Source organism: Streptomyces platensis (assembly GCF_008704855.1).
Classification (GTDB): Bacteria; Actinomycetota; Actinomycetes; order Streptomycetales; family Streptomycetaceae; genus Streptomyces; species Streptomyces platensis.
This window is the reverse complement of record NZ_CP023691.1, coordinates 3,496,307-3,553,977: the sequence shown is the minus strand read 5'-3', so window position 1 is coordinate 3,553,977 and position 57,671 is coordinate 3,496,307. Positions and strand designations below refer to the sequence as shown.

Genomic DNA, 57,671 nt, shown 5'->3' with positions numbered 1-57,671 from the left:
ACCAGTCTCACGACGGGGGCGGGGTGGGGCCGTACGGGTGCCGCTTAGGCTGGTTCCATGACCGAACTCGTCACCGACAACCCCGAGGACGAGGTGGTGGGCAAGCCCACTTCCGTGTCCCGCATCACACTCAGCCACATCATGACGGCGGGTGACACGAACCTCCTGGGAACGGTGCACGGCGGCGTGATCATGAAGCTCGTCGACGACGCGGCGGGCGCGGTGGCCGGCCGCCACTCCGGCGGACCGGCCGTGACCGCCTCCATGGACGAGATGGCCTTCCTCGAACCGGTCCGGATCGGCGACCTCGTGCATGTCCGCGCCCAGGTCAACTGGACCGGGCGCTCCTCGATGGAGGTCGGCGTACGGGTCCTGGCCGAGCGCTGGAACGAGTCCAGCCCGGCCCAGCAGGTCGGCTCCGCCTACCTCGTCTTCGCCGCCGTCGACGAGCAGGGCAAGCCGCGCCGGGTGCCGCCGGTGCTCCCCGAGACCGAGCGTGACAAGCGCCGCTACCAGGAGGCGCAGATCCGCCGGACGCACCGCCTCGCCCGCCGTCGCGCGATCATGGAGCTGCGCGAACGGCGCGCCGCGGAAGGCCTCGACGACGCATAGCGGCGACCCCGAGCTGCGCTGCCAGCGCCAGCCCCGTACCGATGACGGTGCCGGCCGCCGCGCAGATCACATCGTCGATATCGGCGATCCGCCCGGCCCGCATCAGCAGCTGCGCCGTCTCGATGACCAGGCACAGCCCCACGCCCAGCAGGAACGCCCCGGCGGCCGACGCGCGCGGCGCGGCGAACCGCAGCAGCAGCGGTGCGGGCACGAACAGCGCGGCATTGGCGATCTGCCGCCGCACCAGCATCGCCAGCTCCCCGGGCTCCAGCTGGGCGCCCAGGTCGAACAGTCCCTCACCGGGCCGCCACCACACCGTCGCGTCCCCGGAGCCGACCGGCTGGCTCGGTGCGAGCGTCGCCAGCAGGAACAGCAGCAGCCAGCCGGCCAGCAGCGCACGGGCCGTGGTGCGCGGTGTGCCGCTGTCCGGGACGAGCGCCGTCCACAGGGCGAGCGCCACCGCCGCCGCCAGCGCCAGGACCAGGCAGAGCGCCGCCGTGGTGGGCGTGACGCCCAGCACAACCTGCCACACAGTGCGCCCCTTTCAGGAAATCCGATACATCTCGTACATCCCGTGCATCTCACCCATCGCGGGCCTCAATCGCAGGTCCACTTTGTGACGTAGAGCGTCTCTCCCCGCTCCATGACGCCCCGGATGCACTCCTCCGCGAGCATCTCCACCCGGCCGCTCAGCCCGACCGCACCGCCCTGGGTCCGCCGGGTGCCGAACCAGCCGGGGAAGGCGGTGATCCTCTCGTTCTTGCGCTGGTAGCCGAGCCGCACGGCGATCTCGTCGAGACCGGCCGCCGACCCGCTCCGCCGGTAGGTCGCGGTGTACATCCCGTCGGCCCCCACCGGCCCCTGGAGACACAGCTGGCCGCGCACCAGCTCCCCGCAGCCGGTCGGGGCGGGAGGCGCCGGCGGCGCCGCGGCGGCGGTGGCCGCGACCAGGCACAGCGCGGCGGTGGCCACCGTGACCCGGCGGGCGCGGCAGCGGGCGTCCGGGCGGCGCACGGGCGGCCGGGGCGCGGTACGGCGGGGCGCGGGGACACTCATGCCGAACCCTCGCTTCGCTCGGCCCCGCAGGCGCGAGGCACGCACCCTTTGGCGATGATCCCCCGGCCGCCGGAAGGGGGAACCCTCCTGCTCCGCTCGCTCATGGGCACACCGCCTCGTCCCCGGTGATCGCCGAGATCCGGCCCGGCTTCTGCGGCGGCTCCTCGGCCCGTACCCGCTGCACCGCCCCCTGGCTCCGGCCCACCGTCACCTGCATCACCGGACCCCGCCCGGCCGCCGGCCGTAGCTCCGTGCCGGGCAGCGCGGCGGCCAGCGAGCGGGCCGAGCGGTCCCAGCGCGGGTCGTAGACGATGACGGTCCGGGGCACCTTGCCGTGGGCGGCGTTGCCCGGCACGCCGGTCGTGGCGAAGCCGCTGGCGCGCAGCTCCTCCGCCACCGTGGCGGCGAGGCCGGTCCGGTCGCTGCCGTTGTCGACCCGCACCTGGACCTGGCCCGGCGGGATGTCCACGACCCTGGCCCGCGGCTCGTCCCGGTCCCGGGGCACCGTGATCGGCTGGTCCTCGCGGATCGCCCGGAACAGCTTCGGCGCCTGCACCGGGTCCCAGCGCACGGTCGAGCCGACGCCCGGCACCGGCTGGGCCACATCACCCAGCGGCACGGACGTGAACTCCGAGGACGACGGGGTGAAACCGCGCATCGCCTGCCCGAGGTCGACCAGGTCGTTGGCCCCGAAGCCCGAATCGGCCCGTACGGACCGGAGCATCGTGTCGGCGACGTCCCTGAAGCGGATGGGGTTCATCAGCACTCCGGAGGAGGTGATCTTGTGGATGAGAGCGGCCAGGAAGCGCTGCTGGCGCTGTATCCGGCCGAGGTCGGCGGAGCCGTCGACATGCCGCGAGCGCACGTACTGAAGCGCCTGGCCGCCGTTGAGCCGCGACTTGCCGACCGGCAGATCCAGCCCCGTGAAGCTGTCGCGCAGCGGCCGTACCGTGCAGATCTCCACCCCGCCGACCGCGTCCACGCTGCGCATGAAGCTGGTGAAGTCGACCTCCAGGTAGTGGTCGATATGCACCCCCGTCATGTGCTCGACGGTCCGCACGGTGAGGCTGGGGCCGCCCTCGGCATAGGCCGCGTTCAGCTTGATGGGGTGCTCGGCGCGCCGGCGGCCGGTGACGGCGTCCGTGTGCGCGGGGACCTCGGCGTAGGAGTCGCGGGGCAGGCTGATCACGCTGGCGCGGTCCCGGTCGGCGGAGAGGTGCACCAGCATCAGGGTGTCGGTGCAGTGACAGGGCGCTCCGCCCAGGTGGTACTTCTGCTTCTCCGCCGCGGTGAGCCGGTCGCGCCCGTCCGTGCCGACGACCAGGAAGTTCAGCCCGTCGCCGCCTCCGGGCCGGTTGCTCATGCCCTTGAAGGCGTCCACCCGGCCGATGCCGCTCTCCACCCCGGTGACCACGGCGTGCCCGACGCCGCTCGCCGCCAGCAGCAGCACGGACACGACGGCGCCGATCCGCAGCCCCCAGCGCGTGCCCGGCGGGCGCCGGCGCGTAACAGGCCGGGCGGCCCGGCGCCGGGCCGGACGGGGGGAGCGGAACGGCGCGGTCACGGGGGACACCTCCGCGGCTGGACGGCGTGAGCGGGGCCCGGCGGGGAGCGGGCCGCACGGGAACGGGGCAGCAGGGGAGCGGGGCAAGCCGGTATCAATCGGACGAGGACACCGTAGGTCCATATGATCGGCCGCAAAGCACCACACGCCGGGTATCCGGCATCCGGCCACCCGGCTGCGTCCGGGGGCACCCCCCATTCGCGGTAACGTGGGCGCGATTCTGCAGTCTCCCGGCGGGCGCTGCCGTCGCTGGCGGCTCCGCCGCGGGCCGTACCCCCGAGGAACCATGCCGCAGCAGCAGCCCCCGGCCGTCTCCGTGATCATGCCGGTGCTCAATGAGGAACGTCACCTGCGCAATTCGGTCCGGCACATCCTGGAGCAGGAGTACGCCGGTGAGATGGAGGTGGTGATCGCCCTCGGCCCGTCCACGGACCGTACGGACGAGATCGCCGCCGAGCTCGTCGCCGAGGACGCCCGGGTGCACACGGTGCCCAACCCCACCGGCCGCACGCCCGCCGCGCTGAACGCCGCGATCAAGGCCTCCCGGCACCCGATCGTGGTGCGCGTCGACGGCCACGGCATGCTCTCGCCGAATTACATCGCCACCGCCGTGCGCCTCCTGGAGGAGACCGGCGCCGCGAACGTCGGCGGCATCATGCACGCCGAGGGTGAGAACGCCTGGGAGGACGCGGTCGCCGCGGCGATGACCTCCAAGATCGGCGTGGGCAATGCCGCCTTCCACACCGGAGGTCAGGCGGGCCCCGCCGAGACCGTCTACCTCGGCGTCTTCCGCCGCGAGGCGCTGGAGCAGCAGGGCGGCTACAACGAGGAGTTCATCCGCGCCCAGGACTGGGAGCTGAACTTCCGCATCCGGGAGGCCGGAGGCGCGATCTGGTTCTCGCCCGAGCTGAAGGTCCAGTACCGCCCGCGGCCCAGCGTCAAGGCGCTGGCCAAGCAGTACAAGGACTACGGCAAGTGGCGCCATGTCGTCGCCCGCTACCACGCCGGTTCGATCAACCTGCGCTACCTCGCACCGCCGACCGCGGTGTGCGCCATCGCGGCGGGCCTGGTGATCGGCGCCGCCGTCACCCCCTGGGGCCTGGTCGTCCCGGCCGGCTATCTCGCCGCCATCACCGCGGGCTCGGTACCGGCCGGCAAGGGGCTGTCGCTCAAGGCCCGCGTCCAGATCCCGGTCGCCCTGGCCACCATGCACCTGGCCTGGGGTGCGGGCTTCCTGACCAGCCCCCGCTCACTCGCCAAGCGGGTCATCGCCAGCCGCCGCCCGGCGGTCATGACGCCGGCGGCGGAGGCCGAGTAACCGGGGCCGAGTAGCCGGGCCCTGCCCTCTACACCCGCCCACCCCCCGAAGGGGGGTGGGCGGCGGGGAAAAAACCAACTGGGCCGCCGCGCAACGCCAACCGCGGCCGCCCCGGCCCCCGGGGGCACCCAGAAGCAGCCGACCCGGTCCCCCGCCTGGAAGCGGCAGCCCGGGCCACCGCCTGGAAGCGGAAGCCCCAGCCCCCCGCCTGGAAGCGGCAGCCCCGCCCCCCGCCTAGAAGGCGTACGACGGATTCACCTTCATACAGGCCTTGGTGTCCTGGCCGTTGAGCGCGTCCGCGCTGTCCGGGGCCTTGTCCGCGCCCTTCTCGTCGCCCGGCTGTTCCGGGTACGCCGAGCCGGTGCGCCAGTCGTTGCCGACGACCAGCCGCATGCCGGTGGCCGAACTCGACTCCCGGACCGCGTCCTTGGGGAGTCCGAGCGCCTTCGCCAGGGCCAGGGCGTCGCCCCGCTGCGCCTTGTCCCGGTACGTGACCGTGGTGTCGGCCTGGGTGGTGAGCGCGGAGTCGGTGCCGGCCGCGGTGTAGCCCAGCCCGGACAGCTGCTGCTGAAGGGCCGATGCGCGGCCGGAGACCGGGCCGTTCACCGTGCTGTTGGTGCCGTTCTGCACGACAACCTTCAGCTGGTCCTTGGGAGTTGACGGCTTGGGGGCCGGGGCGGCCTTCTTCTTCTTGTCCTTGCCGTCCAGCGCGGTGTCGTTGCGCAGCAGCCCGAAGGTCGCCTCCGCGTCGCCGGGCTTGGGCATGACATACGACTCGCCGGGGCCGTACTGCCAGGGCATGGTGACCATCGTGATGCGCTTGGTCGGCACCCGGCTGAGATCGCCGCCGAGGTCGTAGAGCTTCTTGACGGTGTCGAGCCCGTCGTCGACGGTCAGCGCGTTGGTCGCCGCCTCCGCCAGATCGCGCAGCTCCCCGGGGTTGGTGAGCTTGGCGTCCTTCTTCAGCTGACGGACCATCGAGTTCATGTACATGTGCTGGGCCTTGGCCCGGCCGATGTCGGTGTTGTCCTCGAAGCCGTAACGGGTGCGCAGCCACTGGAGAGCCTGGACGCCCTTGACGGAGTGGGTGCCCTTGGTGAGCTTCAGCCCGCTGCCGTGGCCCTTGCTGTCGTGCGAGTAGACGTTCCCGTCGACGCAGACCGGGACGCCGCCGATGGCGTCCGCCATCTCCACCACGCCGCCGAAGTCGACCATCATGAAGTGGTCGATGTAGATGCCGGTCAGCTCCTGCCAGGTGGCGAGGGTGCAGCCCGGACCGCCGTGCTGGAGCGACTGGTTGATGGCCGCGGAGGTCTGCGGAAAGACCTCATGGGTCTTCGGGTCGGTGCACCGGGGGATCGTCACCCGGGTGTCCCGCGGGATGGAGATCACCGACATGTTGCTGCGGTCCGCCGAGACATGCAGCAGCATCTGCACATCGGCGAGCGGCTTGCGGTCGGCGTCCTGACGGGCGCCGCCGAGCTCGATGTTCTTGGCGTTGTTCCGGCCGTCGGAGCCCAGCAGCAGGATGTTCAGCGGGCTCTGCCCGAAGGCGTTGGGGTCCGGCTTCTTCAGGCCGCCGCCGCCCAGGGACCGCGGCGCCTTGCGGAGGTTGGCGTTGAGGTGCTCGTAGTACCAGTAGCCGGCACCCGCGCCGCCCACTATCAGGACGGCGAGGGTGAGGGCGGTCCACCGCAGCACCTTGCGGCCCCTGCGGCGCGGCTGCCCCCCTCGGCGGTGCCCGCCGCCGTCGGCGGGCACCTCTCCGTCCCCGTCCGCGGCGGCCACGGCACTGCCTTCGGGCGGCGTCCAGCCGGGTGCGTCCGGGGGCAGCCCCTGGTCCTCGTGGACGCCGTCGTCCCGGCCGGTCTCCGCTGCTTCCGGCCTGCGTCTCCGACGCGACCGGTCCCCGCGCACACTGCTCTGCCCCATTCGGCCCTCTCCCCGTTGTCAGTCGTGCGCTCGGCGCCTCGGCGGGGCGGCCGGATCCTGCTCAGATCACTTTGCGCAGACGTTCTTGTCATCTGCATTGACGTTCTGTACCCCGTCCGGGGTTTCGGTCGGCGCCTCGATCGGTGAACCCGGTGCCTTGAAGTCCTTGCCGAGGACCAGCTTCATCGGCTGGCGGTCACCGGCGTTCTGCCCGGACTTCTTCAGCGCGCTCTTGGGCAGCCCCATCCAGTCGGCCAGAGTGGCGGCCTGGTCGGCCTGGTTGGGAGCGTATTCGAGGCGGGTGGCGGCCAGCTTCGCCGGCGCGTTGCCGGCGTTGGTGGAGAGCTTGGCGGCCTTGGTGTTCTGGAGCCAGTCCACGGTCTCCTGGGCCGAGCCGATCGGTCCGCCGCCGTTGGTGACATCGACGCGTACCGCCTCGGGCGGGGCCTTCTTGACCGGGGCGGACTTCTTGCCCTTGCCCTTCTTGCCCTTGGCCAGGGTGTGGTCCGCCCGCACCATCGCGAACAGCGGGTCCGCCGCGGTCTTGTTGAGAATGACGGTGGCCGGGTCCTTGGGGTTGTCCAGCACCGGCACCGTGGCGAAGGTGATCTTGTCGATGTCGACCTTCTTGAGGTCGTTGCCGAAGTCCAGCAGCTTGCCCGCCGTGCCGATACCGGTGTCGACGGTGAGCGCCTTGGTCGCCGCCTGGCTGACGTCGTAGAGCTTGCCCGGGCTGCTGAACGCGCTGGACTTCAGCTTGCGGATCAGCGAGCTGAGGAATTGCTGCTGCATCTTGATCCGGTCCAGGTCGCTGCCGAATCCGATGGCGTGCCGGGTACGGACGAACGCCAGCGCCTGCTCACCCTTGACGGTGTGCCGGCCGGCCTTCAACTTCAGGTGCGACTTGGGGTCGTTGAGGTCCTTGGCCGCGCACACCTCGACGCCGTCCACCGCGGTGGACAGCTCCTTGACGGCGTTGAAGTCGGCCATCATGAAGTGGTTGATCTTCAGCCCGGTCATCTTCTCGACGGTGCGCCAGGTGCAGCCGGGGTCCCGGCCCTCCTGGCCCAGGCTGGTGTTGAAGCGCACCTGGCTCTCGGCCGGGATGGTCTTCTTCGAGCCGTCCTTCTGCTTCGTGGGGCAGTTGGGGATGTCGGTGATCATGTCGCGCGGGATGCTCAGCGCGGTGGCGTTCGTCCGGTCCTTGGAGATGTGCATCAGGATCGTGGTGTCCGCGTGCCCGACACTGCCGGCGTCGCCGTAGCCCCCGTTGCCCTTTCCGGAGCGGGAGTCGGTGCCGATGATCAGGAGGTTCACCGGGCCTTCGGACACCGCGTCGTTCTCCACGCCGACATCGACCTTGGAGATGTTGCCGTCCAGCTCTTGGTAGATGTAGTACGCGGCGCCGCAGCCGGCGACAAGCACGAAGCCCACCACACCGGCGGTCCAGTGCAGCGCCCGCTTCTTCCCCGACTTCTTCGGCTTGCGCTTGCGGCGGCCAGCCGGGCCCGCCTCCGCCGCCGTCGCCGTGCGGGCGGCGGCAGCACGGCGCGCCGCCCGGCCGCCGGCCGGACGCTCACCGTCCCCGTCCGCGTCGCTCTCGTCCCGCCGGCCGCGCTGGGTCGGCAGCGGTCGGGTGTCGGTGTCGCCGACCTCGGCGTCCCGCTTACGGGCGCGTCTGCCGGCCGCAGTGCGGTCGGAGGACCGAGCGGCGGCTTGACCAGGGTCAAGCCGCAGTTCGTAGTTGCCGGTGTCCGGATCGAACACCCACTGATCGGCGGGATCGACGTTGTTGTCGCCCGCTCGCCCACGGCCTTGCGCGTCCACGGTGCCTTGAGTCCTCCGTCGGTGCCACGCGGCGCCATCCCCTCAAGGCGCTCGGTAGGTCGATCGAGATTGCTGGTTCATCGGTCGGCTTGGTCGAGCGACCGGATCGCTCACACTATCCGCCCAGTTCAGCGCCCCGCGACGCTCGTGACAAATTCCACTTACCTACAACTGGGCAATCCGCCCAATCCATTCGAGTCGTCGGCTTGTTTTGCGGCCTCTTTATTCACAGACCCCGTGTTCCGCCGTCGTCCCGGGAAACGCCGGACCCGAACTCGGCGCGGGTGCGGACGGGGTGTCCGGCCGGCCGTCCGAAGATCCGTTTCCGGTGCGGACCGGTTCCTCCGCGGCGTTCTGCGGGGGCGTCACGGTCACCGGAAGATCCCTGTGCAGCCGCGCGAAGAGCCGCCCGGCGTCCGGCTGCCGCAGCTCATCGCGATTGGGGTCCAGGTGGTACTCCTGCCGCGGCACGGTCATGAACTGAACCCGGTCGGTAGGAATACGGCGGGTGCTGCGCACCAATTCGTACAGCTCCCTCAGGGAAGCGAGCCCGCTGTCCGTGGTGAGTGAACTCGTCGCGGCATCCAGCACCGGATACAGCCGCGTCGGATTGAGCAGGACACCATTGCTCTGCACTTTCTTCACGAGTGCGCCAAGAAATCGCTGTTGCCTCTCCATGCGCTGGGTATCGCTGCCGTTGCCCAGACTCTTTCGTGCCCGTACGTAACCGAGCGCATTCTCACCGTGCAGGGTCTGCCGACCCGCGGGCAGGGTGAGCTGCGCCTCGGGATCGTGCACCGGATGCGGCAGGCAGACCTCGACGCCGTCCACCGCGTCCACCATCTTCGTGAAGCCGACGAAGTCGATGATCAAGTAGTGGTCGATCCGGATCCCGGTCAGCTTCTCGACCGTACGGATCGTGCAGGCCGGGCCGCCCACCGCGAACGCCTCGTTGAACGGGGCCGGCAGCGGTGCGGTCTCCGTGCCGCCCGGGCGCTTGCAGTGCGGCAGCTCGACCATCAGATCGCGCGGGAGGCTCACCGCGGTGGCGCTCTGCCGGTCCGCCGCGAGGTGCAGCAGCATCGTGGTGTCCGCGCGCTGGCCGCGGCTGTGGCCGTAGCGGACATTGCCGCCGCTACGGCTGTCGGAGCCGATCAGCAGCACGTTCCCGGCGTTCGGCGGTCCCGCCGGCGGCCGCTCGGACTCCCACTTCCGCAGCTCCCGCTCGGTGGCGCTGTCGGTGTGGATATTGCCGTTGAGCTTGGCGTACACGGCCCAGCCGGTACCGGCCCCGGCCAGCACGAAACCGGCGATCCCGAGCGCGGCCCAGCGGCGCCGGTGCCACCGGTGCGGCGGGATGCGCGGCGGCCCCGGCCCGTCCGCTCCCCGGCCCCCGGCCGGGCGCGCGGCCCAGCCGGCGAACCTGGGGGGCTCGGGGGTCTCGGTCACCTGTGCGTCCATCCCTCACGGAGTCGGCGTCGCGCCCGCACGCAGGCTCGGACGGAACAAGAGACGGACGAAACCCGCGCATGGTTGTACGTACTCAAGATCCTGGCCTGAAACGGACGTACCGGCCCGCCCTGAGGGCGTCCGGTCCGCCGGACGGGGGAGCTCCGCTTCCTCAGTGCGGCAGCGGCACCCGGAACGTGATCTTCTCGCTGTTCTCCCGGTCGGCCATGGCCTCGGCGCCCAGCCGGTCCAGGTGGCGGCACAGCACCACGGAGCCGCCGGTCGCCAGCGGCGCGTACAGCCCGTACGACAGGCCCTGCCAGGTGTCGTAGCCCAGCCCCGACAGCACCCGGGGCGCCGCCGGCAGCCCGGCCGCTTCCGCGTCCGCCAGCGCGCGGGCCACGGTCCCGGCCCCGGTCAGCTCCTCGCCGCCGACGGCCAGCGCAGCGGCACCCGCGTCCACCGGCGCGAACGGCGCGAACCGGTCACCCTGGCCCGGCACCTCGACGGCGTAGTCCGCGAAGCCCGCCGGGGGCTGCGGGAAGCGGCCGCCCAGCGGGCGCAGCGCCAGCGCCACCCGCTCCCCGGAACAGGCCAGCGCCGCCTCCAGCCGGTCCGGCCCGGCGACCACGAGATCGGCGGCGGCCGGATCGCCGTCCACCTCCGCCACCACGCCCACGGACGAACAGGCCAGCAGCCAGACGGCGGTCTGCCAGTGCGCGGGCAGCAGCAGCGCGAGCCGGTCACCTGGCTCGGCGGCCAGATCGCCCTGGAGGTAGTTGGCGGTCTTGGCCACCCAATTGGCGAAGGTCGCGACGGACAGTTCCACGCGCTCGCCGGTGGCGTCGTCGTAGAAGGTCACCAGCGGGCGGGCCGGGTCCGCGGCGAGCGCGGAACTCAGCAGGTCGGCGGGGGTGCGATCGGTGGCGTTCATCGCGGCCAGGGTACGCGCGACGGCGGTTCGCGGCGGGCCGGGCCCGGCGGGCCCGCGCCACCGGATCGGCCGATGCCCCGTCAGGTCACCGTTGGCGCGTTCGCTCCGGACATGTCCAGGATTTTGACCATGCGCCCCTTCCTTGCGACCTGTCTCGGAGCCGTGTGCACCGCCGCCCTCGCCCTGCCCCTCGTGCCGGTGGCCGGTGCGAGCGCCGCCCCCGCCGCGCCGCGCCCCACCCGCTCCGGTGAGCTGCCGGGCAGCACCCAGTCCCTGCCGGTGGCGGCGCTCGGCGCACCCGCCCCGAGCCCCGGCGCCCGGGACGCCACCCCGGCGCCCACGCCCCAGTCGCTCGGCCTGCCGGCCCGCACCGTACGGCCGTTCTCGCTCCTCGGGGTCGTCTGGGACGACGCCGCCGCCGAGCTGCGGGGCCGGGTCCAGGTCCGCACCCGCGCCACCGGCAGCGGCGACTGGTCCGGCTGGCAGGACGTCCAGGTCCACAACGACGACGCCCCCGACCTCGGCTCCGCCGAGCGGCGCGACAGCGCGGTACGCGGCAGCACCGCACCGCTGTGGGTCGGCGACTCCGACGCCGTCCAACTGCGCATCACCCCCGAGGCCCGCCACCGCGCCCGGGCCACCCTCCCCGGAGGGCTGCGGCTGGAACTCGTCGACCCCGGCAGGCCCCCGCGCGCCGTCCGCGGCGCACACGCCGACCCCCCAGCCCCGCTCACTCCCGAGGCCACCGCCGCCTCCGCCGCCAACACCAAGCTCGCCCCGCTCGGCGCCACCGAGATCCCGGCCCTCGACCAGGCCACCTCCCAGGGCGACATCGACGCGGTGGACGGGTCGCCACCGGCCCACACCTACGTCGGGCCGCGCCCCCGTATCGTCACCCGGGCCGGCTGGGGCGCCGACGAGCAGCTGCGCGAAAAGGCCTTCACCTACACCCGTACCGTCCGCGCCGCCTTCGTCCATCACAGCGGCTCGGGCAACAACTACGAATGCGCCGAGGCCCCTTCACTGATCCGCGCCATGTACCGCTTCCACGTCAAGAGCAACCACTGGCGCGACATCGGCTACAACTTCCTCATCGACAAGTGCGGAACGGTCTACGAGGGCCGCGCGGGCGGCGTCGCCAAACCCGTCATGGGCGCCCACACCCTCGGCTTCAACACCGACAGCACCGGAATCGCCGTCCTCGGCACCTTCACCGACGACGAGCCGCCGCAGCCCGCCGTCGAGGCCATCGCCCGTCTGACGGCCTGGAAGCTCGGCCTCTACAGCGTCGATCCGCGCGCCACCACCCAGCTGCTGTCCGGTGGCGGCAACCGCTTCCCCAAGGGCACCAAGGTCCCGCTGCACGTCATTTCCGGCCACCGGGACGGCTTCACCACCGACTGCCCCGGCGTCCACCTCTACAACAAGCTGGCCGCCACCCGCCTCGCCGCGGCCGGACTTCAGGGCCGCTGAGCCGCTCCCCGCCCGGACACGACGGCCTCTTCGGCGCCTTCGGCATCTTCGGCATCTTCCGGGTTTGCGCGGGTCTGTCACGGTGCAGGCTGCGGGGACCACTCAACCGTTCCCGCGGCCGGCGCGTCCTAGCTGCCACCACGTCCGCCCTCCCGGCCCGCGCGCTCCCGTGGCCTGAACGGCACGGGAGCGTCCCACCACCGGGGCCGCCCGGGAGCCCGTCTGCCTACACTGGTCCGCCGATCGGCCGACCCCAGCAGGAAGCAGAGAAGACAAGGTGACTGAAGCGATCCTCCTGGTCGGCGGCAAGGGCACCCGGCTGCGCCCGCTGACGGTGCATACGCCCAAGCCCATGGTCCCGGCGGCGGGCGTGCCGTTCCTCACCCACCAACTGGCCCGCGCCAGGGCGGCCGGTGTCGAGCACATCGTCCTCGCCACCTCCTACCTGGCCGAGGTCTTCGAGCCGTATTTCGGCGACGGCTCGGCGCTCGGCCTGCACCTGGAGTACGTCACCGAACAGGAGCCGCTGGGCACCGGCGGCGCCATCCGCAATGTCGCCCCGCGGCTGCACTCCGCCCCCGACGACCCGGTGCTGATCTTCAACGGCGACATCCTCACCGGCCTCGACATCGCCGCCCTCGTCGGCACCCACCGCACCTCCGGCGCCGATGTCTCGCTGCATCTCACCCGGGTCGAGGACCCGCGCGCCTTCGGCCTGGTGCCCACCGACGACACCGGCCGGGTCACCGCCTTCCTGGAGAAGCCGCAGACCCCCGAGGAGATCGTCACCGACCAGATCAACGCCGGTGCCTACGTCTTCAACCGGTCGGTCATCGACACCATCCCGGCCGGCCGCCCGGTCTCCGTGGAACGCGAGACCTTCCCCGGGCTGCTCGCCGACGGCGCCCACCTCCAGGGCATGGTCGACTCCACGTACTGGCTCGACCTCGGCACCCCGCAGGCCTTCGTCCGCGGCTCCGCCGACCTGGTCCTCGGCCGCGCCCCGTCCCCGGCGGTGCCCGGCCGCTGCGGGGACCGCCTGATCCTGGAGACCGCCGAGGTCGCCACCGACGCCAAGCTCACCGGCGGCACCGTCGTCGGCCCGCGCACCGTCATCGGCGCCGGCGCCGAGATCGACGGCAGCGCCGTCCTCGACGGCGCGGTCATCGCACCGGGCGCCCGCATCCGTGACTCGCTGATCGGCGCCGGCGCACACATCGGGGCCCGTACGGTCCTGGACGGCGCGGTCATCGGCGACGGCGCCCGGATCGGCCCCGACAACGAACTGCGCGACGGCATCCGCATCTGGTGCGACGCCGACATCCCCGCCGGCGCGGTGCGCTTCTCGTCGGACCAGTAGGCGCGGTGCCGGGCCGGACGGCCAAGCAGGCGGCCTCCGGGATGTGTTCGCCCGCCCCCTACGGCCCGCCCCCACGGCCCGCCCCCGCTGTCACCCCCATCGCCTAACCTGGCCGCATGCCCGCCCGCTCCTGGGACCCGCCCGGCCCGCTCGACCTGCACCGCACGCTCGGTGTGCTCCAGCGCGGCCCCGGCGACCCCGCGTTCGGGGTGCGCGACGGTGAGCTGTGGCGCGCCTGCCGTACGCCCGGCGGGCCCGGCACGCTCCGTATCGCGGCCCGTCCGGCCGCCGGCCAGGTCGAGGCCGAGGCCTGGGGACCGGGCGCCGACTGGCTGCTGGACCGCCTCCCCGAGCTGCTGGGGGAGTCCGACGATCCGGCGCGGCTGACCGCCCGGCACCGCATCGTCCATGAGGCCCGCCGCCGCCACCCCGGCGTCCGGCTGGCGCGCACCGGCCTGGTCCTGGAGTCGCTGATCCCCTCGATCCTGGAGCAGAAGGTCACCAGCGACGAGGCCTACCGCGCCTGGCGCCTGCTGCTCCAGCGGCACGGCGAGCCCGCCCCCGGCCCCTGGGAGCGGATGCGGGTGATGCCGGAGCCGCGCGGCTGGGCGCTGATCCCGTCCTGGGAGTGGCACCGCGCGGGCGTCGACGCCAAGCGCTCGTCCGCGATCCTGCGCGCCGTACGGGCCGCCCGCCGGATGGAGGAGGCCGCGCGGATGGACCTCGCGGACGCCACCCGACGGCTCATGGCGCTGCCCGGCATCGGCCCCTGGACCGCCGCGGAGACGCTTCAGCGCACCCTCGGCGCCCCGGACGCGATCACGGTCGGCGATCTGCATCTGCCGAAGATCATCGGCTATGCCCTCACCGGCCGCCGCGGCACCACCGACGAGGAGATGCTCGAACTCCTCGCCCCCTACGAGGGCCAGCGGCACCGCGCCGCCCGGCTGATCCTGCTGTCCGGCCGCACGCCTCCGCGCCGCGCCCCGCGCTTCCCCGTAGGGGACATAGCCCGGCTGTGACCGGCGCGCGGGGGCGCGGGGGCGTGCGTCAGTGCACCACGACGAAGTCGTCGGCGGCCCGCGCCGGACGCGGCGGCGGCGCGGTCGCCGGACGCCCGATGGCCACCGCCCCCATCGGCTCCCACTCCGCCGGCAGCCCGAGCACCTCCCGGACCACCTCCCGGCAGAACATCGTCGACGACACCCAGGCGGAGCCGAGCCGTTCACCGGCCAGCGCGACCAGGAAGTTCTGAATCCCCGCGCCGTGGGCCACCAGGAACATCTCGCGCTCCGCCGTGCTCCGCCGCGCGTCCGGGTAGGGGTGCGAGCCGTCCGTCACCATGCACGGCACCGCCAGATACGGCGCGGCCCGCAGCACATCGCCGCGCCGGATCCGCTGGGCGATGGACTCCTCCGACTTGCCGTCCCGGCGCAGATCCGCGATCCAGGCGTCCCGCATCGCGTCCAGCAGCCGCTCCCGCGCCCGTGGTGTCTCCAGCAGCACGAACCGCCAGGGCGTGGTGTGGTGCGGCGCCGGGGCGGTGACCGCCGCCGCCACCGCGCGCCGGACCGCGCCCGGATCGACCGGCTCGTCGGTGAAGGCCCGCACCGTACGCCGCGCCGTCACCGCTTCCCGTACGGCCTCCGAGGTGCCCAGCCGGAACATGTCGTCCTCGGGGCTGCGCACCATGACGTGCGCCCCGTCGCTCTCGCCGGTCTCCCCGACGACATGGCCGAGTCCCCGCACCACCGCGACCGGCAGCCCGGCGGCCTTGCCCTTCACCAGGTCGCCCGCGGCGGCCAGTTCGTCGGCGGTGGCCACCACGGTCGCGCTGAGCGGATTGCCGTACGCGTCCGTGCCGCCGCGCAGATCGTCCAGCACCCGCACCCCGGCCGCGCCGATGGCGACATCGGTGAGCCCGTTGCGCCAGGGCCGGCCGAAGGTGTCGCTGATGACGACACCGACGTCGACGCCGAGTGCGCTGCGCAGGCCCGCACGCAGTTCCCGCGCCGAGGCGTCCGGGTCCTCCGGCAGCAACAGCACCGTCCCCGAGGGGGTGTTGGAGGCATCGACACCGGCCGCGGCCATCACCAGCCCCTGCCGGTTCTGCACGATCCGCAGGGTGCCGCGGCGCGCCACCACCCGCACCGTCTCCTGATCGATCGCCGCCTCCCGGTCCGCGGCTTCGACCACCCGGCCCTCGGCCTTGCTGACGATCTTCGACGTCACCAACAGCACGTCGCCGTCGACGAGTTGGGGCACTCCCTCGGCGCTCACCGCGGCCACGATCAGCTTGACGAGGTCGTCGCCGGGCCGCACCTCGGGCACCCCCGGCAGCGCCCACACCCGGTAGGCGGGCACCCCGTCGGCGTCGCTCACGCCCGGACCTCCGCGGCCAGCTCCAGCGCCTCGCGCACCATCGCGGCCGTGGCGTCCAGATCCGTCATCATCAGCGGCACGGCCCGGCAGCGGATTCCGGCCGCCTCGACCTCGGCCACCGCATCCGCGTCGACGGAGTCGACCAGCCAGCCGTCCAGCAGCCCGGACCCGTAGTGGCGGGCGACGGCCGCGGCGGTCGCCTCCACCCCTACGGCCGCCAGCACCTTGTCGGCCATCCCGCGGACGGGGGCGTCACCGACGATCGGCGAGAGCCCGACCACCGGCACCCCGGCCTCCGCGATGGCCTCCCGGATACCCGGTACCGCCAGGATCGTGCCGATACTGACCACCGGATTGGACGGCGGGAACAGCACCACATCGGCCCCGGCGATGGCCTCCAGCACACCCGGCGCGGGCTTGGCCTGGTCGGCGCCGACCGGCACCACGGCATGGGCGGGCACCGAGGCCCGCAGCCGCACCCAGTACTCCTGGAAGTGGACCGCCTTGCGCTCGCCCTCCTCGTCGACGGCCACATGGGTCTCGACCCGGTCGTCGGACATCGGCAGCAGCCGCACACCGGGCTTCCAGCGCGCGCACAGCGCCTCGGTGACGGCGCTGAGCGGATACCCGGCGCCGAGCATCTGGGTCCGCACGATGTGGGTGGCGAAGTCCCGGTCGCCGAGGCCGAACCAGTCGGGGCCGACGCCGTAGGCGGCCAACTCCTCCTTCACCCGGAAGGTTTCGTCGGTGCGGCCCCAGCCCTGCTCCTCGTTGATGCCGCCGCCGAGCGTGTACATCACGGTGTCGAGGTCGGGACACACCTTGAGCCCGAACAGATGGATGTCGTCACCGGTGTTCCCGATGACGGTGATGTCCGCGTCCGGAGCCGCTGCCTTCAGTCCCCGCAGAAAGCGGGCGCCGCCGATACCGCCGGCCAGAACCACGATTCGCATGGCCCCAGCATGGCAGGGCGGTGTGGTGCGGCGTGGCGTCAGGGGGCCGGTATCCCGGGCGGGGTGGTGGCGGCCCCGGAGTCCGTGGTCTGGCTGGGGTGCATCGGCATGTTGGTCAGCCCCGGGAAGTACACATGCAGGCTGACGGCCGGGGTCAGGGCGTCGTTGACGACCTCGTGGACGTAGCCGGGGGCGAACACCCGCTGGGCGCCGGCCGTGAGCGTACGGGGCCCGCCCGCTACGTGCTCGGTCAACTCGCCTTCCAGGACGGTCAGCACACCGGAGGACGCCCCGTGGTCGTGGCGGCCGCTGCCCTGCCCGGGCACCCAGCTGAGCAGCCAGACCTCGTAGCCCGGGCCGGTGCGCAGCCGGTGGTACCAGCGGGTGGTGGCGTCGTAGCGGACCAGCGGGGCCCAGGCGGCGCGGTCGGCGGCGATCGAGCGGGCCAGCCCCGCGAAGCCGGCGACGGTGGCCGGGTGGGCGGGGACGGGCGGCAGCAGGTGGGGGATGGCGAGCGGGTCGCCGGCGATCTGGACGTCGCTGTTCATGGCGTTTCGGTTCCTCGGCAAAAGTGCTGGGGTGACGCGGGAGGGCTGCGGCGCGGCGCGGGCTCTCCCTGTGGGGGGCACGGCGCGGCGGCGCGGAGCAGGGGCGCTGCGGGGTGGTGCGAGCGAAAAGGCTGGAGCTCAGTGGCTTCGACAGCTGGAACAGCGACAGCGGGCCTGCGCAGCGCAGAGCGACCCGTAGGCACGGGTCAGTCGGAGCGCGGCAGTCACTGGCATGGGGTCAAGGAGACCGGGTTCGCCGCGCGATGTCAATTGGATGTCTGGTTTGACGTAAATCTTTCACCTCATCCGGTTACTCCGCCCGGCGAAAGGTTTGTGCAGCTTCCGACGCGGAGACATCGACCGGCAACCGCGCTTTCAAACGCCGTTGCGGTGCCGTGATCCGTCTGTGATCTCCCCCGCTTCGGCGGCGTGCGGTGCAACGTGAACGCCGCCTGGTCGCGTCTTGGTGAGTGAAGAGGACGTGCCGGGTGGCGCGCCCGGGAAAGTGTCCTGGTTTTTACTGATTTGAACACTTTCCGCATCCGCTTGGTTCCGCCGAGTGAATAAGAGGCTCAATAGCAGATCTCGGCTTGACTGGCCCGGATCACCACACTTGTAATTTCACTCGTGTCGTTCAGCCGAAATCGATCACGGCTTGATCACGGGGACGTAAAGACAGACGAGGGGCGCACATGACCGAGCTGTTCCAGGAATTGCTGGTCGAGGAGGCGGATGAGGAGCTCGGCTGGCAGGAGCGCGCACTGTGCGCCCAGACCGACCCCGAGTCCTTCTTCCCGGAGAAGGGTGGCTCCACCCGCGAGGCCAAGAAGGTCTGTCTCGCCTGCGAAGTCCGGTCCGAATGCCTTGAGTACGCGCTCGCCAATGACGAGCGCTTCGGCATTTGGGGCGGTCTGTCCGAGCGCGAGCGGCGCCGGCTGAAGAAGGCCGCCGTCTGACGATGACAGCGCAGCCGGCCGGACCGACGGCGTACGGCCCCGTGGACCACGCCGCCGTACCCCCTCAACTCCCCATATCCCCCTATAGCGAACACTCCGCCTCCTGCGACCCGCTCGCCGGAGGCGGACTGCTGTGTACGGACCCGGTCGGGGCACCGGCGCGAACCATTAGTGTGGGGCCCCGTCCGAGATGCGCCGCCGCCCCGCAGGCCGCGCGCGTCGCCTCGTAGTCCGTCGCAGTGTCTTCCGGGGGCGGGGGCCCAGCGCGACTTCGCCGCGGGCCTTCGAACTCCCGGGTCCGGAGGGCCCGTACCTCGATGTCCGTGCACAGCCAGTCGGCGGCCCAGACCGCCTCATCCGCAGCCCCAGAGTTCCCACGGCACGTCGTCACCGCCGTGATCGTCTCCCATGACGGTGCCCGCTGGCTGCCCGACGCGCTCACCGGCCTGCTCGGCCAGGAGCGCCCGGTGCAGAACGTCATCGGCGCCGACACCGGCAGCGCGGACCACTCCGCCCAGCTGCTCGCCGAGGCCATCGGGGACCAGCGGGTGCTGCACCTCGCCCGCCGTTCCGGATTCGGCACCGCCGTCGACGAAGCGGTCCGCACGGCCCCCGTGCTCACCCCCGACGATCTGCCGTATCTGCGCCGGCCCAGCGGCTGGGACCCGGTCACCCGCACCTGGCGCGACGAGGCGTACGAGATGCCGGAGTTGCCGCACGGCGAACCGGTCCAGTGGCTGTGGCTGCTGCACGACGACTGCGCCCCCGAGCCGGACGCGCTCGCCGAGCTGCTGCGGGTCGCCGACGCCAGCCCTTCCACCGTCATCGTCGGCGCCAAGCTGCGCAGCTGGTACGACCGCCGGCAACTCCTGGAGGCCGGGGTCAGCATCGCGCGCAGCGGCCGCCGCTGGACCGGCCTGGACCGCCGCGAACAGGACCAGGGCCAGCACGACCAGGTGCGCTCGGTGCTGTCCGTCTCCACCGCCGGCATGCTCATCCGCCGTGACGTCTACGAGGAGTTGGGCGGCTTCGACCGCCGGCTGCCCCTGATGCGGGACGACGTCGACCTGTGCTGGCGCGCCCAGGCCGCCGGACATCAGGTCCTGATCGCGCCCGAGGCCATCCTGCGGCACGCCGAGGCCTCCGCCCGCGAACGCCGCCCCATCGACTGCGTCGGCCGCTCGGTCGCCAACCCGCACCGCGTCGACAAGGCCGGCGCCGTCTACACCCTGCTCGCCAACACCCGCGGCGCGATCCTCCCGTACGTCCTGCTGCGGCTGCTGATCGGCACCTTCCTGCGGGTGCTCGCCTACCTCGTCGGCAAGGTCCCGGGCCAGGCGCTGGACGAACTCGCCGGACTCTTCGGCACCCTGCTGCGGCCCGGCAAGATCCTCGCCGCGCGCAAACGCAGAGGCCGGCCCGCGGTCGACGCGAGCGAGCTGCGGCCGCTGTTCCCGCCACCCGGCGCCACCGTCCGGGCCACCGCCGAACAGGTCGCCGGCAACCTCGCCGGGCGCGCCGCGCCGGATGTCGCGTCGGCCGGCCGGCACGGCGCGGTCGAGTCCGGGCCCGGCGGCGATGACGCCGACTTCCTGGAGATCGAGCAGTTCGCCCGGCTCAAGCGGATCGCCCGCAAACCGGCCCCGCTGCTCTTCCTCCTGCTGCTGGTGGTCTCGCTGGTCGCCTGCCGCGGACTACTCGGCGCCGGCGCGCTGACCGGCGGGGCGATGCTGCCCGCGCCCGGCAGCGTTTCCGACCTGTGGTCGGCGTACCTCGACAGCTGGCATGCGGTCGGCGTCGGCGGCAGCGCCTCCGCGCCCCCCTACCTGGCGATCGTCGCCCTGGTGTCGAGCATCTTCTTCGGCAGCACCGGCTTCGCCGTCACCCTGCTGCTGGTCTGCTCCGTCCCGCTGGCCGGACTCACCGCCTACTTCGCCTCCCGCCCGCTGGTCGCCTCCCGGCTGCTGCGGGCCTGGGGCAGCATCGCCTACGCCTTCCTGCCCGCGGCCGCCGGCGCGCTGGCGGGCGGCCGGCTGGGCACCGCGGTGCTCGCCGTCCTGCTGCCGCTGATGGCGCGTGCCGCGCTCGCCGCGAGCGGGCTGCGGCTGCCCGTGGGCACCCGGCCCAGCTGGCGCGCCACCTGGGCGTATGCGCTGCTGATCACCTTCACCATGGCCTTCACCCCGGTCGTCTGGCCGATCGCGGTGCTGCTCGGCATCGGTCTGCTGGTGCTGCGCTTCCTCGACGGCAGCCGTGACCAGCTGCTCGCCTACGGGCTGCGCTTCCTCGTCGTGGCCGTGGTGCCGTTCGTGGTGCTCGCGCCCTGGTCGCTGTCGTTGCTGAGCCGCCCCTCCGCCTTCTTCCAGGAGGCCGGGCTCGACTACGGCGCCGGATCCGCCTCCGTACTCGACCTCATCGGGCTCAGCCCCGGCGGCCCCAAGGCCGCCGGCGGTGTGCTGCTCTTCGGCATCGTCCTGGCCGCGCTCGCCGCGACACTGCGCGACGAGCGGCAGCGCGCGATCCGTACCGCCTGGGCGGTGGCGCTGACCGGGCTGCTGCTCGCGGCGCTGGGCAACGGCTCCGGCTGGACCGGGCCCGCGATGCTGGTCTACGGGCTGGCGCTGCTGTGTGCCGCGGCGATCGGCGCGGAAGGCATCCGGACCCGGATGGCCAGCCTCGGCTTCGGCTGGAAGCAGCCGGTCGCGGTGCTGATCGCGCTGGCGTCCGTGCTCGCCCCGCTCTACGCCGCGGTCAGCTGGATGATCACCGGCGCGTCCGGTCCGCTGGAGCGGCGCAACCCGGAGCAGGTCCCGGCGTTCGTCGCCGAGGAGTCCGGCACCGCCGACCGGGCCCGCACCCTCGTCCTCGACGGCTCGCCCGGCCATGTCGACTACACCCTCGTCCGCGGCTCCGGTGCCCGGCTCGGCGACGCCGATCTGGCCGCCGCGGCGGGCGAGGACAAGCGGCTCAGCGGCATCGTCGCCCACCTCGTGGCCGGCTCCGGCGCCGACCAGACCAACCAGCTCGGCGGCTACGCGGTCCGCTACGTCCTGGTCAGGGACGGGGCGCCGCGCGAAATGGGCCGGGTGCTGGACGCGACGCCGGGCCTGACCCGGCTCAGCCAGGACGACGGCAGCGCCCTGTGGCGCGTCGACCGCCGGGTCTCGCGGGTCTCCATCGTCCCGGGCGCGGCCAAGGACGGCACCAGCGCGGGCGAGGCCGCCGCGCCGCTCGCCGTACCCTCCGGCCCCGTCGAGGCGCACACCAAGGTGCCCGGTGGTGACAGCGGCCGGGTGCTGCGCCTCGCGGACACCGCCGACGAGGGCTGGCAGGCCACCGTCGACGGCACCCCGCTCAAGCCGGTGACCGTCGACGGCTGGGCCCAGGGCTTCGTGCTCCCCGCGGGCGGCGGCACCCTCGACCTCACCCACGAGAACCCGATCGGCCACACCCTCTGGCTGTGGGCCCAGGGCCTGCTCGCCGTCGTCCTGGTGGTGCTGGCGCTGCCGGGCCGCCGCCGGGAGATCGACGACGACCTGCCGGAGGACGCGGCCGCCGCGCAGGCCGCCGCGGTGTCCGGCGACGGCCGGCGGGCGCGGCGCCTGCGGGCCCAGGCCGAGGCGGCCGGCGCCCCCGAGGCGGCCGGGTCCGGCGTCCCCGCCGCGCGCACCGGCGAGCAGCCGTCCGACCCGGCCGACGACCCGGCGGCCGCACCGGCCCCCGGCCAGGACGCGGTCCAGGGCGCCGTCCCCACCGCTCCCGGCGACCCGTATGCGGCCGTGCCGCAGCAGCCGTCCTACGAGGAGTGGCAGGCCGCCCAGCAGGGCGTGCCGGACGGCGCCGTGCCCCCGGGCCACCCCGGCGGACAGCAGCCCTACGCCCCCGCCGACCCGTTCCAGGCCGGGCAGTACGGCCAGCCGTACCCGCCGGCCGATCCCTACCAGGCCCCCGACCCGTACGCCGACCCCTACCAGGCGGGCGTCTACGACCCGTACGGCTACGGGCAGCAGCAGTACGGCGACGGCGGGCCGCAGCACCAGCAGCCCTACGACGACGGCACCGAGTACCCGGGGTACTCCGGCTCCTACCCCGAGCCGCGCCGTGACGGGAGCGACCAGCAGTGAAGCGCACCATGATGTCCCTGATCGGCGTGGCCGTCGCGCTGGCCGCGGTCACCGGCGTCGCCGCCGTGGCCGCCCCGGACGGCGACGGCCGGGACGCCCCGCGCGGCAGCAGCCGGCTGCCCGTCCAGCGCTCCGCGCTGCTCTGCCCGGCCCCGACCTCCTCCGAGGTCGGCGAGACCGCCTACACCGCCTTCGCCCCCAAGGGCGCGGCGGCCGGTGCGGACGGCAAGAAGGGCACCGCCGAACTGCGGCCCGCCGGGACCGTGCGGGCCGCCGGCGACGGGGCCGGCGGCAAGGACGGGCAGAAGGGCAAGGACAAGGGCAAGGGCGCCGCGGACGCCGCGGCCGGGCAGACCGTGGCCCCCCGCGACACCAAGCCCGTGGTGCCCCTCCAGGAGCCCGGCAAGCCGGTCATCGCGACCACCGACAAGCCCGACGCCCCCGCCCTCGTGGGCTCCGCGGACGGCATGTTCGCGCCCGGCTGGACCGTGCAGCAGACCACTTCGGTCGCCGCCGGCGCGGGCCGCGGCCTCCTCGGGCTGAGCTGCACCACCCCCGACACCACGTTCTGGTTCCCCGGTGTCAGCACCGCCACCGACCGCCAGGACTACGTCCACCTCACCAACCCCGACGGGGTCCCGGCCGTCGTGGACCTCGAACTCCACGGCAAGGACGGGTCGTTGGCGGGCTCGGCGGGGGAGGACATCTCCGTACCGCCGCACACCACGGTCCCGGTGCTGCTCTCCACGCTGACCACCGCCCCCACCACCAACGCCTCGCTGCATGTCGTCGCGCGCGAGGGCCGGGTCGGCGCCGCCGTCCAGGCGAGCGACGGCAAGCTCGGCAGCGACTGGCTGCCGCCGGCCGCCGACCCGGCGCCGAGCGTGGTGCTGCCCGGTATCCCGAAGGACGCCACCTCCGTGCGGCTGGTCGCCCTCGCGCCCGGGGAGTCCGACGCCGACCTGAAGGTCCAACTGGCCACCCCGACCGGGCTGATCACGCCCGCCGGGCTGGAGAGCCTGCACCTCAAGAGCGGGATGACCACCGCCGTGGACCTCAAGGACCTCACCAAGGGCGAGGCCGGTTCGCTGGTGCTCACGCCCTCCGACAGTGACTCCAGGGCCCCGGTGACGGCCGCGCTGCGGGTCACCCGCGGCAAGGGAGCCAAGCAGGAGATGGCGTTCATCCCCGCGACCCGGCCGGTGGAGAAGCGCGCCACCGCCGCCGACAACCGTGACCGCGGCAGCACCCTCTCGCTGGTCGCGCCGGAGAAGGGCAAGGACGCCAAGGTGAAGGTCACCGCCTCGGCGGGCAGCGGCGGCGGCACCCCAATCAGCAAGACGTACACGGTCAAGGGCGGCCGCAGCCTCGATGTCGAGCCGCCCCGCCCGCAGGGCCTGAAGGGGACCTACGCCCTGACCGTGGAGCCGGAGCCCGGCAGCGGTCCCGTCTACGCGGCCCGGATGCTCGCCCGCCCCCAGGGCGGGGTGCCCGCGTTCACCGTCCAGCCGCTGCCCGACGACCGCGGCTCGGTCCTCGTCCCGGCCGCGGGCCAGGATCTGTCGGTGCTCACGGACTGAACCGCGCACCGCCCCCGGACCCGCGCGGCGGCCTCACTCCTGGCCGTAGCGCGGGTCCACCGACTCCGGGGCCAGCCCCAGGAGTTCGGCGACCTGCTCGACCACGACCTCATGGACGAGCAGCGCCCGCTCGTCGCGGCCCTTCGTACGGATCTCCACCGGCCTCCGGTAGATCACGATCCGGTCGCGATGTCCGCCCGCGGCCGGCAGCATCCGTCCCAGCGGCACGGTCTCCGCGTCGGCGGTCGCGTCCGGCCCGTCGTCCGGGCCGAAACCGGGCACCTCCAGGATCAGGAAGTCGACCTGGGAGAGCTGCGGCCAGCGGCGCTCCAGCCGGTCCCGGGAGTCATACACAAGATCCACGAAGGCCTCGGCCCGGGTCACCGACAGCGGCACCTGGGGCGGCGCGATCGGGCCGCGCATGCCGCGGCCGTGGCGGTCGCGGCGGCGGAGCCGCGGCTCCGGCGGTCGGGGAGGTACAGGGCTGTCCATCAGCATCGAGCGTAGCCGTCAAGGACCCCCGGGCACCGGGGAGCGCGGCAAGATGTGGCATGTCGTCGGCTGACCGTACCTGTCCGCGATGTGTTCGTTTGCATCCCTGCATGAGATCGCAGATCGACGCCGGAATGGCAGGAAATGCATCGAGTCGTGACGGGTTTCCGCGCCGCACGCGGTCCGTCCCGTCCCGGCCGGTCCAGGTCAGGTCGAGCGGGTGCAGGTCAGACGCATCGGACGAAGCGGGACGACACGGTTGGGTGAGCCGGGGGAGAGTCGTCGCGGCCCGCTCAAGAGTGCGGTACCGTCCAACGTCGTGAGCCCTGTACGTCGCTGTTCGCGCACTGCGTGCGGCCGCCCCGCCGTCGCAACGCTGACGTACGTCTATGCGGATTCGACCGCTGTGCTCGGACCGCTCGCCACCTACGCCGAGCCGCACTGCTACGACCTGTGCGCCGAGCACTCCGAGCGGCTGACCGCGCCCCGCGGCTGGGAAGTCGTCCGCCTCGCCCTCGACTCCGGACCGGCCCGCCCCAGCGGCGACGATCTCGAAGCCCTGGCGAACGCCGTACGCGAAGCCGCCCGCCCCCAGGAACGCGCCGCCGGCGGCACCCACGCCCCTGGCGACCGCGACACCCACCCCATGGAGGTCGCCCGCCGCGGCCACCTCCGGGTGCTGCGCTCACCGGATTCCTGAACCGCGCCGGCAGCCCCCGGCCCGTCACCGCACCCGCCCGCCGCATCCGGCCAACTACGGCGCCGCGGCGGCGTGCACACGGGGACAGCGGGCCACCGCACAGGGCCGCCCGGTAGGTTGGGAGGACATAGAGACTCTCCAGGAGGGCTGGCTGTGACTGATCTGTCGCAGATCGTGAAGGCGTACGACGTACGCGGTGTCGTCCCCGCCCAGTGGGACGAACCCCTGGCCGAGCTGTTCGGGGCGGCCTTCGTCGAGGTCACCGCCGCGGACGCGATCGTGATCGGACACGACATGCGGCCCTCCTCGCCCGGCCTGTCGGACGCCTTCGCGCGCGGTGCGGCGGCCCGCGGCGCGGACGTCACCCAGATCGGTCTCTGCTCGACCGACGAGCTGTACTTCGCCAGCGGCTCCCTCGGCCTGCCCGGCGCGATGTTCACCGCCTCGCACAACCCGGCCCAGTACAACGGCATCAAGATGTGCCGGGCCGGCGCGGCCCCCGTCGGCCAGGACACCGGCCTCGCCGACATCCGCGCACGGGTCGAGCGCTGGTCGGACGAGGGCGCCCCGGAACCGGTCGCCGAGCCCGGAACCATCACCCAGCGCGACGTCCTCGGCGACTACGCCGCCCATCTGCGCGGCCTGGTGGACCTCAGCGGCATCCGCCCGCTGAAGGTCGTGGTCGACGCGGGCAACGGCATGGGCGGCCACACCGTACCGACCGTCTTCGCGGGCCTGCCCCTCGAACTCGACGCGATGTACTTCGAGTTGGACGGCTCCTTCCCCAACCACGAAGCCAACCCGCTGGATCCCAAGAACATCGTCGACCTCCAGGCCCGGGTCCGCGAGACCGGCGCCGACCTCGGCCTCGCCTTCGACGGCGACGCCGACCGCTGCTTCGTCGTCGACGAGAACGGCGACCCGGTCTCCCCGTCCGCGATCACCGCCCTGGTCGCCGCCCGCGAACTGGCCAAGCACCCCGGCGGCACGGTCATCCACAACCTGATCACCTCCTGGTCGGTGCCGGAGGTCGTCAGGGAGAACGGCGGCGAGCCCGTCCGGACCCGCGTCGGGCACTCGTTCATCAAGGAGGAGATGGCCACCACCGGCGCCATCTTCGGCGGCGAGCACTCCGCGCACTACTACTTCCGCGACTTCTGGAACGCCGACACCGGCATGCTCGCCGCGATGCATGTCCTCGCGGCACTCGGCGGCCAGCAGGGCCCGCTGTCGCAGCTGGTCGCGCAGTACGACCGGTACGCCGCCTCCGGCGAGATCAACAGCACCGTCGACGACCAGACCGGCCGGCTCGCCGCGATCAAGACCGCCTACCAGGGCCGCGACGGCGTCACCCTCGACGAGCTGGACGGGCTGACCGTCACCGCCGACAACTGGTGGTTCAACGTCCGCGCCTCCAACACCGAGCCGCTGCTCCGCCTGAACGTCGAGGCCCGCGACACCGCCACCGCCGACCGGATCCGCGACGAGGCCCTGGCGATCATCCGCGGCTGAGCCCCCGCGCCCGCCGCACGAAGGCCGCGGCGGGCCGTCGGAGCACGTCGCCGAGGGGGCGGGCGGCAGCGGAGTCCCCGCCGCCCGCACCCCCGTGCACCACCCGGAATCAGCGCCGAGCACGCCTCCTGCCCCCGCCCGGCGGTACGCTGGCCAAGCCGCAACCGCCCCGAAGGAGCAGCCTCCATGCCGGTCGAAGCCAGCTTGATCCAGATCCTTGCCTGCCCGGCATGCCATGCCCCCCTCCAGGACCGGACCGCGGACTCCGCGTCCGACCCCGAGCTGGTCTGCACCTCCGGCGACTGCGGCCTCGCCTACCCCGTCCGGGACGGCATCCCCGTACTCCTCGTCGACGAAGCACGCCGCCCCGCCTGACCGGTGCCGCCGGGCCCGCCCCGGCGCCACCCGGCACACCCCCGCCCGATCCGGCGATTCGGAGGCCGCGCCCACCATGCTCGACGAGTCACTCCTCGACACCCCTGACGCGCTGGCCGGAGCCGACCGCTTCGGCCTGCTGCGCGGCGTCGCCGAATCCGGCGCCCGGGTGCGCACCGCCGCCCGCAGCGCCGCCGAATCCGGCATCCCCGAGCTGACCCCCGACGGGCGGCCGCGCGCCGTCCTCGTCGCCGGCCCCGGCCCCGCCGCGGCCGGTGTGGCAGACCTCCTCAGGGCGCTCGGCGGCGGCAACTGCCCGGTCACCCTCATCCAGCCCACCGGCGTCGCCCCGCTGCCCGGTGCGCTGCGCTGGGCGCTGCCCGGCTGGGCCGGACCCCTGGACCTGCTGCTGCTCCCCGGCCCCGATGCCGCCGACCCCGGCCTCGCCGAGCTGGTCGAGCAGGCCTCCCGCCGCGGCTGCGCCGTCGTCGCCGTCACCCCCGCCGGCGGCCCGCTCGCCGACGCCGTCACCCAGGCCCGCGGCCTCGCCATCCCCCTGGCGACCACCCCCTACGATGCCGAATTCGACGTCGAGGGCGCCCCGCCGGCCGCCCCCGGCACCCTCTGGTCGGTGCTCATCCCGCTGCTCTCGCTCGCCGACCGGATCGGCCTGCTGAGCGCCCCGCCGGAGGCCCTGGGCAAGCTCGCCGACCGCCTCGACCAGCTCGCCGAACGCTGCGGCCCCGCCATCCCCACGTACACAAACCCCGGCAAGACGCTGGCCGCCGACCTCGCCGACGCGCTCCCGCTGATCTGGACCGAAGGCACCATCGCCGGCGCCGTCGGCCGGCACTTCGCCACCGAGCTGGCCGGGCTGGCCGGCCGCCCCGCGCTCGCCGCCGAGCTGCCCGAGGCACTCGCCACCCACCGCACCCTGCTGGCCGGCGCCCTGGCCGCCGGCGCCGACCCGGACGACTTCTTCCGCGACCGGGTCGAGCAGCCCGCCGCGATGCACGCCAGGGTCGTGCTGCTGCGCGAGGGCGAGCCGGGGGCGCTGTCCGCCACCCGCGCCGCCCAGGCGCTCGCCGAGGAGCGCGACACCGCCGTCAGCGAGCTGGAGGCCGACACCGGCAGCGACCTGGAGAAGGCCGCTGAACTACTCGCCATCGTGGATTTCGCCGCCGTTTACCTGGCGCTCGCCGGGACCGAGTGATCTTTGACGGTCGGGCCCGTCACCGCGGGCCCTTGGGTGCGAGCGCGCAGCCCCGCCCGGCTCGCGACGCCCCGGCACCACCCCGCAGCACGTACCACCGTCAGGAAGCAGCCGCCCCATGGACCGCCTCGCCAATACCGTGCGCCCCTACGCCTGGGGCTCCACCACCGCCCTCCCGGAGCTCCTGGGCACCGCGCCGACCGGCGAACCCCAGGCCGAGATGTGGCTGGGCGCCCACCCCGGCGCCCCCTCCCGTATCGACCGCGGCGCCGGCCCCGTCTCCCTGGCCGAGGTGATCGACGCCGCCCCCGAGGCCGAACTGGGCGCCGACGCCGTCCGCGCCTTCGGCCCCCGGCTGCCCTTCCTGCTCAAGCTGCTCGCGGCCGGCTCCCCGCTCTCCCTCCAGGTCCACCCCGACCGGGCGCAGGCCGCCGAAGGCTTCGCCGACGAGGAGCGGCGCGGCATCCCCATCGACGCCGGCCACCGCAACTACAAGGACGCCAACCACAAGCCCGAGCTGATCGTCGCGCTCACCCTCTTCGACGGTCTGTGCGGCTTCCGGCACCCGGCACAGGCCGCGGACCTCCTGGAGGGCCTGGGCGTCGACGACCTCAAGCCGTACGTCGACATCCTGCGCGCCAGCCCCGAAGAGGACGCCCTGCGCGAGGTGCTCACCGCCGTACTGAGCGCCGAGCACCACGCGATCGCCGGCACCGTCGAGCGCGCCGCCGTCGCCGCCGACCAGCTGGCCGCCCAGGGCGGGCCGCACGCCGACGCCTACGCCGCCTACGCCGTCCTCGCCCACCACTACCCGGGCGACCCCGGCGTCCTCGCCGCCATGCTGCTCAACCACGTCCAACTCCAGCCCGGCGAGGCACTGTTCCTCGGCGCCGGTATCCCGCACGCCTACCTCGGCGGGCTCGGGGTCGAGCTGATGGCCAACTCCGACAACGTGCTGCGCTGCGGACTGACCCCCAAGCACGTCGACGTCCCGGAGCTGCTGCGGGTGGTGCGCTTCGAGGCCGGTGACGCGGGCGTGCTGCGCCCCGAGGACGTCAACGGCGAGGAGGTCTACGAGACCCCCATCGACGAGTTCCGGCTCTCCCGCTTCGTGGCCGCCCCCGGCGCCGCACCCCACGCGCTCCCCTCCCGGACGCCGCAGATCCTGCTGTGCACGGCGGGCACGGTACGGCTGCGGGAGGCCGAAGGGGAGGCGGAGGCCGGTGACGGTGATGGTGCCGGCCTGGCCCTCGCGCCCGGCGAGTCCGTGTTCGTACCGGCCGGCGAGCGGATCACGCTCGCGGGAGACGGCACGCTGTTCCGCGCGACGGTGGTGGCGTAGCGGTCCCGGCAAGAACTCGTCCGGCTCGTGCCGCTCGGCATGCCCTGGCCCGCCGGCCACGGTGCGGGGGCCGGGGCAGCGCCACCGGCGGGCTCGTCCGGGCGGCCGGAAACCGTCCGCCAGGTGGCCTCCTGGTCGCCGTCCCGGGCCGGGCTGCAACAATGACCGCCGCACAGCATTAAAGGGGCGGTAAAGCCCGGACGACGGAAGGGGTATGCGGCACCTATGAGCGCATCAGGCGGGACAAAGGCGATCGTTGCGGCGCTGGGCGCCAACCTGGCGATCGCCGCAGCGAAGTTCGTGGCCTTCGCCTTCAGCGGCTCGTCCTCGATGCTGGCGGAAGGCGTGCACTCCATCGCGGACTCCGGCAACCAGGGCCTGCTGCTGCTCGGCGGCAAGAAGGCGAAGCGCGCGGCGACCGCCGAGCACCCCTTCGGCTACGGCCGCGAGCGCTACATCTACGGCTTCCTGGTCTCCATCGTCCTGTTCACCATCGGCGGCGTCTTCGCGCTCTACGAGGGCTACGAGAAGATCCACGACCCGCACGCGCTGGACAACTGGTACTGGCCGGTCGGCGTCCTGGTCTTCGCGATCATCGCCGAGGGCTTCTCCTTCCGTACGGCCATCAAGGAGTCCAACGAGCTGCGCGGCACGCAGACCTGGGCCCAGTTCGTCCGCCGCGCCAAGGCCCCCGAGCTGCCGGTCGTGCTGCTGGAGGACTTCGGCGCCCTGGTCGGTCTGGTCCTGGCGCTGGGCGGTGTCGGCCTGACCATGGCCACCGGCGACGGCGTCTGGGACGGCATCGGCACGATGTGCATCGGCGCGCTGCTGGTGCTGATCGCCCTGGTCCTGGCCGCGGAGACCAAGTCGCTGCTGCTGGGCGAGGCGGCCGGCCCCGAGCAGGTCGCCAAGATCCGCGCCGCGGTCGTCGACGGCACGGTCGTCACCCGCGTCATCCACATGCGCACACTCCACCTCGGCCCCGACGAACTGCTGGTCGCCGCCAAGATCGCGGTACAGCACGACGACACCGCCACCGAGATCGCCAACGCCATCAACGCCGCCGAGGCCCGCATCCGCGAGGCCGTCCCGATCGCCCGCGTCATCTACCTCGAACCGGACATCTACAACGAGGCCACAGCGGCCGCGGGGACGGATCCGTCGAAGACACCGGGCGGGGAGTGAGCCGTTCCGGCCTCCGGCCGGGGGCGCGGGCCGGGGGCCGGGGGCCCGGGACCCGTGCCCCGTGGCCGGTGGCCGGTGGCCGGTGGCCGGGTGGACTGCTGGGCGGCCGAGCGATGGGCGCTGGGTGGTGCTGAGGATCGGGGACAGGGTCGGCGGGCCGGCGGGGCCGCTGAGCCTCGGGCCCACGGGACGGCTCAGCCCCCACTGACGCGCCGCAGCCCCACCCGCCCCCGCCGCCACAGAACGCGGCAAGGCCCCCACACTCCCCAGGAGCGCGGGGGCCTTCGCTGTTCGCCCCACGAGTACGGAGGCCGACGCTGCCCTCCGGGGGCATGGGGCCTCCGCCGTACCCATGGGGCACGTAGGGCCCTCGCCGCACGAGCCGAGCCTCACCAAGCCGCTCGGCCCCCCGTCCCGCCGATCACGCTGCGAGCCTTTGGGAATCACGGCGCCCCCCGGGAATCTGGGCGTCCCCGGGAATCTGGGCGTCACGGGTTCCCCGGGTGCCACGGGCCTCTGGGCAACCACACGTGAATACCCCCGCCGGCCCACCACACGGGAATACCGCCCCCGGCCCACCACGTTGTGGGCCCCGAGGGGGCCCGCGCCACCCCTAGGGGATGCGTTCGCCCCCGCCCTACTGGATCCCCCCGCGACTACCGAGTTCACGCCAACTACCGAGTTCACGGCAACTACCGGATTCACGGCAACTACCGGATCTCCCCGAGAACCCGCAGAATCCCCGACTCGCCCGCCGCCCCCTGAAGCCGGGCCCGGAAGTCCGCGTCCATCAGCTTCCGCGACAGCAGTGCCAGGATGCGCAGATGCTCGTCCCCGGCCGCAGCCTCCGGCACCGCGATCAGGAAGACCAGCCGGGCGCGTGTGCCGTCGAGCGAACCCCAGTCGATGCCGTCCGCCGACCGTGCGAAGCCGACCACCGGAGCGGTCACCGCGTCCGTCTTGGCGTGCGGGATGGCGATCTCCTCACCGAGCCCGGTCGTGCCCTGCGCCTCACGGGCCAGTGCCACCCGGACCAGCTCGTCGGCATCCGCCACCTTGCCGGTAGCGGCCACCAATTCGGCCATCTCGCGGATGGCCGCCTCCTTCTCCTCGGCGACGAGCTCGGTCTTGACGGTCTGCCCGGTGAGGTAGCCGGAGAGCACCTCGGAGGCGGGGGCCTCGCCGAGACCGCCGCCATCGTTGGCAACGGCGCCGACGTTGCCCTCGGCGTTGCCCTCGGCGTCGGCGCCGTCCCCGTCCGCGTCGCCCGCGTCCGGCCCCGGCCCACCAGCGGCCGCAGGAACGGAACCCGACGCCGCAGCCGTACGCGCCACCACCCCGGCTCCGCCACCACCATCGGCGCCGCCACCCACGCCGACCCCAGCCACGACCGCCTCCGCACCGGCGCCCACCACCGAGCCCCCAGCGGCGGCAGCAACCGCACCCCCACCGGCACCCGGCCGCTCACCGCCCTTCCGCCGCTCCGCGACATCCACCAGCATCACCGTCATCAGCGCCGTGACCACCGAGCCCGCCACTACGGCGAGGAAGAAGGCCGGCACCCCGCCGACCGCGCCCAGCACCGCCACGATCGGTCCGCCGTGCGGCACCGCGTCCGTGACCCCGATCGTCCCCGCGAGGGCACCGGCCACCGCACCGCCGAGCATGTTCGCCGGTATGACCTGCGCCGGCCGCGCCGCGGCGAACGGAATCGCGCCCTCCGAGATCCCGAAGAGCCCCATGAACAGCGCCGCCATGCCCGTCTCCCGCTCCTGCTCGGAGTACAGGCGGCGGCGGACCAGCGTGGCCAGCCCCTGGCCGAGCGGCATCACCGGGATCGCCGCGGCGCACATGCCCATCACCGTCTGGTTGCCGGACGCGATGAGCCCCGCACCGAACAGGAACGCGGTCTTGTTGACCGGACCGCCCATATCGAACGCGATCATGAGGCCGAGGAGCGCGCCGAGCAGAATCGCGCTGGACCCGGTCATCCCGCCGAGCCAGTCGGTGAGATGCGTGAACACCCAGGAGATGGGCTTACCGATCACGTAGATGAAGAACAGCCCGAGCACCGTCGTCGCCACGATCGGGATCACGATGATCGGCATGATCGGCCGGGCGAACTTGGGGACCTCCACCTTCTTGATCCACAGCACCAGATAGCCGGCCAGGAATCCGGTGACGATCGCGCCGATGAAGCCCGCGCCCGCCTTGGAGTCGTACAGCGAGCCGGTGTTGGCGATCCAGCCGCCGATCATGCCCGGCACCAGCGCGGGGCGGTCGCCGATCGCGTAGGCGATATAGCCGGACAGGATCGGCACCATCAGCGTGAAGCCGATGACGCCGATGTCGTTGACGTGCTTCCAGAACGAGCCGTCGGGGATGACCAGACCGCCGTCGGCCTGCGGATTCCCGCCCAGCGCCAGCGAGATCGCGATCAGCAGACCGCCGACCACCACGAACGGGATCATGTAACTGACGCCGTTCATCAGCGCCTTGTACGCGACGCTGCGTTCTTTGCCGCCACCACCATGGCCCCGGGGAGCCGACCTGGTCTCGGGTCCCGTACCGGCCCCGTCGCCCTCCGCGCGCCCGTACACCGGCGCGCTCCGCACCCGCTCCATCAGCTGCTCGGGGTGGCGAATGCCCTCGGCGACCCCGACCGCCAGGACCCGCTTGCCGACGAAACGGCTGCGGTCGACGTCCTTGTCCGCGGCGATGATGATGGCGTCCGCGTCTCTGACATCGTTGTCAGAGAGGAGATTCTCAGCCCCGATGGAGCCCTGCGTCTCCACCTTGATCTCGTGCCCGAGGGACCGGGCCGCCTCGGTCAGCTTCTCCGCGGCCATGTACGTGTGGGCGATACCGGTCGGGCAGGCGGTCACTGCGAGCAACTTCAGCCCCTGCCCGCTCGTCCCCGCGCCCTTGAGGGGCTCAGCTGGACTGGTGGTCACGTGGCTCTCCTTACGAACGTGTGCGCGGTGGTGCCGGTGGTCCGCGCTCCCGGCATCCTGCATGACGGCACGGCGCCCGCACACCCCTCCGACGCCGCCCTCCGCGGCCCTCGGAACGCCGGTCGCGGGCCCACCGGACCCCAGGAATCACGGGCCGTCCCCGCGCCCCTCCGTGGCCGGGACCGCACTGGACCGGCCCCTCCGGGCTGTGGTGCACGGGGCCGATCGGTGTAGATTCGTGACCAGTGCCAGACGTCGCTGCTGATGGCGGTCGGGCGGCCCGCACCGCGGACCGGCCGAGGGAGAGAGGGCCTCCGACGGACTGCGCTGCGGCCAGGGGGAGAGGTGCGTCCGCTTCCGCGTACGCTCGATCTCGTCCAGTGGTAGCTGGGAGTCCCCAGCCCGCGCCGCAGACTGCCCGCCCATCCACCTCGACGCTCGAGGAGCAGCCCGCATGACGACAGCAGCCACCGGCCAGGACTTCAAGGTCGCCGACCTGTCCCTCGCCGCTTTCGGCCGCAAGGAGATCACCCTCGCCGAGCACGAGATGCCCGGTCTGATGGCGATCCGCAAGGAGTACGCCGCCGCCCAGCCGCTGGCCGGCGCCCGCATCACCGGTTCCCTGCACATGACCGTGCAGACCGCGGTCCTGATCGAGACCCTCGCCGCGCTGGGCGCCGAGGTCCGCTGGGCCTCCTGCAACATCTTCTCCACCCAGGACCACGCCGCCGCGGCCATCGCGGTGGGCCCGAACGGCACGCCCGACGCGCCTCAGGGCATCCCGGTCTTCGCCTGGAAGGGCGAGTCCCTGGAGGAGTACTGGTGGTGCACGGAGCAGGCGCTGACCTGGCCCAACTCGCCCACCGGCGGCCCGAACATGATCCTCGACGACGGTGGCGACGCCACGCTCCTGGTCCACAAGGGCGTTGAGTACGAGAAGGCCGGCAAGGTCCCCGCGATCGAGACCGCGGAGAGCGACGAGCACCGCGCCATCCTGGAGCTGCTGACCCGCACGCTGGCGGAGTCCCCCCAGAAGTGGACCAACCTGGCCTCCGAGATCCGCGGTGTCACCGAGGAGACCACCACCGGCGTGCACCGTCTCTACGAGATGCACCGCGACGGCGACCTGCTCTTCCCGGCGATCAACGTGAACGACGCCGTGACGAAGTCGAAGTTCGACAACAAGTACGGCTGCCGCCACTCCCTGATCGACGGCATCAACCGCGCCACCGACGTCCTCATCGGCGGCAAGACCGCTGTGGTCTGCGGCTACGGCGACGTCGGCAAGGGCTGCGCGGAGTCGCTGCGCGGCCAGGGCGCCCGCGTCATCGTCACCGAGATCGACCCGATCTGCGCCCTCCAGGCGGCGATGGACGGCTACCAGGTCACCACCCTGGAGGACGTCGTCGAGACCGCCGACATCTTCATCACCACCACGGGCAACAAGGACATCATCATGGCGTCCGACATGGCCCGGATGAAGCACCAGGCGATCGTCGGCAACATCGGTCACTTCGACAACGAGATCGACATGGCCGGCCTGGCCCAGCTCGACGGCATCGTCAAGGACGAGGTCAAGCCGCAGGTGCACACCTGGACCCACCCGGACGGCAAGGTCCTGATCGTGCTGTCCGAGGGCCGTCTGCTCAACCTGGGCAACGCCACCGGTCACCCCTCCTTCGTGATGTCCAACTCGTTCGCGGACCAGACGCTGGCCCAGATCGAGCTGTTCACCAAGCCCGCGGAGTACCCGACCGACGTCTACGTGCTCCCCAAGCACCTCGACGAGAAGGTCGCCCGGCTCCACCTCGACGCGCTCGGCGTCAAGCTCACCGAGCTGCGCCCCGAGCAGGCCGCCTACATCGGCGTCGAGGTCGAGGGCCCGTACAAGCCCGACCACTACCGCTACTGATCCAGCGGCGAACACCGGCCGGTCAGCTCCCCTGACCAGCTGGTGCTCACCCACAGTAGCCGGTGACACCAGGCCCTCGCCCTCCACGGCGGGGGCCTGGCCCATAGGGTCTCCATACAGACCCGCCATCCCCAACGCACCGGCCCGTCGCCGGCCGAAGGACTGCCCCCGATGCCCCGCGGCCACTACTCCCTCCACGATCCGCACGATCACACCCCCCTGGGTGAAGAGCACTTCCACTGCGCCACCGGCCCCTCCGGCTGGCGCTATGTCTCCCAGATCGTCAACCCCTCCGGCGACCACACCGGCTCCGTCGACCTCACCCTCGACGAACTCGGCCGCCCCATCCGCCTCGAACTGCACGCCTCCGCCTGGCAGGTCCGCGGCGCCGCCCTGGACGGCGTCACCTGGGTACGCACCGACCCGACCGGTGAACACGCCACCGAAGGCAACGTCCCCGCCCACGCCTTCACCGGCGCGTCCCCCGCGTTCCTCATCGCCACCGCCCGCCTGCTGCGCCCCGCCCTCGGCGCCGGCGCCGTCCGCACCCGCCTCGTCGCCTTCACACCCCCCGTCCTCGCCCCCCGCACGCTCGACCAGTCCTGGGCCCTGCTGAAAAGCACACCACACGCCACTGACAACGCCCCGCTCATCGCCGACGAATACCAGGTCAACGACCTGGAAACCGGCGAACAGCACACCGTCCACATCGCCGGCGACGTGGTCCTGTCCGCCCCCGGCATCGAACTCGAATCCCTCGAGTCCCCACCGTCGACCTTCTCCTGACCCACCTGCTCGTTCCGCCGGTCGCACCTTCCCGCGCGCGGCGTCACGCACCTGGGGCCAACGCCCCCGCCTCAGGACGCGTAGGGCCTTGGTGCCGGGGCCGCGCCCCCAGCGGCGCGGGCAAGACGTCCGGCACCGGCTGCGGGCACACTCCGGCCACACCGAGCCTGTACGTCATGGCCGCCCGGCGCCCGTACGGATCGGCTCCCGCCCCCGCACGGGACGCGCCACCTCTGATCCCCGACGTGTCACGCCGCCTGACCCCGACGCATCGCCCGCTGCTCGGTCCCGCGCCGCCGCCCGCTACCGCACGCCGGGTGTGACGGTCAGCGCGGCGGAGGCCGGCACTCGGCGCCTCACTGCCACGGGCCTACGTGCATGCCCACGACTGCCATGGCACCGGCGCCGCCCTGGTTCACACATCCGCTGCACCCACACCTCGTGGCTCCACCGCAACGGACGGCCACGACACAGCGCCGCGCACGCTCACTGACGGCACGGCACGGCACGGCACGGCACGGAAGCGGACCGGCCCCCCACCGCAAGCCGAGCCCAGCACCCCCCCGCCACGCCCCCGCCCCCGGCCACCTCACACCGGCGGCGCAAACCCCGTACGCGGCGCCCGCCCTCCGCCACCGTCCCCCACCTCACCTGCACGCCCCTGCACCGGCGCCCCTACTGCCCCGGCGCCGTCACCACGCGTCCTCCCGGCACCGGCCCCTGTCTCAGGAGCCCAGGCCCCACCCCCGGGCGAAGCCCAAGCCCCGTCCGCCGACGGCGCGCCCTGATGCCCGCCCCCGGAGGTCACGACACCCTCCGCTGTCTCCACAGGCCCGCCCGGCGTCCACGGCCCACCAGCCCCGATCCCGCCACCGCCAGGTTGCCCACCGGGAGAACCCTCTCCCCACCCCACAGGTGCCGCCCCGGCAGCACCCGTCGGCCCGGCCACCGCCGACGACGCCGACGTCCCGAACGCCCGCTGCGACTCCCGCGCCTGCCGCTCCCGGGCCACCGCCGCCAGATACGCCGCCGGATGTACCCCGGCAGGCGCCGGCACCCCGGTGAACCCACGCAGGTCCTCCGCCAGCCGCCCCGCCATTGCCCCGCCGACCTGCGGATCCAGCTGCCCCATCCGCGCCAGGTACTGCCGCACCGTCAGCCACCACCCATCGGGCACGCGCGAAAGGTCCAGCGCCCCGAGCTCCGCCACCAGCCACGGAGGCGGTGGCGGCAGCGCCGCCCCGGCCTCCGCCACGGGCATCCGCTCCCGTATGACCAGCGTCCCGGCGAACACATCACCCAGCCGACGCCCCCGCGCCGACACCAACGACGCGATGGCCGCCACCACCCCCATCGTCATCACGATCTCGATGGCCCCCATCGCCCCGCGCACCAGTGCGTGCCGGAACCGGATCGGCCCGCCGTCCTCCCGTATGACCCGCAGTCCACAGACCAGCTTTCCCAGCGACCGGCCCTGACTCAGCGTCTCGATGACGATCGGGATCCCGACCTGCACCAGCACGAACGCCGCCACCGACGCGGCCGCCACCGCCGCACTGTCCATGGACGAGGTCGCGCTCACCAGGATCAGCGAGATGCCGATGTAGGTCACCCAGGCCACGGCCACATCGACCGCCACCGCCAGCCCCCGGCTCGGCAGCCTGGCCGGCCGCAGCCCGAGCACCACCGCTTCACCCGTGACGAGTTCACTCACGCCGCGCCCCACTCCCTCTCGATCCCCGAAATCCCGCCCACCCCGCGCCGGACACGGCCAGTCTGCCAAGCTGACCCGGCACTCACCCACGGCGCTGCGAGGAGCGACACCCTATGGACCTCGATGTCTTCATCACGGCCCACAGCGCCGAATGGGATCGTCTCGAAACACTGCTGGGCCGCAAACGCCGCCTCACAGGAGCCGAGGCCGACGAACTGGTCGCCCTCTACCAGCGCACCACCACGCACCTCTCCCTGCTCCTCTCCAGCGCCCCCGACCCTGCGCTGACCAGCCGCCTCACGTCCCTCGTGGCCCGCGCCCGCAGTACGGTCACCGGCGCCCGCAAGGCGTCCTGGCGCGACACCGCCCGCTTCTTCACCACGGCCTTCCCGGCAGCCGTCTACCGCCTCCGCCACTGGTGGATCCCCACCGCGATCCTCTCCACCGCGGTGGCCGCCCTCCTGGGCTGGTGGATAGCCGCACACCCCGAGGTCCAGGCAGCCATCGGCGCCCCGGAGGACCTCCGCGACATGACCCGTCCCGGCGGCCAGTACGAGACCTACTACTCCAGCCACCCCGCCGCGTCCTTCGCCGCCCAGGTATGGACGAACAACGCCCAGGCCGTCGCCCTGTGCCTCGTCCTCGGCGCCTTCGCCGGCCTTCCCGTCCTGTGGGTCCTCTTCCAGAACATGCTCAACCTCGGGGTCGGCATCGGCCTCATGTCCTCCGCGGGCCGCCTCGACACCTTCCTCGGCTTGATCCTCCCGCACGGCCTCCTAGAACTGACCGCCGTCTTTGTCGCCGCCGGCATCGGTCTCCGCCTGGGCTGGACCCTCATCGACCCCGGGCCGCGCACCCGCCGTACAGCCCTCGCCGAGGAAGGCCGCTCCGCCCTCGGCGTCGCCATCGGACTCGCCGCCGTCCTCTTCATCTCCGGCGCCCTCGAAGGCTTCGTCACCCCTTCCGGCCTCCCCACCTGGGCCCGCATCGGCATCGGACTCGCCGTCGAACTGGCCTTCCTCCTGTACGTCTATGTCCTGGGCGGCCGCGCCGTCCGCGCTGGAGCAACCGGCGACGTCGACCTCGCCGACCGCGAAGCCGCCCTGCCGACCGCCGCGTGATGTGCATCGAGCCCCGCTGACCTGCTAATCTCCTCTTCGCCCCCAAACCCCGTTGACACGGGCAGCAGGGGGAGGTAGATTCGAACGGTTGCAACGAACTGGACAAGTTCATCCGCGACGGTTAGTCTCTTCTCCGCTTCGGCCGGAATTTCAATTCGGCGAAGCGCAACCGACCACTTACCGGAAGCCCCGGTCGATCAATTCGACCGAATGCCTTTCTGATAAAGTCGGAAAAGCCAAAAGGCGAACCCCCTCCGACGGGATTCGGAAACGAATTCGGACCGGCAACGGACCGAGAATCGGATCTGCTAGAGTCGGAAAGGCCGGAAAGCGAAAGCCAAACGGCCGGGCCCGCTCCAACAGGGCGCCGGAGACGGAAACGGATCTGGTAAGGTTGGAAACGCGAAGAAGCCGAAAGGTGGAAACGCACCGGCGAAAATCGGGCCCGCAAGGATCTGATAGAGTCGGAAACGCAAGACCGAAGGGAAGCGCCCGGAGAGCCTGGTGAGACAGGCACAAAGGAAGCGTCCGTTCCTTGAGAACTCAACAGCGTGCCAAAAGTCAACGCCAGATATGTTGATACCCCGTCCACCGGAAACACTTCCGGAGGATGAGGTTCCTTTGAAAAGTCCATCGGCACCCATGTGGTGCGGATGGCACACACAGCGAGGACGCTGTGAACGACCGGACCTATTCCGTCTGGTCGTTCCGCTCTCGTGTGTGTTTCACCGGATTACCGGTAAACATTCACGGAGAGTTTGATCCTGGCTCAGGACGAACGCTGGCGGCGTGCTTAACACATGCAAGTCGAACGATGAACCTCCTTCGGGAGGGGATTAGTGGCGAACGGGTGAGTAACACGTGGGCAATCTGCCCTTCACTCTGGGACAAGCCCTGGAAACGGGGTCTAATACCGGATATGACTACCGACCGCATGGTCTGGTGGTGGAAAGCTCCGGCGGTGAAGGATGAGCCCGCGGCCTATCAGCTTGTTGGTGGGGTGATGGCCTACCAAGGCGACGACGGGTAGCCGGCCTGAGAGGGCGACCGGCCACACTGGGACTGAGACACGGCCCAGACTCCTACGGGAGGCAGCAGTGGGGAATATTGCACAATGGGCGAAAGCCTGATGCAGCGACGCCGCGTGAGGGATGACGGCCTTCGGGTTGTAAACCTCTTTCAGCAGGGAAGAAGCGAGAGTGACGGTACCTGCAGAAGAAGCGCCGGCTAACTACGTGCCAGCAGCCGCGGTAATACGTAGGGCGCAAGCGTTGTCCGGAATTATTGGGCGTAAAGAGCTCGTAGGCGGCTTGTCACGTCGGATGTGAAAGCCCGGGGCTTAACCCCGGGTCTGCATTCGATACGGGCAGGCTAGAGTTCGGTAGGGGAGATCGGAATTCCTGGTGTAGCGGTGAAATGCGCAGATATCAGGAGGAACACCGGTGGCGAAGGCGGATCTCTGGGCCGATACTGACGCTGAGGAGCGAAAGCGTGGGGAGCGAACAGGATTAGATACCCTGGTAGTCCACGCCGTAAACGTTGGGAACTAGGTGTGGGCGACATTCCACGTCGTCCGTGCCGCAGCTAACGCATTAAGTTCCCCGCCTGGGGAGTACGGCCGCAAGGCTAAAACTCAAAGGAATTGACGGGGGCCCGCACAAGCAGCGGAGCATGTGGCTTAATTCGACGCAACGCGAAGAACCTTACCAAGGCTTGACATACACCGGAAACGTCTGGAGACAGGCGCCCCCTTGTGGTCGGTGTACAGGTGGTGCATGGCTGTCGTCAGCTCGTGTCGTGAGATGTTGGGTTAAGTCCCGCAACGAGCGCAACCCTTGTTCTGTGTTGCCAGCATGCCCTTCGGGGTGATGGGGACTCACAGGAGACTGCCGGGGTCAACTCGGAGGAAGGTGGGGACGACGTCAAGTCATCATGCCCCTTATGTCTTGGGCTGCACACGTGCTACAATGGCCGGTACAATGAGCTGCGATACCGCGAGGTGGAGCGAATCTCAAAAAGCCGGTCTCAGTTCGGATTGGGGTCTGCAACTCGACCCCATGAAGTCGGAGTTGCTAGTAATCGCAGATCAGCATTGCTGCGGTGAATACGTTCCCGGGCCTTGTACACACCGCCCGTCACGTCACGAAAGTCGGTAACACCCGAAGCCGGTGGCCCAACCCCTTGTGGGAGGGAATCGTCGAAGGTGGGACTGGCGATTGGGACGAAGTCGTAACAAGGTAGCCGTACCGGAAGGTGCGGCTGGATCACCTCCTTTCTAAGGAGCACTTCTTACCGACCTCTGGTTGGTCAGAGGCCAGTACATCAGCGAATGTCTGATGCTGGTTGCTCATGGGTGGAACGTTGACTATTCGGCACACTTGATTGGTTGTCACTAGTACTGCTTCGGCGTGGAACGTGGGGACGAGTGAAGTGGGTCGGGCACGTTGTTGGGTATCTGAGGGTACGGACCGTTGAGTCTGGACCTTCGCGATGCCGGCCCCAGTGAACTCAGCCTTCGGGTTGGGGTGGTGGGTGGCTGGTCGTTGCTTGAGAACTGCACAGTGGACGCGAGCATCTGTGGCCAAGTTTTTAAGGGCGCACGGTGGATGCCTTGGCACCAGGAACCGATGAAGGACGTGGGAGGCCACGATAGGCCCCGGGGAGCTGTCAACCAAGCTTTGATCCGGGGGTGTCCGAATGGGGAAACCCGGCAGTCGTCATGGGCTGTCACCCGCTGCTGAACACATAGGCAGTGTGGAGGGAACGCGGGGAAGTGAAACATCTCAGTACCCGCAGGAAGAGAAAACAACCGTGATTCCGGGAGTAGTGGCGAGCGAAACCGGATGAGGCCAAACCAGTCACGTGTGATACCCGGCAGGGGTTGCGTGGTTGGGGTTGTGGGATCTCTCTTCTGTTGTCTGCCGGCAACAGGACGAGTCAGAAACCGTTGATGTAGGCGAAGGACATGCGAAAGGTCCGGCGTAGAGGGTAAGACCCCCGTAGCTGAAACATTAGCGGCTCGTTTGAGAGACACCCAAGTAGCACGGGGCCCGAGAAATCCCGTGTGAATCTGGCGGGACCACCCGTTAAGCCTAAATATTCCCTGGTGACCGATAGCGGATAGTACCGTGAGGGAATGGTGAAAAGTACCGCGGGAGCGGAGTGAAATAGTACCTGAAACCGTGTGCCTACAAGCCGTGGGAGCGTCGCACAAGGAACTTGTTCCTTGTGTCGTGACTGCGTGCCTTTTGAAGAATGAGCCTGCGAGTTTGCGGTATGTTGCGAGGTTAACCCGTGTGGGGAAGCCGTAGCGAAAGCGAGTCCGAATAGGGCGTTGAGTAGCGTGCCCAAGACCCGAAGCGGAGTGATCTAGCCATGGGCAGGTTGAAGCGGAGGTAAGACTTCGTGGAGGACCGAACCCACCAGGGTTGAAAACCTGGGGGATGACCTGTGGTTAGGGGTGAAAGGCCAATCAAACTCCGTGATAGCTGGTTCTCCCCGAAATGCATTTAGGTGCAGCGTCGTGTGTTTCTTGCCGGAGGTAGAGCACTGGATAGGCGATGGGCCCTACCGGGTTACTGACCTTAGCCAAACTCCGAATGCCGGTAAGTGAGAGCGCGGCAGTGAGACTGTGGGGGATAAGCTCCATGGTCGAGAGGGAAACAGCCCAGAGCATCGACTAAGGCCCCTAAGCGTGTGCTAAGTGGGAAAGGATGTGGAGTCGCAGAGACAACCAGGAGGTTGGCTTAGAAGCAGCCATCCTTGAAAGAGTGCGTAATAGCTCACTGGTCAAGTGATTCCGCGCCGACAATGTAGCGGGGCTCAAGCACACCGCCGAAGTCATGTCATTGCAGCAATACTCCCAACGGAGGCTGTGATGGGTAGGGGAGCGTCGTGTGCCGGGTGAAGCAGCCGTGGAAACGAGTTGTGGACGGTTCACGAGTGAGAATGCAGGCATGAGTAGCGATACACACGTGGGAAACGTGTGCGCCGATTGACTAAGGGTTCCTGGGTCAAGCTGATCTGCCCAGGGTAAGTCGGGACCTAAGGCGAGGCCGACAGGCGTAGTCGATGGACAACCGGTTGATATTCCGGTACCCGCTTTGAAACGCCCAATATCGAATCCATTAATGCTAAGGCCGTGAAGCCGGCCTGGAGTCTTCGGACAAAGGGACGTGGTGGAGCCGCCGATCCAAGGTGGTAGTAGGTAAGCGATGGGGTGACGCAGGAAGGTAGTCCAGCCCGGGCGGTGGTTGTCCCGGGGTAAGGGTGTAGGCCGTGTGGTAGGTAAATCCGTCACACGTTAAGGCTGAGACCTGATGCCGAGCCGATTGTGGTGAAGTGGATGATCCTATGCTGTCGAGAAAAGCCTCTAGCGAGTTTCATGGCGGCCCGTACCCTAAACCGACTCAGGTGGTCAGGTAGAGAATACCGAGGCGTTCGGGTGAACTATGGTTAAGGAACTCGGCAAAATGCCCCCGTAACTTCGGGAGAAGGGGGCCATTGCTGGTGATGAGTTTTGCACTCTGAGCTGGTGGTGGCCGCAGAGACCAGCGAGAAGCGACTGTTTACTAAAAACACAGGTCCGTGCGAAGCCGTAAGGCGATGTATACGGACTGACGCCTGCCCGGTGCTGGAACGTTAAGGGGACCGGTTAGTCACATTTCGGTGTGGCGAAGCTGAGAACTTAAGCGCCAGTAAACGGCGGTGGTAACTATAACCATCCTAAGGTAGCGAAATTCCTTGTCGGGTAAGTTCCGACCTGCACGAATGGCGTAACGACTTCTCGACTGTCTCAACCATAGGCCCGGTGAAATTGCATTACGAGTAAAGATGCTCGTTTCGCGCAGCAGGACGGAAAGACCCCGGGACCTTTACTATAGCTTGATATTGGTGTTCGGTTCGGCTTGTGTAGGATAGGTGGGAGACTTTGAAGCGGCCACGCCAGTGGTTGTGGAGTCATTGTTGAAATACCACTCTGGTCGTGCTGGATGTCTAACCTGGGTCCGTGATCCGGATCAGGGACAGTGTCTGGTGGGTAGTTTAACTGGGGCGGTTGCCTCCTAAAGAGTAACGGAGGCGCCCAAAGGTTCCCTCAGCCTGGTTGGCAATCAGGTGTTGAGTGTAAGTGCACAAGGGAGCTTGACTGTGAGACTGACGGGTCGAGCAGGTACGAAAGTAGGGACTAGTGATCCGGCGGTGGCTTGTGGAAGCGCCGTCGCTCAACGGATAAAAGGTACCCCGGGGATAACAGGCTGATCTTCCCCAAGAGTCCATATCGACGGGATGGTTTGGCACCTCGATGTCGGCTCGTCGCATCCTGGGGCTGGAGTCGGTCCCAAGGGTTGGGCTGTTCGCCCATTAAAGCGGTACGCGAGCTGGGTTTAGAACGTCGTGAGACAGTTCGGTCCCTATCCGCTGTGCGCGTAGGAGTATTGAGAAGGGCTGTCCCTAGTACGAGAGGACCGGGACGGACGAACCTCTGGTGTGCCAGTTGTCCTGCCAAGGGCATGGCTGGTTGGCTACGTTCGGAAAGGATAACCGCTGAAAGCATCTAAGCGGGAAGCCTGCTTCGAGATGAGTACTCCCACCCCCTTTGAGGGGTTAAGGCTCCCAGTAGACGACTGGGTTGATAGGCCAGATATGGAAGCCCGGTAACGGGTGGAGTTGACTGGTACTAATAGGCCGAGGGCTTGTCCTCAGTTGCTCGCGTCCACTGTGTAGGTTCTGAAGTAACGACCTGTGTCATGTCCGGGTTGATATCTTCATAGTGTTTCGGTGGTCATTGCGTTAGGGAAACGCCCGGTTACATTCCGAACCCGGAAGCTAAGCCTTTCAGCGCCGATGGTACTGCAGGGGGGACCCTGTGGGAGAGTAGGACGCCGCCGAACAATTTTTGTTAAAGCCCCTCGGGAACGAAAGTTCCCGAGGGGCTTTTTCGCGTTTCCGAAGGGACGAAAAGCGACCGATGGATGGGGTGGCGTTGCTTGTTGGCCTGCTTGGTCGGCGCGGTCTGATGCCGGCCAGAGAGGCGTTGCTGATTGATGCCCTCCACCGGTGGCAGACCTTCCTTAGCATTCCTTAGGAGCGCTCTTTCCAGGCTCGTAGCGCGGCCTTGAGGTTGCTCCCCCCTGTAGAACGTCGTCGCCAACCGTGTGACCGGCATGCCCTGGCCCGGGCCACGTGTCCGGCGGAGATGTCTGCAGGCTCAGCCGCGGCTAGGGGCGAGGCTGAGGAAGGACACGGTCCTACAGACGGCCGGAGGACTTGAGAGTGAGGTAGGCGTCGGCCAGGTCGGGGGCGAGACGGGCCGGGGTGGAGTCGATGACCGTGATGCCGTGGTGGCGGAGGCGGTCGGCGGTGCGGCGGCGGGCGGCGCGGGTCTGTTCCGCGGCGGCTGCTGCGTAGACGGCCTGGGGGGTGTGGCGGCCGGCGGCCATTTCCTCGATGCGGGGGTCGGCCACGGCCGCGACGATGAGTTCGTTGCGTTGGGTGAGGCTGGGAAGGACGGGCAGGAGGGCTTCCTCCACCGGGGCCGCGTCCAGGCCGGTGAAGAGCACGATCAGGGACCGGCGCGGGGTGCGGCGGTGGATGGTGGCGGCCAGGCCGCGGGCATCCGCTTCGACCAGTTCGGATTCGAGGGGAGCCAGGGCGTTGGTCAAGGCCGGGAGGAGGTCGCGGGCCGTGCGGCCCTGGACCGAAGCGCGTACACGGCGGTCGTAGGCGAGCAGGTCCACGCGGTCACCGGCGCGGGCGGCAAGGGCGCCGAGCAGCAGGGCGGCGTCCATGGAGGCGTCGAGGCGGGGTATGTCGCCGACGCGGCCCGCCGAGGTACGGCCGGTCTCCAGGACGAGCAGGATGCGGCGGTCGCGCTCAGGGCGCCAGGTGCGGACGGCGAGGTTCTGCCGGCGGGCGGTGGCGCGCCAGTCGATGGAGCGGGTGTCGTCGCCGGGGGTGTAGTCGTGGAGGCTGTCGAACTCGGTGCCCTCGCCGCGGGTCAGGATGCTGGTGCGGCCGTCGAGTTCGCGGAGCCGGGCGAGCTTGGCGGGGAGGTGTTTGCGGCTGTTGAAGGGCGGAAGGACACGCAGCGTCCAGGGGACGTGGTGGCTTCCCTGCCGGGCTGCCAGGCCGAGTGGGCCGTAGGAGCGGACGGTGACGCGGACCGCGTGGTGGTCACCACGGCGGGTGGGGTGGAGCGTGCTGGTGAGGCGGCGGCGTTCGGCGGCGGGGATGCGCACGCTGTGGCGGGACGCGGGGATGTCCGAACCGGGGCGGAAGGAGCTCGGGGGCCAGGCGTCACGGATCTGGGCACGCAGGGTGCGGCGGCTCGGATTGGTGAGCGTGAGGTGGGTGTGGGCTTCGCCTGTTAGTCGAACAGTTGTGTCACCGGTTCGGGTGAAATGGAGCTTTCGCACTGGCGCGGCGAGCGCGAGATCGCACAAGATTGCTATCAGCAGGGCGAGTTGGACGGTGAGGATACCGAGCCAGCTGGGCAGCACGAAGCCGACGAAGAGGGCTCCGCATGCGGAGATGAGGGCGCTGCGTCCGGTGAGGGCCACGGTGTCGTCTCAGCGGGGGACGGGGAGATGAGCGAGCACGGAGTTGATCACGGAGTCTGCGGTGACTCCCTCCATCTCCGCTTCGGGGCGGAGCTGGACGCGATGTCGGAGCGTGGGAAGCGCAAGCGCCTTGACGTCGTCGGGGGTGACATAGTCCCGCCCGGTGAGCCAGGCCCAGGCACGTGACGTGGAGAGCAGGGCGGTGGCGCCTCGGGGGGAGACGCCGAGAGAGAGCGAGGGGGATTCGCGGGTGGCACGGCAGATATCGACGATATAGCCGGTGACTTCGGGGGAGACGGCGGTCTTGGCGACCGCGTCTCGCGCAGCGTCGAGGTCAGCGGTGGAGGCGACAGGGCGCAGTCCCGCGGCACCGAGATCGCGGGGGCTGAAGCCGGCCGCGTGCCGGGTGAGGATGTCGATCTCGTCATGGCGGGCGGGCAGCGGCACGGTCAGCTTCAGCAGGAAGCGGTCGAGCTGGGCCTCGGGGAGCGGGTAAGTGCCCTCGTACTCCACGGGGTTCTGGGTAGCGGCCACCAGGAACGGCTCGGGGAGGGGACGGGCTGTGCCGTCGACGGTCACCTGCCGCTCTTCCATCGCTTCGAGCAGGGACGCCTGCGTTTTGGGAGGCGTGCGGTTGATCTCGTCGGCGAGCAGCAGGTTGGTGAAGACGGGACCCGGCTGGAAGGAGAACTCGGCGCTGCGGGCGTCGTAGACCAGCGAACCGGTGACATCGCTCGGCATCAGGTCAGGGGTGAACTGGACGCGCTTGGTGTCGAGTTCGAGAGCGGCTGACAAGGCGCGAACGAGCAGGGTTTTGGCGACTCCGGGGGCACCTTCGAGGAGCACATGACCGCGGCAGAGGAGAGCGACGACCAAGCCGGTGACGGCGGGGTCCTGGCCTACAACGGCCTTGGCTACCTCGGTGCGCAGGTCCTCCAGGGAGGCTCGGGCGCTGTCAGCGGTCGGGGTGCTCACGGGGGGCGTGCCTCTCTTGGGAAACGATCGAGGTTTCGAGTGCGTCGAGTTGATCGGCCAGGTGGACCAGGGCCTTGTCGTCCGCGGGGGCCGCGCCGAAGAGCAGGTGGTGAAGGTCTGCGTCGACGCGGGGGGCGGAGGCCAAGTGGGCGTGCATGGCCGGGAGAAGGACGTCGGGGGTATGGGCGTGTGTCGGGGACACGCCGATGAGGGGGGCGAGTCGTGTGCGGGTCGCGGAGCGCAGCACGGCCGAGGCCCGGTCGCGGGCGTTGGCCTGCTCGTAGAGGCGGGCGTGGCCCTCGGTGGTCTCGGCGGCAGGGACGGTGACCGGGAGCCTTTCCGGCACCAGCGGGCCGAGGCGACGGGCGCGCCACAGGGCAGCGAGGACGGCGGCAAAGGTGAGTTGGAGCAGGGCCCAATACCAGCCGGACGGGATGAGATCGAGGAAGCCGCGCTGGTTGTCCTGCGCGGCGGAGGGGTCGCTCAGTGAGGGGAGGTACCAGACCAGATGCTTGTGCGTACCGAGGAGTTGAAGGGCCAGCGAGGCGTTGCCGTGCTCGGCGAGGTGGTGGTTGTAGAGGAAGTCGGGGGAGCCGAGGACCACGGTGTCGCGGCCGGCGCGGGAGGCCGGCAGACGCAGCAGGGTGGGCTGGTCGCCGCTGAGGTAGCAGCGATCGGCGCCTTGGACGGACGTGGTGTAACTGCGGCCGCCCAGCAAGGCATTACCCGCGCGCCGGGCTTCCGGCAGGGAACAGGCGGGCCGGCGGGCCGAGAGGCCGGCCGGGGAATCCGTCCGGACGCCGGGGGCGAAGGTTTCGAGGGACGAGGCGTCGGGGGTGAGGAGGACGGTGCGACCGGGGGTGTGGGCGGTCGCGGTGTGCAGACCCGTCAGCTGATCTTGCGTCAGCATGTCGGGACGGGTGACGAGGAGTGTGGTGCCGGGGCCGGCCGCCGCGGCGGCTTCCTCGGAGGTGGTTACGACCTGGGTGGAGACACCGTGAGAGGACAGGAGTTGGGCGAGGGCCCGGCTACCGGTCCGGTCGGCGGATCGGGGGTCGAGCCGCCCGTGCTGTTCGCCGGACTGAAGGGCCGCGATCACCATGCCGCTGATGACGAGCAGCAGGAGTGCGAGGAGCGGTCCGCGGGACCGGGTCCACAGACTGCGAACCGTAGGCGGGAGCGCGGAGGCGTCCGGGGTTGCCGTGGTCATCCGCGGCTCCTGGTCGTGGTGCCGGCCAGGTCGGGCTTGGCGTGTTGCAGGTCGGTGTCGAGGCTGGTCAGAAGGGCGTACGCCGGTTCCGTGCCGGGGCGGCCGCCGTATGTGACGTCGTCAAAGGTGCGTGCCGCGGTACGCAGCCGGTCGGCGTATGCGGGGAGTGCCCAACCCGCCTCGGTGGCCGCCTCGTCGGCGGTACGGCCCGGGCCGGGGGTGAGCAGGGTCCGTTCTTCGAGGGCGAGGACGAGGGCGCGCATGCGGTCCTGGATCGCCTGGTTCCAAAGGCCTTCGGCGGCGTGCCGGTCGGCGGCCGCCCGGTGTGCGGCGGCGGTGCGGGGAGCGTCGGAGAAGAGCGCGCCGCTGGTGGTCGGAGTGCGGCGCACCGCGCCGAGCCGAAGCCGGAGGGCGACCAGGAGCAGCAGGACGAATGCCGCGATGACGAGAATCCCGATCCAGCCACCCGGTGTGGCGTCGGCGGCCGCGTTGAAGAGTTCGTTGACGCGTTGCCAGAGCCAGTCGAGGGCACGCTGGATCGGGTTGGGGTCGTGCTGGTGGTACCGCGGATCGGACAGCTCGCGCTCGGCCGCCTCCCGGGCGGGGAGGCGCGGAGTCCGCACCGGTATGTCGTCGTCGGGGCGCGCCATGAGTCGTCCGAGCGCGGCCCCGTTCCCCCCTGTGGTCACCGCATCAGCTTCCCGGAGTGGCGTTATCGGGGTCTTGCCCGGTGCCGTCGGCCGGAGCGGCCTTCGCCTGGGCGTCCTTGGCGGCCGTGGGCGTGGTGCCTGGCTCGGTGGCCTCCGTGCCGGCGCCACCCGTCTCGGAGCCGGCTGTCGCGGCGCTGTCCGTGGTGGAGCTGCCGGCCGGTGCGCTGTCTGCCGGTGTGTCAGTGGCGGTCGGGGCGGCCGCCGGTGCGTAACCCTGGGCCGGACCCGTGGCTGTGGGAGCGGGGGGCGCCGGGTGCGCGGTGGGGGCGTCGGCACCGTAGCCGGGGAGGCCTGCGGCGCGGGCGAGTTCGAGGTCGAGTGCCTCGCGGCGGATGCGCTGGTCCATGTACAGGAGCGCGGTGATGCCGGCGCTGATCGGGAAGGTGATGGTGGAGCTGATGACGGCTCCGACGCCCAGCACGATCAGGAACGACCAGCCGGTGGTGTTGCTGGTGCCGTTCGCCCAGTCCATGAGGCTCTCGCCACCGACCAGGAAGGCGACCAGGGTGGCCGGGATCTGGATGATGAACTCGACGATGCCGATGAGGAGGTAGGTGAGGAGCTGGGTGCCCAGCACGCGCCACCAGGCCCCTTGTACGAGCTTCGCGGACCGGCGGAGCGCGGTGATGACGCCCTGCTTCTCCAGCATCAGCGCGGGGGAGGCGAGGCTGTAGCGGACCCACAGCCAGATGGTCACCACGGTGGCGGCCAGTCCGCCGAACAGGGTGAGGAGCAGGCCCGCCTCCGCGGAGCCCGAGGCGACGAGGAGGACGCCGGGCGCCACACCGACCGCGAGGATGGCCATGAGGAGCAGGGGGAACAGAATGAGCAGGCCGAGCAGGCGCGGGAGCTGGGGGCGGGCGTCGCGCCAGGCTTCCCCGGCGGTCACCGAGCGGCCCAGGACGGCACGGCTCACGACCATGGTGAGCAGCCCCGTGGCGATGAGGGTGGCGAGCAGACCGATCACCGAGGTGATGCCGGTGGCGGCGAGCGAATTGCCCATCTGTTGCATGGATTCGCGGAGCGGCGGCAGGTTTTCGCGCGACAGGGCGGGCTCGCGGCCGGCGTCCTGGAACCACAGGCCGGTGACCACGGTGACGGCGGTCTGCGCGACCACCGCGACGATCAGCGAGATGCCGAGGACGGTGCGCCAGTGGGCGCGCATGGTGGCGACCGCGCCATCGAGTATCTCGCCGACGGCGAGCGGGCGCAGCGGGATGACGCCGGGCTTGGCGGCCTGGGGCGGCGGGGCCCAGGCGCCGCCCCAGGGAGGCTGTGTGCCGGGGCCCGGAGCGCCGCCCCAGCCGGGCCCGCCGTAGCCGGGCGCCGTGGCGCGGGTGCGGTCGCCCGCGCTCTGGTCAGGCCGTCCGTGCGGGCCGCTCTGAGCGGGGATGCCGGCGGGGGCCGACCACTGGCCGGCGGGCGGCTGTTCCTTGGACCAGTTCGGTGGGGAGGACTGCCCGGCCGGGTCGGTCGGGTCTGCCTGGGTGGGCTGTTCCTGGGTGCCGCGGGCCGGCTCGTCGGAGGGGGTGGATCCGGGCGAGGCCCAGCCCGGAGAGTTGTTCATCGTCGCTCCTTCTTGCTGCCCGTCCGCCGGGGCGGCGGGTGTCCGGGGTCCGCGGTGGCAGTCATCGTGTCATGGCCACCGGCGTTGTGTACCGGTGCCCGGAGTACGAGGGGACCTTCTGTTCGAGGGGCGATCGGCGGCAGACTGAGTGAATGGGCGATCAGGACGAGGTATCCGAGAAGGGCGCCGGGGCGCTCACGATTCCGTCGTTGCGTTGGGAGGAGCCGCCCGAGGGGCCCGTATTGGTCCTGCTTGATCAGACGCGACTGCCGGCGGAGGAGGTCGAGCTGGTCTGCACGGACGTTCCGGCGCTGGTGCAGGCGATCCGGACGCTGGCCGTGCGCGGGGCGCCGCTGCTGGGCATCGCGGGTGCGTATGGCGTCGCGCTGGCCGCGGCACGCGGCTTCGACGTGGAGGAGGCGGCGGAGGCCCTGGCGCAGGCCCGGCCGACCGCCGTCAATCTGGGGTACGGCGTGCGGCGGGCGGCTGCCGCGTACCGCGCGGCGTTCGCCGGGGGCGGGGCTCCGGTCGGCGCGGCCGCGGCGCTTGCCGAGGCGCGGGCCGTGCACGCCGAGGACATCGAGGCCAGCACCCGGATGGCGCAGCACGGTCTCGCGCTGCTGGGCGAGCTGCTGCCGGGCGGCGGTCACCGCATCCTCACGCACTGCAATACGGGCGCCCTGGTGTCCGGCGGCGAGGGCACCGCCCTGGCGGTGGCGCTGGCGGCGCACCGGTCCGGTGAGTTGCGCAGGCTGTGGGTGGACGAGACGCGGCCGCTGTTGCAGGGCGCGCGGCTGACCGCCTACGAAGCGGCGCGGACGGGTATGGCGTACACGGTGCTCTCGGACGGTGCGGCAGGTTCGCTCTTTGCCGGGGGTGAGGTGGATGCGGTGCTGATCGGCGCGGACCGGATCGCGGCGGACGGGTCGGTGGCCAACAAGGTCGGCAGCTATCCGCTGGCGGTGCTGGCGCGGTACCACCACGTTCCGTTCGTGGTGGTGGCACCGACCAGCACGGTGGATCTGGAGACCGAGGAGGGGGCGGATATCGAGGTGGAGCAGCGTCCGGGCCAGGAAGTGACGGAGTTCTCGTTGCCGTTTGTTCAGGGGCCCGGGGCGGAGTCGGGCGCCGGCATACCGGTGGCGCCGCTGGGCGCACAGGCCTACAACCCGGCCTTCGACGTCACTCCGCCGGAGCTGGTGACGGCGATCGTCACGGAGGCGGGAGTGGTGTCTCCGGTGACCCGGGACGGGCTGGCAGAGGTGTGTTCCACGTCACGATGGAGTAAGTCACGATCAGGTAATGGGATGATGGCCGAATGAAGGGACGCGTCCTGGTCGTCGACGACGACACCGCACTGGCAGAGATGCTCGGCATCGTGCTGCGCGGCGAAGGTTTTGAGCCGTCGTTCGTGTCGGACGGTGACAAGGCCCTTGCGGCCTTCCGTGAGGCCAAGCCCGATCTTGTGCTGCTGGACCTGATGCTGCCCGGACGGGACGGTATCGAGGTCTGCCGGCTGATCCGGGCCGAGTCCGGGGTACCGATCGTCATGCTGACCGCCAAGAGCGACACGGTGGATGTGGTGGTCGGGCTCGAGTCGGGCGCGGACGACTACATCGTCAAGCCGTTCAAGCCCAAGGAACTGGTGGCCCGAATCCGGGCGCGGCTGCGGCGTTCGGAGGAGCCCACGCCTGAGCAGCTGGCGATCGGTGACCTGGTCATCGATGTGGCCGGCCACTCGGTGAAGCGGGACGGGCAGTCGATCGCGCTGACCCCGCTGGAGTTCGATCTGCTGGTGGCGCTGGCACGTAAGCCGTGGCAGGTGTTCACACGTGAGGTGCTGCTCGAGCAGGTCTGGGGCTATCGGCACGCCGCCGACACCCGGCTGGTCAATGTCCATGTGCAGCGGCTGCGCTCCAAGGTCGAGAAGGACCCGGAGCGGCCGGAGATCGTGGTGACCGTGCGCGGGGTCGGCTACAAGGCCGGGCCCAGCTGAGATGACCCGGGACGGTTCGACCCCGGAGGGAAAGCGGGGGCGCACCGTCGACCCGGCGGGTGATATGTCCTTTTCGGGCAGGTTGTCGGCCTGGCTGTTGCGCGGTGGGCAGTTGCTGCCCGACGGCGCGGTGAGCGGGCCGGTCCACCCCCTGCTGCGGCTCTTCAGCCGCTGGGTGCGGCGGCCGCTGCTGCCCGCCCTGCGGCTGTGGCGCCGCAATATCCAGCTGCGCGTGGTGGCGACCACCCTGCTGATGTCGCTCGCCGTGGTGCTGCTGCTCGGTGTCGTGGTCGTCGGGCAGGTTCGTAACGGCCTGCTCACGGCCAAGGCCCAGGCCGCGCAGAGTCAGGCCGCGGGCGGCTTCAGCGTCGCCCAGAAGATGGCGGACGGCGCCGACGACACCCGGCCCGACGAGGGCGCCCGCACCGGAAACCGCGGCACCCAGGACTCCGCGACCTGGCTGACCGGCCTGGTCGAACAGCTCGCCAGTGGTGGCCAGGGCGTCTTCTCCGTAGTAGCGCTCAGCTCCGACTCCGACGAACCGTTCGGCGACTCCAGTCCCGGCACCCGCGGGCCGCGCGCCTCCGGGGATGTCGACCCCGAGCGGAGCGTGCCCGCCGACCTGCGGCGGAAGCTCGACACCAAGGCCGGGACGTTCCGCCAGTACACCCAGATCAAGCGCATCGGGTCGGACGACAGCCTGTCGGCGCTCATCATCGGCAAGCGGCTCAACGACGCGAACAGCAATCAGTACCAGCTCTACTACCTCTTCCCGTTCACCCAGGAAGAGGAGTCGCTCAAGCTCGTGACGGGGACCCTCGCGACCGCCGGGGTGTTCGTCGTGATCCTACTCGGCGCGATCGCCTGGCTGGTGGTGCGGCAGGTCGTCACGCCCGTACGCATGGCCGCCGGGATCTCCGAGCGGCTGGCCGCCGGCCTGCTCCAGGAACGGATGAAGGTCACCGGCGAGGACGACATCGCCCGGCTCGGTGAGTCCTTCAACAAGATGGCGCAGAACCTCCAGGTCAAGATCCAGCAGCTGGAGGAGCTGTCCCGGATGCAGCGCCGCTTCGTCTCCGATGTCTCGCACGAGCTGCGGACGCCGCTGACGACCGTACGGATGGCCGCAGACGTCATCCATGACGCGCGGGACGAGTTCGATCCCGCCACCGCACGCTCCGCCGAGCTGCTGTGGGGCCAGCTCGACCGCTTCGAATCGCTGCTCGCGGAGCTGCTGGAGATCAGCCGCTTCGACGCCGGCGCGGCCGCGCTGGAGGCCGAGCCGGTCGACCTGCGCGATGTGGTGCACCGCGTCATCGAGGGCGCCGAGCCGCTCGCCGAGCGCAAGGGCACCCGCATCGTGGTGCGCGGCGCCGAGCAGCCCGTCATCGCGGAGGCCGACCCCCGACGGGTGGAGCGGGTGCTGCGCAATCTCGTCGTCAACGCCGTCGAGCACGGCGAGGGCCGCGATGTGGTCGTCCGGCTGGCGTCCGCGGGCGGCAAGAGCGGCGGCGCGGTGGCGGTCGCGGTGCGTGACTACGGCGTCGGCCTCAAGCCCGGCGAGGCCACCCGGGTCTTCAACCGTTTCTGGCGCGCGGACCCGGCCCGGGCCCGTACGACCGGCGGCACCGGACTCGGCCTGTCCATCGCCGTCGAGGACGCCCGGCTGCACGGCGGCTGGCTTCAGGCCTGGGGCGAGCCGGGCGGTGGCTCGCAGTTCCGGCTGACGCTGCCGCGTACGGCCGGTGAGACGCTGCGCGGGTCCCCGATCCCCCTGGAGCCGGAGGACTCGCGGCGCCACCGCGGACTGGACGAGACCGGGCAGCCGCGTGCCGGGGCGGGCCGCAAGGCGTCCACGATCCCGGTGCAGACACGCGCCGCGCAGACAGGTGACGCGGCCTCCGCCGTACCGGAGCCGAAGGTGGCCCGCCCTGAGGCCGACCCCACCGCGCTGCCCGGCAGTGGTGCCCGTGTGGTGCCGCAGACCGGGGGCGTACGGAGCGGAGCGGCGGCGCGTGGCGACAGCGCGCGCACCGACGAGCCGGACCGCGGGAGCGGGGCCGAGCAGGAAGCCGGACAGAGCGTGGAGCGGGAAGGCGGGCTGCGTGGACACTGAGCGCGGAGGCGAGCGCGGGGAGGGGACCGGGTCCCGCCCCCGTGCGCGCAGGGGAGCCCGGCAGGCGGGGAAGTTTCTGCTGCTCGGCTGTGCGGCGGTGCTGCTGGCCGGCTGCGCGTCGATGCCGGACGGCGGGGAGGTCACCTCGGTCGACCAGTCGCCGCGCTCCGAAGGGGAGTCGCAGGTACGGGTCTACGGCGTGCCCCCGCAGGACGGTGCCCAGCCCACCAACATCGTGCGCAGCTTCCTCGACGCGACCACCAGCGACGAGGCGGATTTCCGTACGGCCACCCAGTATCTGGCCAAGTCGGCGAAGCGGACCTGGCGGCCGTTCCAGGCCACCAATGTGCTCCAGGAGCGTCCGAAGGCCGAGCCGAAGACGCAGCCCAACCGCGAGGACGCCAACGGCTACACGGTCACGCTCTCCGGCAGCCAGGTGGCGACGGTGGACGACAGCCACGCCTACACCCCGGAGGAGAAGCCGTACCGCCGGACGATCCACCTCATCAAGGAGGGCGGCCAGTGGCGGATCGACCGGCTGCCCAACGGGCTGGTGCTCGGGCTGTCCGACTTCCAGCGCATCTACCGCTCGGTCAACAAGTACTACTTCGCGTCCTACCACTCGGAGTCGCAGGAGCCGAAGGCGAACCGGAACGCGCTCGTCGCGGACCCGGTCTATCTGCGGCAGCGGATAAAGCCGATCACGGCCAGTGTGGAGGCGCTGCTGTCCGGGCCCACCAACTGGCTGAATCAGGTGACGACTTCGGCGTTCCCGTCCGGCACCCGGCTCGCCGCAAGTGATCTGGCGCTGGACGACTCCAACGCACTGCGGGTCAAGCTCAGCAAGCAGGCGGTGAGCACGGACACCGCCCAGTGCAAGCGGATGGCGGCTCAGCTCTTCTTCACCGTCCAGGACATGACGCGGGCTTCGAACGTCAGCGAGGTGGAGCTCCAGGACAACAGCGGCAACTCGCTGTGTGAGCTGTCCCAGGAGCAGGCCGAGCGCGACTTCTCCCCGTCCCCGGGCACCGGGCGCGCCGCCAGGGAGTACTTCATCGACGCCGACCACAAGGTCGTCGCCATGTCGGACTCCGCGACCGAACCGACGCCGGTGCGCGGACCGTTCGGAACGGGCCACACCCCGCTGCGTTCGATCGCCATCTCGCGCGGTGAGGACACCGCGGCCGGGGTGTCGAGCGACGGCCGGTCGCTGTATGTGGCCGGCATGGAGGACGAGGTCAAACGCGGTGAGCCGCTGCTGACCAGCTCCGGCCCGGTCAAGGGCGCCGACGGCGGGCTGACCGCGCCGAGCTGGGACGGGCTGGGCGATCTGTGGATCGCGGACGGCACTGCGCACGGTTCGCGGCTGCTGCGGATGCGCGAGGGCAAGGGCGACCCCGAAGAGGTGGCGGTGCCCGGCCTCGGCGGACGGCGGATCAAGGCGATCAAGGTGGCCGCGGACGGGATCCGGATCGCGCTCCTGGTGGAGGACAAGGGGCGTACGACGCTCCAGCTCGGCCGGGTGGAGCGGGGCGGAAGTTCGGCGCATCCGGAGCTGTCGGTGCAGGAACTGCGGCCGATCGCGCCCCAGTTGGAGGACGTGGTGGCCGCGTCCTGGGCGGGCGGCAGCCGGCTGGTGGTGGTCGGACGGGAGTCCGGCGGGGTGCAGCAGATGCAGTTCATGGAGACCGACGGTTCGGCGTCGAACGCGGAGACGCTGCCCGGCGTCAACGGTGTCAAGTCGGTGGCCGCCTCGGAGGACAAGACCAGGCCGCTGATCGCCGACGCCACGGAGGGCATCGTGCGGCTGCCGCCGGACGCGAACTGGAAGACCGTGGCGAAGGATGGGACGGCGCCGGTCTATCCCGGGTGACGCGGAGGGCGCGGGCGTCGCTGCTACGCCTACGAGGTGAGCGCGGGGCCGGGGAGCGTGGCAGGCCCGACCTGCCGTGATGCCCCCGTGCGCGGCTGATCCACAGGTCCGTGGCCGCGGTTGTCCACAGGGGTGGTGGCCGGGCGGGAACGGCGGGACAGTGGAGTCATGCAGGGGGTGTGGCGCGAACTGGCCGGTCTCGTGCTGCCGGTCGACTGTGCGGGGTGTGGCCGGCCGCGTACGGAACTGTGTGCCGAATGCCGTCGGGTGCTGGCGCGGGACGGGCGCGGG

40 protein-coding genes and 3 rRNA genes (1 of these 43 cut by a window edge) are annotated in these 57,671 nt (G+C 71.1%); 25 read left to right on the top strand and 18 right to left on the bottom strand.

Translation table 11 applies throughout. The features are described 5' to 3' along the window. Window positions 1–57: 57 nt before the first annotated feature. Window positions 58–612, top strand: coding sequence for an acyl-CoA thioesterase (locus tag CP981_RS15480; RefSeq protein ID WP_085927946.1), 555 nt, complete (start codon window positions 58–60; stop codon window positions 610–612). On the opposite strand, the gene CP981_RS15475 is transcribed toward CP981_RS15480, so the two are convergent. The 3 genes from CP981_RS15475 to CP981_RS15465 all read right to left on the bottom strand — a co-directional run bounded on the left by CP981_RS15475 (window position 563) and on the right by CP981_RS15465 (window position 3,232). Beyond that, a complete protein-coding gene (locus tag CP981_RS15475; protein WP_085927945.1) occupies window positions 563–1,144 on the bottom strand; it encodes a VanZ family protein in 582 nt (193 codons plus the stop codon). The two genes, CP981_RS15480 and CP981_RS15475, sit on opposite strands and share 50 nt — an antisense overlap. A gap of 65 nt (window positions 1,145–1,209) precedes the next feature. Then, entirely contained in the window at window positions 1,210–1,668 is a 459-nt protein-coding gene (locus CP981_RS15470) for a hypothetical protein (protein WP_085927944.1), read from the bottom strand. Between the two features lie 100 nt (window positions 1,669–1,768). Then, on the bottom strand, window positions 1,769–3,232 hold the full coding sequence (locus CP981_RS15465) for an LCP family protein (protein WP_085927943.1): 1,464 nt from the start codon (window positions 3,230–3,232) through the stop codon (window positions 1,769–1,771). A 286-nt stretch (window positions 3,233–3,518) separates the two neighbouring features. Between CP981_RS15465 and CP981_RS15460 the strand changes: the two genes are divergently transcribed. After that, window positions 3,519–4,550, top strand: coding sequence for a glycosyltransferase family 2 protein (locus CP981_RS15460; RefSeq protein WP_085927942.1), 1,032 nt, complete (start codon window positions 3,519–3,521; stop codon window positions 4,548–4,550). 234 nt (window positions 4,551–4,784) lie between these two features. On the opposite strand, the gene CP981_RS15455 is transcribed toward CP981_RS15460, so the two are convergent. From CP981_RS15455 to CP981_RS15440, 4 genes are all read right to left on the bottom strand, one after another. Beyond that, window positions 4,785–6,482, bottom strand: coding sequence for an LCP family protein (locus tag CP981_RS15455; protein WP_085927941.1), 1,698 nt, complete (start codon window positions 6,480–6,482; stop codon window positions 4,785–4,787). Between the two features lie 66 nt (window positions 6,483–6,548). Beyond that, window positions 6,549–8,309, bottom strand: a complete 1,761-nt coding sequence (locus tag CP981_RS15450; protein ID WP_085927940.1) for an LCP family protein — start codon at window positions 8,307–8,309, stop codon at window positions 6,549–6,551. A gap of 222 nt (window positions 8,310–8,531) precedes the next feature. After that, window positions 8,532–9,770, bottom strand: a complete 1,239-nt coding sequence (locus CP981_RS15445; protein ID WP_085927939.1) for an LCP family protein — start codon at window positions 9,768–9,770, stop codon at window positions 8,532–8,534. Between the two features lie 160 nt (window positions 9,771–9,930). Then, the gene (locus tag CP981_RS15440) at window positions 9,931–10,692 is read right to left on the bottom strand and encodes a TIGR03089 family protein (protein WP_085927938.1); all 762 of its coding nucleotides are present in this window, start codon (window positions 10,690–10,692) and stop codon (window positions 9,931–9,933) included. Window positions 10,693–10,803: 111 nt separating this feature from the next. Between CP981_RS15440 and CP981_RS15435 the strand changes: the two genes are divergently transcribed. The 3 genes from CP981_RS15435 to CP981_RS15425 all read left to right on the top strand — a co-directional run bounded on the left by CP981_RS15435 (window position 10,804) and on the right by CP981_RS15425 (window position 14,547). After that, window positions 10,804–12,165 (top strand): peptidoglycan recognition protein family protein, encoded by a 1,362-nt coding sequence (locus tag CP981_RS15435; RefSeq protein WP_244329662.1) that lies wholly within the window; start codon window positions 10,804–10,806, stop codon window positions 12,163–12,165. 277 nt (window positions 12,166–12,442) lie between these two features. Further along, window positions 12,443–13,525 (top strand): mannose-1-phosphate guanylyltransferase, encoded by a 1,083-nt coding sequence (manB, locus tag CP981_RS15430; protein ID WP_085927936.1) that lies wholly within the window; start codon window positions 12,443–12,445, stop codon window positions 13,523–13,525. A gap of 116 nt (window positions 13,526–13,641) precedes the next feature. Beyond that, window positions 13,642–14,547 (top strand): DNA-3-methyladenine glycosylase family protein, encoded by a 906-nt coding sequence (locus CP981_RS15425; protein ID WP_085927935.1) that lies wholly within the window; start codon window positions 13,642–13,644, stop codon window positions 14,545–14,547. Window positions 14,548–14,575: 28 nt separating this feature from the next. Here the strand turns inward: CP981_RS15425 and CP981_RS15420 are convergent, their stop codons facing one another. Genes CP981_RS15420 through CP981_RS15410 form a run of 3 tightly spaced genes read right to left on the bottom strand, consistent with a single transcriptional unit; the run spans window position 14,576 to window position 17,408 of the window. Next, window positions 14,576–15,907, bottom strand: a complete 1,332-nt coding sequence (locus tag CP981_RS15420) for a coenzyme F420-0:L-glutamate ligase (protein WP_085927934.1) — start codon at window positions 15,905–15,907, stop codon at window positions 14,576–14,578. Beyond that, window positions 15,904–16,860, bottom strand: coding sequence for a 2-phospho-L-lactate transferase (gene cofD / locus CP981_RS15415; protein WP_085927933.1), 957 nt, complete (start codon window positions 16,858–16,860; stop codon window positions 15,904–15,906). Before cofD ends, CP981_RS15420 begins: the two co-directional genes overlap by 4 nt. Window positions 16,861–16,898: 38 nt before the next feature. Further along, a complete protein-coding gene (locus tag CP981_RS15410; RefSeq protein WP_085927932.1) occupies window positions 16,899–17,408 on the bottom strand; it encodes a cysteine dioxygenase in 510 nt (169 codons plus the stop codon). A 692-nt stretch (window positions 17,409–18,100) separates the two neighbouring features. Between CP981_RS15410 and CP981_RS15405 the strand changes: the two genes are divergently transcribed. The 3 genes from CP981_RS15405 (at window position 18,101) to CP981_RS15395 (ending at window position 24,068) form a co-directional block, all read left to right on the top strand. Then, a complete protein-coding gene (locus tag CP981_RS15405; protein WP_003983763.1) occupies window positions 18,101–18,364 on the top strand; it encodes a WhiB family transcriptional regulator in 264 nt (87 codons plus the stop codon). 317 nt (window positions 18,365–18,681) lie between these two features. Continuing rightward, the gene (locus tag CP981_RS15400) at window positions 18,682–22,488 is read left to right on the top strand and encodes a glycosyltransferase family 2 protein (RefSeq protein ID WP_085927931.1); all 3,807 of its coding nucleotides are present in this window, start codon (window positions 18,682–18,684) and stop codon (window positions 22,486–22,488) included. After that, window positions 22,485–24,068, top strand: coding sequence for a DUF5719 family protein (locus tag CP981_RS15395; RefSeq protein WP_085927930.1), 1,584 nt, complete (start codon window positions 22,485–22,487; stop codon window positions 24,066–24,068). Before CP981_RS15400 ends, CP981_RS15395 begins: the two co-directional genes overlap by 4 nt. A 33-nt stretch (window positions 24,069–24,101) precedes the next feature. Here the strand turns inward: CP981_RS15395 and CP981_RS15390 are convergent, their stop codons facing one another. Next, entirely contained in the window at window positions 24,102–24,560 is a 459-nt protein-coding gene (locus CP981_RS15390) for a metallopeptidase family protein (RefSeq protein ID WP_190146767.1), read from the bottom strand. 259 nt (window positions 24,561–24,819) lie between these two features. Between CP981_RS15390 and CP981_RS15385 the strand changes: the two genes are divergently transcribed. The 6 genes from CP981_RS15385 (at window position 24,820) to CP981_RS15360 (ending at window position 30,887) form a co-directional block, all read left to right on the top strand. After that, window positions 24,820–25,260 (top strand): DUF3499 domain-containing protein, encoded by a 441-nt coding sequence (locus tag CP981_RS15385; protein ID WP_078885876.1) that lies wholly within the window; start codon window positions 24,820–24,822, stop codon window positions 25,258–25,260. Window positions 25,261–25,413: 153 nt separating this feature from the next. After that, window positions 25,414–26,772, top strand: coding sequence for a phosphomannomutase/phosphoglucomutase (locus tag CP981_RS15380; RefSeq protein ID WP_085927929.1), 1,359 nt, complete (start codon window positions 25,414–25,416; stop codon window positions 26,770–26,772). Between the two features lie 186 nt (window positions 26,773–26,958). Beyond that, complete coding sequence (locus CP981_RS15375; protein WP_085927928.1) at window positions 26,959–27,147, top strand: Trm112 family protein; 189 nt, start codon at window positions 26,959–26,961, stop codon at window positions 27,145–27,147. Between the two features lie 76 nt (window positions 27,148–27,223). Beyond that, window positions 27,224–28,360: an SIS domain-containing protein gene (locus CP981_RS15370; protein ID WP_085927927.1), complete on the top strand. Its 1,137-nt coding sequence runs from the start codon at window positions 27,224–27,226 to the stop codon at window positions 28,358–28,360. Window positions 28,361–28,478: 118 nt separating this feature from the next. Further along, a complete protein-coding gene (gene manA / locus CP981_RS15365) occupies window positions 28,479–29,702 on the top strand; it encodes a mannose-6-phosphate isomerase, class I (protein ID WP_085927926.1) in 1,224 nt (407 codons plus the stop codon). 225 nt (window positions 29,703–29,927) lie between these two features. Further along, on the top strand, window positions 29,928–30,887 hold the full coding sequence (locus tag CP981_RS15360) for a cation diffusion facilitator family transporter (protein WP_085927925.1): 960 nt from the start codon (window positions 29,928–29,930) through the stop codon (window positions 30,885–30,887). 710 nt (window positions 30,888–31,597) lie between these two features. On the opposite strand, the gene CP981_RS15355 is transcribed toward CP981_RS15360, so the two are convergent. Continuing rightward, window positions 31,598–33,772, bottom strand: a complete 2,175-nt coding sequence (locus CP981_RS15355; RefSeq protein WP_425282212.1) for a fructose-specific PTS transporter subunit EIIC — start codon at window positions 33,770–33,772, stop codon at window positions 31,598–31,600. Window positions 33,773–34,295: 523 nt separating this feature from the next. Here CP981_RS15355 and ahcY point away from each other — a divergent pair. After that, window positions 34,296–35,753: an adenosylhomocysteinase gene (gene ahcY, locus CP981_RS15350; RefSeq protein ID WP_085927923.1), complete on the top strand. Its 1,458-nt coding sequence runs from the start codon at window positions 34,296–34,298 to the stop codon at window positions 35,751–35,753. A 171-nt stretch (window positions 35,754–35,924) separates the two neighbouring features. Then, window positions 35,925–36,539, top strand: coding sequence for a hypothetical protein (locus tag CP981_RS15345; protein ID WP_042156566.1), 615 nt, complete (start codon window positions 35,925–35,927; stop codon window positions 36,537–36,539). Between the two features lie 589 nt (window positions 36,540–37,128). Here CP981_RS15345 and CP981_RS15340 read toward each other — a convergent pair. After that, complete coding sequence (locus CP981_RS15340) at window positions 37,129–38,253, bottom strand: RDD family protein (RefSeq protein WP_085927922.1); 1,125 nt, start codon at window positions 38,251–38,253, stop codon at window positions 37,129–37,131. 113 nt (window positions 38,254–38,366) lie between these two features. Between CP981_RS15340 and CP981_RS15335 the strand changes: the two genes are divergently transcribed. From CP981_RS15335 to rrf, 4 genes are all read left to right on the top strand, one after another. Then, on the top strand, window positions 38,367–39,374 hold the full coding sequence (locus CP981_RS15335; RefSeq protein ID WP_085927921.1) for a stage II sporulation protein M: 1,008 nt from the start codon (window positions 38,367–38,369) through the stop codon (window positions 39,372–39,374). 746 nt (window positions 39,375–40,120) lie between these two features. Then, window positions 40,121–41,649 (top strand): 16S ribosomal RNA (locus CP981_RS15325). A gap of 304 nt (window positions 41,650–41,953) precedes the next feature. Continuing rightward, window positions 41,954–45,075 (top strand): 23S ribosomal RNA (locus CP981_RS15320). Window positions 45,076–45,148: 73 nt separating this feature from the next. Then, window positions 45,149–45,265, top strand: a 5S ribosomal RNA gene (rrf, locus tag CP981_RS15315). Together the 16S, 23S and 5S rRNA genes form the textbook arrangement of a ribosomal RNA operon. Before the next feature lie 357 nt (window positions 45,266–45,622). Here rrf and CP981_RS15310 read toward each other — a convergent pair. From CP981_RS15310 to CP981_RS15290, 5 genes are read right to left on the bottom strand one after another with little or no spacing between them, the layout of a single operon-like run. Next, window positions 45,623–46,933, bottom strand: coding sequence for a DUF58 domain-containing protein (locus CP981_RS15310; RefSeq protein WP_085926674.1), 1,311 nt, complete (start codon window positions 46,931–46,933; stop codon window positions 45,623–45,625). Between the two features lie 9 nt (window positions 46,934–46,942). Then, entirely contained in the window at window positions 46,943–47,908 is a 966-nt protein-coding gene (locus CP981_RS15305) for an AAA family ATPase (RefSeq protein ID WP_085926675.1), read from the bottom strand. Next, on the bottom strand, window positions 47,889–49,118 hold the full coding sequence (locus CP981_RS15300) for a DUF4350 domain-containing protein (protein ID WP_085926676.1): 1,230 nt from the start codon (window positions 49,116–49,118) through the stop codon (window positions 47,889–47,891). The genes CP981_RS15305 and CP981_RS15300 overlap by 20 nt, the downstream gene beginning before the upstream one ends. Continuing rightward, window positions 49,115–49,807, bottom strand: coding sequence for a DUF4129 domain-containing protein (locus CP981_RS15295; protein WP_085926677.1), 693 nt, complete (start codon window positions 49,805–49,807; stop codon window positions 49,115–49,117). Before CP981_RS15295 ends, CP981_RS15300 begins: the two co-directional genes overlap by 4 nt. Window positions 49,808–49,811: 4 nt before the next feature. Then, a complete protein-coding gene (locus CP981_RS15290) occupies window positions 49,812–51,395 on the bottom strand; it encodes a DUF7847 domain-containing protein (RefSeq protein ID WP_085926678.1) in 1,584 nt (527 codons plus the stop codon). A 152-nt stretch (window positions 51,396–51,547) separates the two neighbouring features. On the opposite strand from CP981_RS15290, the gene mtnA reads away from it, so the two are divergent. From mtnA to CP981_RS15265, 5 genes are all read left to right on the top strand, one after another. Next, a complete protein-coding gene (mtnA, locus tag CP981_RS15285; protein ID WP_085926679.1) occupies window positions 51,548–52,717 on the top strand; it encodes an S-methyl-5-thioribose-1-phosphate isomerase in 1,170 nt (389 codons plus the stop codon). Then, a complete protein-coding gene (gene mtrA / locus CP981_RS15280) occupies window positions 52,714–53,391 on the top strand; it encodes a two-component system response regulator MtrA (protein WP_085926680.1) in 678 nt (225 codons plus the stop codon). Before mtnA ends, mtrA begins: the two co-directional genes overlap by 4 nt. Before the next feature lie 64 nt (window positions 53,392–53,455). After that, entirely contained in the window at window positions 53,456–55,507 is a 2,052-nt protein-coding gene (gene mtrB, locus CP981_RS15275; protein WP_244329661.1) for an MtrAB system histidine kinase MtrB, read from the top strand. Beyond that, window positions 55,497–57,380, top strand: coding sequence for an LpqB family beta-propeller domain-containing protein (locus tag CP981_RS15270; RefSeq protein WP_208852940.1), 1,884 nt, complete (start codon window positions 55,497–55,499; stop codon window positions 57,378–57,380). The genes mtrB and CP981_RS15270 overlap by 11 nt, the downstream gene beginning before the upstream one ends. A gap of 168 nt (window positions 57,381–57,548) precedes the next feature. Continuing rightward, window positions 57,549–57,671, top strand: the 5' portion of a protein-coding gene (locus tag CP981_RS15265) for a ComF family protein (RefSeq protein WP_085926681.1). The gene runs 606 nt beyond the window's last position; 123 of the gene's 729 nt are visible here — the first part of the coding sequence; the start codon lies at window positions 57,549–57,551; its stop codon lies off the right edge, out of view.

Excerpts from the sequence above, each read along its gene's own strand:
- mtrB (WP_244329661.1), top strand. The coding sequence starts at position 53,456 with ATGTCCTTTTCGGGCAGGTTGTCGGCCTGGCTGTTGCGCGGTGGGCAG.
- CP981_RS15400 (WP_085927931.1), top strand. The coding sequence starts at position 18,682 with ATGTCCGTGCACAGCCAGTCGGCGGCCCAGACCGCCTCATCCGCAGCC.
- CP981_RS15290 (WP_085926678.1), bottom strand. The coding sequence starts at position 51,395 with ATGAACAACTCTCCGGGCTGGGCCTCGCCCGGATCCACCCCCTCCGAC.
- CP981_RS15425 (WP_085927935.1), top strand. The coding sequence starts at position 13,642 with ATGCCCGCCCGCTCCTGGGACCCGCCCGGCCCGCTCGACCTGCACCGC.
- CP981_RS15440 (WP_085927938.1), bottom strand. The coding sequence starts at position 10,692 with ATGAACGCCACCGATCGCACCCCCGCCGACCTGCTGAGTTCCGCGCTC.
- mtrA (WP_085926680.1), top strand. The coding sequence starts at position 52,714 with ATGAAGGGACGCGTCCTGGTCGTCGACGACGACACCGCACTGGCAGAG.
- CP981_RS15390 (WP_190146767.1), bottom strand. The coding sequence starts at position 24,560 with ATGGACAGCCCTGTACCTCCCCGACCGCCGGAGCCGCGGCTCCGCCGC.
- CP981_RS15435 (WP_244329662.1), top strand. The coding sequence starts at position 10,804 with ATGTCCAGGATTTTGACCATGCGCCCCTTCCTTGCGACCTGTCTCGGA.
- cofD (WP_085927933.1), bottom strand. The coding sequence starts at position 16,860 with ATGCGAATCGTGGTTCTGGCCGGCGGTATCGGCGGCGCCCGCTTTCTG.
- mtnA (WP_085926679.1), top strand. The coding sequence starts at position 51,548 with ATGGGCGATCAGGACGAGGTATCCGAGAAGGGCGCCGGGGCGCTCACG.
- CP981_RS15375 (WP_085927928.1), top strand. The coding sequence starts at position 26,959 with ATGCCGGTCGAAGCCAGCTTGATCCAGATCCTTGCCTGCCCGGCATGC.
- CP981_RS15460 (WP_085927942.1), top strand. The coding sequence starts at position 3,519 with ATGCCGCAGCAGCAGCCCCCGGCCGTCTCCGTGATCATGCCGGTGCTC.
- CP981_RS15360 (WP_085927925.1), top strand. The coding sequence starts at position 29,928 with ATGAGCGCATCAGGCGGGACAAAGGCGATCGTTGCGGCGCTGGGCGCC.
- ahcY (WP_085927923.1), top strand. The coding sequence starts at position 34,296 with ATGACGACAGCAGCCACCGGCCAGGACTTCAAGGTCGCCGACCTGTCC.
- CP981_RS15370 (WP_085927927.1), top strand. The coding sequence starts at position 27,224 with ATGCTCGACGAGTCACTCCTCGACACCCCTGACGCGCTGGCCGGAGCC.
- CP981_RS15455 (WP_085927941.1), bottom strand. The coding sequence starts at position 6,482 with ATGGGGCAGAGCAGTGTGCGCGGGGACCGGTCGCGTCGGAGACGCAGG.
- CP981_RS15480 (WP_085927946.1), top strand. The coding sequence starts at position 58 with ATGACCGAACTCGTCACCGACAACCCCGAGGACGAGGTGGTGGGCAAG.
- CP981_RS15410 (WP_085927932.1), bottom strand. The coding sequence starts at position 17,408 with ATGAACAGCGACGTCCAGATCGCCGGCGACCCGCTCGCCATCCCCCAC.
- CP981_RS15445 (WP_085927939.1), bottom strand. The coding sequence starts at position 9,770 with ATGGACGCACAGGTGACCGAGACCCCCGAGCCCCCCAGGTTCGCCGGC.
- CP981_RS15300 (WP_085926676.1), bottom strand. The coding sequence starts at position 49,118 with ATGACCACGGCAACCCCGGACGCCTCCGCGCTCCCGCCTACGGTTCGC.
- CP981_RS15345 (WP_042156566.1), top strand. The coding sequence starts at position 35,925 with ATGCCCCGCGGCCACTACTCCCTCCACGATCCGCACGATCACACCCCC.
- CP981_RS15470 (WP_085927944.1), bottom strand. The coding sequence starts at position 1,668 with ATGAGTGTCCCCGCGCCCCGCCGTACCGCGCCCCGGCCGCCCGTGCGC.
- CP981_RS15405 (WP_003983763.1), top strand. The coding sequence starts at position 18,101 with ATGACCGAGCTGTTCCAGGAATTGCTGGTCGAGGAGGCGGATGAGGAG.
- CP981_RS15335 (WP_085927921.1), top strand. The coding sequence starts at position 38,367 with ATGGACCTCGATGTCTTCATCACGGCCCACAGCGCCGAATGGGATCGT.
- manA (WP_085927926.1), top strand. The coding sequence starts at position 28,479 with ATGGACCGCCTCGCCAATACCGTGCGCCCCTACGCCTGGGGCTCCACC.